Genomic DNA, 48,717 nt, shown 5'->3' on the forward strand with positions numbered 1-48,717 from the left:
GATATGGACTATCAGATGCGGAACAGCCCTTTCGCCGATTATGGCGACGAGGAGGGCAACCCGGTACAGTTTCCTCTGAGTTCCGAATACAGCCAGCGGGGATATAATTACGATTTTCAAAAGCAATACCTGGACCTGGAAAAGGGGTATACCGTGCTCAACAGCATTTTACATGCCAAGATAAAGCTGCCCTTTAATATCACCTACACGTTCAACGCTTCTCCCCGCTACCAGTTCTTCTACGACCGTTACTTTATGTCCGCGGAATTACCGGGGTCCGATCCTAAAGGCCGTGGTGCAAACCGTGAGCAATCAAAACGTTTTGACTGGTCATTGAACAATACCATTACCTGGGACCAGACTTTCAATGATAAGCATCACATTGTCCTGACACTCGTACAGGAAGCCGAGGAACGCAAATTCTGGAGCGACCGCATCGAAGCGCGAAATATCTTACCCTCGGATGCACTGGGGTTCCATAACACCAAGAATGGGAGCAAGGAAGATAGTTCGTTTATGAGCAATGATTCACACCAGACAGCAGATGCCTTGCTGGCCCGGTTGTTCTATTCCTATAACGATCGCTATATGCTTACCACGTCCATCCGCAGGGACGGGTATTCCGCTTTCGGGACATCCAATCCATACGCTACGTTCCCCTCCATAGCAACAGCATGGACATTTACCAATGAAAAGTTCTTCAAATGGGGCCATATCATGAATCACGGTAAATTGCGTATATCCTACGGTGAAAACGGCAACCGTTCACTGGCCAACCCTTATCTGGCGCTGGCCAACCTTTCCGAAGGGGCAGGTAGAATGCACGGCTATATCAACTCATCGGGAGAACTGGAACTGTACCGGTATTTAATGGCAGACCGGTTAGCTAACCCGAACCTGCAATGGGAAAAAACGGCATCCTGGAATTTTGGGCTTGATTTCGGTTTCCTCAACGGGCGCATATCCGGGAGTATCGAATATTACGACATGAGTACCCACGATATGATCATGAATCAGCGCCTGCCGAGTTTTACCGGGTTCAAAAACATTACGACCAATCTGGGACAGGTAGACAACAGGGGAGTGGAAGTGGCCCTAAATACCACTAATATCAGTAAGGAAAATTTTGAATGGTCTACCACTTTCAGCTTTTCATACAACAAGAACAAGATCAGGCACCTTTACTACCAATATGAGGATGTGCTGGATGCAGAAGGGAATATAGTGGGTAGCAAAGAAATGGACGATATATCAAACGGCTGGTTCATCGGAAAATCCATAGGCGCGATCTGGGACTATCGCGTTACCGGGATCTGGCAGGCCGACGAGGTAGAGGAAGCGGCAAAATACGGCCAGTTGCCCGGCGACCCGAAAGTGGCGAACAACTACACGGCTGACGATATCGTCAATGACGATGGTTCTGTTACCCATGTATATAACGACAAGGATAAAGAATTTCTCGGGGAGACCACACCACCTGTGCATTGGTCTTTGCGCAATGATTTTGTGTTGTGGAAAGATCTCAGTTTTTCATTCAATATCTATTCGTATATGGGGCATAAAAGCCTTTCGGGCAATTACCTTAACAATGATGATCTGGGCGGGCGTATGGCCTATGCCCTTCAGAATGTACCCGCAAAGGAATACTGGACCCCTGATAACCCCACTAATGAATTCGGGCGTATAGAAGCCTCGGGGCCTACGGGGGCCGCCGGAGCCGCGAAATTGTATGATCGTTCGTTTATCCGGCTTGAAAATATTTCGGTGGGATATACATTTCCCGAACAATGGACCTCATCGTGGGGCATAAACCGCGTAAAGGTTTACGGCTCCGTCCGTAACGCTGCCGTATGGGCAAAAGAATGGCCGTACGGTGACCCCGAAACCTATCACGGAAGAGATAACCCGGCAGGATGGGCCACAAGTGTCTATACCCTGGGACTGAATTTTACTTTTTAACCGCTTAAAATGATAACAATGAAACAGATCGTTCAGAAATTGGATCATATCTATAAAGGCCTTGTCCTGTTGATAGGCGGGACACTATTGGTCAGCAGTTGTTCCAAGGATTTTTTAGATCCGAAACCACTGTCGTTCTATGAACCTACCGCTACCTTCAGTACGGAAGCCGGCCTGATATCGGCCATGGCGATATGCGACCGCCACCTCAAACTGTACTGGGCCACCGACCATAACGAAATGCTTACCCTGGGCACGGAATATATCTTTTCTGAACTGATGGTGGCCAGTGCTACCGACAAGCGCAACATGCTTGCCGATGTGGCCCATATGCTCACACCTACCAGTGAAACTTCATACCAGAATCTCGGAAGGACCAACAGTATCTGGTTTTTATGGGAAGAAACCTACAAAGGTATTATGTATGCAAATACTATTATCCAGTTCGTCGACCAGGTGGAAGAACTGGACGAGGCCACTAAAAATTCCTATAAAGGCAGGGCCTATTTTCATCGTGCTTTCCGCTATATGGCCCTGGTTTTCCAGTTTGGTGACGTACCGCTTGTCACCAAGGTTTTAGAGGTGCCCAAACAAAACTACCGGAGCACAAAGCGCGATGCCATACTGGAAATGATAACCCGGGATATGGAATTTGCGGTGCAATGGGTGCCCGACCAAAAGGATATGGGGCTTACAGGTATGGTCAATAAAGGGGCCTGCCGCATGCTGCTTGCCAAATGCTACCTCGCCCTGGGAGAGTATGCCAAAGCAAAGGAGCAAACCGATATACTGATCGATCAATCGGGCTACGCACTGATGCAGGACAGTTTCGGAACATTCAACGACGGTGGCGAACCGCAGACATGGGAGATCACCCGGAATGTGATCTGGGACCTGCACCGCCCCGAAAACAAGCTTATCCCCGGCAACCAGGAGGTCATTTTGGGCATGCCCAACCGGGGTGCAGAGGCAGAATCATTTACCAAGATGCTGACCATGCGTATCCTGTATCCCTTTGTTTTTGACGGCAGGTTAAAAACAAAGGACGGTAAGCAGGCCTTGCTGAATATAAGGCGAAATGACCCCGATTACAACCCGGATTATGATTATATGAGGGCATTCGGGCGGGGTATTGCCACCTTTCGGCCCACCTCTTTTCACACCCGTTCGCTGTGGAAAGTCAACGGCGTTATGGACGAAACCGACCTTCGGCATAATTCGGAGGTGGGCAACTGGATACGCATGGAAGACTACCGCGTCAACAATAAGGAATCATCGGAATTCGGGAACCCCGTTTCGCTTTACAACGACAACGGGAACCTGCTGTGCAGCGATACCATTCGCCGCTGGTTTGATGTCCCTCACTACAAACTGTATCTCGACGATCCCGTCAATGAAGCTAATGTAGATGGTTCCGATGGCCTCAGGGGGGCTACCAATGGCGGCAATGCCGACTGGTATCTCTATCGCCTGGCGGAAGCCTATCTCCTTCGGGCCGAAGCCAAATATTATCTGAACCCGGGCGACGGTACTATTGCGGAAGACCTGAATGTACTGCGGCGACGGGCACAATGCAGCGAATTGTACCAGGGAGCTGTTACGATAGGGGATATCATGAACGAGCGTGCCCGTGAATTGTATTGGGAAGAATGGCGCAATGTGGAGCTGACCCGTGTGTCGCTGTGCCTTGCCCGCAGCGGTGTTCCCGATGAATGGGGTAATGTCTATACCCTGGAGAATTTCGACAAGCAAAGCGGCACGGATCTCGGAGGCGGGAGCTATTGGTATCAACGCATTGTACATTACAGTATGTATAACAAAGGATCCATACAGATCGATGCCACCGGCAATAGCAACCTTAATTATACCATGGATAAAAAGAATATTTACTGGCCCATTCCTTATGCGGCAATTACTGCTAATAACAAGGGTGAATTGAGCCAGAATTACGGATATGACGGCTATGACCCTGCTACCCCTAAATGGGATTATTGGGAAGATGCTGTAGAAGATGAAGATAAGGTCTCGACTTCGGATTGAATTTCCGGTTAAATAGTTCCAATTCAATGAAAGTTTAAAAAGTACTGTTATGTATAAAAAACTATTGATGTTATTGCTGAGCCTTCCTTTTCAGTTTCTATCCGCCCAGACAAATATGCTGGATAGCTTTCCGGAAGGGTACATCCCCGAAGAAGTGGGAAAACTTATCGCATACCGGTTTGTGTATGCCAAGCATGCGTTGCATGGAGGAAAATGGATCAGTTACCCGGAAACGTTTTACTGGAACGGGACGCTTAGGTTTGCCGAACTGACAAACGATAAAGCACTTATAAAATTTATGGGAAACAGGTTCGAGCCCTTGTTTACGACAGAAAAAAAACTATTGCCCATTAAGAACCACGTCGACCTGAATATGTTTGGCAGCCTGCCTTTAACGCTTTATCAGATAACAAAAGACAAACGTTACAGGGAACTGGGGATACCTTATGCGGATACGCAGTGGGAGGTCCCGGAGGATGCAAAGCCCGGCGAAAAGAAATGGGCTGAAAAAGGATATACCTGGCAGACGCGCCTGTGGATTGACGACATGTATATGATTACCATCGTACAGGCAAATGCCTATAAAGTGACCGGGGATCCGAAATACATTGACCGGGCAGCCAGAGAAATGGTCATGTACCTGGATGAACTTCAGCAGCCGAACGGGCTCTTTTACCATGCCCCGGATGTTCCCTATTACTGGGCACGAGGTAATGGCTGGATGGCAGCAGGTGTGACAGAGCTGCTTCGTTACCTGCCTGAAGATCACAAAGACCGTCCCCGTATAATGCAGGGGTACCAAAAAATGATGAAAAGCCTGAAAAATTACCAGACAGCAGGCGGCATGTGGAACCAGCTGATCGACGAACCGGATTATTGGGCTGAAACCTCCGGATCGGCCATGTTTACCTATGCTTTTATTACCGGGGTCAAACAAGGCTGGCTGGATGCCGGAACGTACGCCCCGGCAGCCCGGAAGGCATGGATGGCCCTGGTATCTTATGTCAATGCACAAGGCGCCGTGTCCGATGTCTGCGTCGGGACAAATAAAAAGAACGACAAACAGTATTATTACGACCGCCCCCGCAGAACGGGCGATTATCACGGGCAAGCTCCTTATCTATGGTGTGTAGCCGCCCTTTTGGAAAAATAATGAGCCTAAATTTTAAAACAATGATGACATGAAGCGATTGATTATAAATATATGTGTGCTCAGTTGTGCACTACTATGGAGTGCCTGCGACAAAATATCGGGTTGGTCAGACGATCAGGAACCTCCGAAGGATTTAACTGGATTTGTTGTAGACAGTACGTTTACTAACCCGATTTTGCCCGGCGGCCCGGACCCTTGGGTGACACAGAAAAACGGAACCTATTACTACACCTATACCCAGGGGAGCAGGCTGGTGGTCCTAGAAACTGAAAATTTATCGGAGCTTGCTTCGGCACGCAGACACGAGGTCTGGGCTCCCCCTTCCGGGACACCCTATTCCAAAAACCTGTGGGCACCCGAACTCCATGAGATCGATGATAAGTGGTATTTCTATTTTGCAGCCGATGACGGACAGAATGCCAACCACAGGATGTACGTACTGAAAAACCCTTCTTCCAATCCACTGGAGGGGAACTGGGAGATGAAAGGGAAGGTAGCTGACGCATCGGACCAATGGGCTATTGACGGTACCGTATTTAAGCACAACGGGCAACTGTACATGTTATGGTCCGGAGGCAATGCGGGAGCACCGCCACAGAAGATCTACGTAGCCAAAATGAGTAACCCCTGGACCATTTCTGGTGAAAAAGTGATGATATCTTCACCCACCTATGACTGGGAAAAGAACGGGAACCCGATAAACGAAGGTCCGCAGGTACTTATAAATCCTGAAGGACGTGTGTTCGTGGTATATTCAGGTAGCGGTTTTTGGGTGGATACTTATTGCCTGGGACTGCTTACACTCCGGGAAAACGGCGACCCTATGAACCCGGCAGACTGGACCAAGACTCCCGAGCCCGTATTATCCATGAAAGCGGAGAGTAATGCCTATGGTCCGGGACATAACGGTTTCTTTACATCCCCGGACGGTACGGAGGACTGGATTATTTACCATGCGCGGACCCAAGCCGGTGGGGGAGGCAGGAATCCCCGTATTCAGCGTTTTACCTGGAATGCCGACGGAACACCTCATTTCGGCGAACCGCTACCCACCGGGACACCGTTAAAAAGACCATCGGGCGAGGTCCTGCGGTACAGGCACCGTAAAGATACCTGGTCGATTGCAGGATTTAGTTCTGAAGAAGAGAACAACAGCCGATTGGCCATTCGCCTTATTGATGACGAAGCTTCCACATACTGGATCACCCGGTATTCTTCAGACCCTACCGATTATCCGGATCACTGGATAACCGTAGATATGGGAGAAGTGTCTACAGTTGACGGTTTTATCATAGCACAGAAAAATGGTGATCGCAAAGTGAAGGAATTGGAGGTCCTGGTAGGAAATGACAACGAAAACTGGGAAAGCCTGGGCCTCTTCGAATTAAACAATATAGGCCTTATGGATCAATACCTGGATTTACCACAGCAAAAACAGTTCCGGTATTTTAAGATAATCCCCAAAGAAGGATATGATAGTCAGCCGCAACCCGGGCTGGCAGAGGTAGGGACCTATATTTTGCCATAGATGAAAATACCGGAAGAATGTACGACAGGGAAGCCATACGGTTGTGGGAAGGGATATGCTCCGGGATGGGGACTAAAGTTCTGAATTGAATTAGTCAATATTTAATCTGGCTGTCATGAGTAAAAAAGTGATTTTAAATCAGATTAAATATTGACTAACTATTATTTTATATTGCCCAGGGTTTTTGCCCTTCTTCAAGGGGCATGCAAGCAATATACCTTCCCGGAATCGGCTCGTAAGCCCTGGCCCGTACCATTCCGATTTCAGAAGTGAAATAACCGCTAATGGTAAGGCTTCTGAAAATATCAAAATAGTGTTTTTCTTCTGTGTTTAGAGCCTCTTCCTGCAATCTTCCCAAAAATTCGAATTTTTGATCGGGAGCCAATTGTTGAAAAGGCCTGTTGTATTGAGTTGCACATTTTTGGTCTAAATCGTTGAGGCCGTCAATGAACAGGTTCTTTTGCTCATCCCTGAAACAATCCTTTACCATAACGATCATATATTCCCCGATCCGGGCAGCTTTCGCCCCGGGAATGTCATCGGTAGCGGGGATAATTGTTTCTCCTATGTCATCGAGAAAAGAAAGTTCAACATCTTCAATGCTCACCCTGGTTTTGGGGACATACGAACAGGAATATAAAAGCCATGAAGGAATTAGTGTGATCCCTCCTAATATACCTGCCCGGTGTAAAAAGGTTCTTCGTAACATTGCTATAAATTTCTTTTGTTTAATTCCCTTACTGCGAAATCTGCTGCCCGGGCAGTGAGGGCCATATAAGTTAAAGACGGGTTCTGACATCCGCTGGAGGTCATGCATGCTCCATCGGTAACAAATACATTTTCTGCTCCCCACACCTGGTTATTCCTGTTCAGTACAGAAGTTTTTCTGTCCCTGCCCATTCGGGCAGTACCCATTTCATGGATATTAAGCCCGAAGTTTCTTTTTTCCTTAAGGTCCCTGATATTCTTAAAATTGGCTTTATCCAGCATTTCCATGGCAGTTTGGACCATGTCTTTTTCCATGGCTCTTTCGTTCTTTTTATATTCGGCATCAACCACCAGCAAAGGAATTCCCCATGAATCTGTTTTTTCCGGATGTAACGATATACGATTTTCATGATAGGGAAGACATTCGCCCATGCCGTGCATTGAAAACGTCCAGGGGCCGATACCGGTCATTTCTTTTTTCAATGCTTTTCCTATTACTGCCTGTTCATTCCCGGTTGAGGAAGGGCGAAAACCTCCGCCGGAGTAAGCGTACCCTCTTACAAAATCCGGTTGTTTATCTTCCTTAAAATTCCTGAACCTCGGCATATAAATACCTGCAGGTCTTCTGCCGGCATAATAGCTGTCTTTAAGGCCTTCGAACTCCCCAACTACCCGGGCATTGTAATTGTGATCCATGAGATTATGTCCCAATGATCCGCTTTCATTTCCCATTCCGTCGGGGAAGCGGTCAGACCTGGAATTCATCAGGATAAGTGTGGAGTTTAAGGTTGAGGCATTTACAAAAATGATTTTCGCAAAGTATTCTGTGGCTTCTTGGGTATTGGCATCTATGACCCTGACCCCGGTGGCTTTACCTTTTTTCTGGTCATAAATTATGGAATCTACCACGGCATGAGGCCTTATGGTAAGGTTCCCGGTTTTCTGTGCTGCAGGCAGGGTTGAGGAATTACTACTGAAATAACCGCCGAAAGGACAGCCCCGTCTGCATAGATTCCTGTATTGGCAGGGGCCTCTTTCACCGTGTTTTACGGTAAGGTTGGCCATTCTGGAAATTATAAGGTGCCTGTCCTTGTAATGCGAAGAAAGCATTTCTTTTACGTAGGTTTCCAGGCAATTCATTTCCATGGGAGGCAGAAACTCCCCGTCAGGGAGTTGCGGCAGGCCATCCCTGTTGCCACTGATCCCTACAAATTTTTCAACATAACTGTACCAGGGGGCTATGTCCCTGTATCGTATGGGCCAGTCTACTGCTATTCCTTCTTTGGCATTGGCTTCAAAATCCAGATCGCTCCAACGTTGCGTGTGGCGGGCCCAGAGAAGGGATTTTCCCCCTACCTGGTAACCCCGGATCCAGTCGAAAGGTTTGGATTGTTCATAAGGGTGCTCCTTATCCTTTACAAAAAAGTGTTCGGTATCTTCCGAAAAGGCATAACACCTGCTGGCTACCGGGTTTTCTTCGATAACTTTCAGAGGTAATCTGTTTCTATGCGGGAACTCCCATAAATGCATATGAGCGGTCGGATAGTCTTTGATGTGTTCTACCATTCTTCCGCGTTCCAGGACCAGGGTCTTTAATCCCTTTTCACAAAGTTCCTTGGCTGCCCACCCCCCGCTAATACCGGAGCCTATTATGATGGCATCATAGGTGTTCTGGTCTTTGCCTTTTTTGTTTATATACATTGGTTAATTGTTTGTTTTTGATTTATGTATGACTGACGATATTAATTTCCTTCTTTTATAAGATCTGTTAAAACTTTTCCGAACCTGTGTCCCAACTCGATCTGTCCCTGGGAAGAATAATGCAGTTCATCATGCTTCTTGTCAAGGCCGTCTGTTGAAATCATATAAGTGTACGCTACGTCCTGTTCAATTTTTTCCTGGGCCTTCTGTACCAGTTCTGCTCCTGGATATCGCTCAGTCACCGGATTTATTCTGCCGTATAATACAGGTAAATCTTGTTGTCCCATATCTTTACGGATGTTGCTTATAAGTTTTTGAAAACCGGTATAGTAATCTTTTCCGGCTGCTGTAAATCTGGCGTCAGTTTCGCCCTGCATCCAGACCAGGGCTACGGGTTCGACCTTTTTTCCTTTGATAGTTTTACGGGTATGGTAAATCAACGAGTCATAAAGTTTGCCAAATTCCGGAGTCCCCATTGTTGTTACTTTTTCAGGATCGTAATCAACAGCCCAGTCATACATGGAAGAACCACCCACGGCATATTTAACAAGTACGAACTCCCGGTGCGGAAAATGTGCTGACAATTCCTCACAGATCCCTAATTCCGGTCCGAATGAACTATCGGAAGCGGGAACGAGCTTAGAGCTTTTTCCGAAATTATAATAGGTTATATGGTCACTGATCTCCTTATCACCGATCTCCTTTTTCTGCCCGGCGCCAACCATATTGGACTGTCCGCCGAGGATGATGAGGCCGACAGGAGCTGCTTTATCCTTTTTTGTGCTGTCCTCCCGGTTATTTTTCCTGTTGGCTTGACACCCGGTGGCTCCCACTACCAGTAACAGGAAAAGTATATACAAACTATTGATTTTTATTTTCATATTCAATAACTGATTAGTTTTTGTAAAAAGGCGGGATAAGTTTCCCCCAGGGAAGTACCTTGCCCTTTCACGTTCTTCCCATAGGTTATGGAATCTCCCAGACACAGGATATTAATACTATTATCTACCAGGTTGTTTTCCAGGAGATATTCGTATATTTTTTCTGCTATAAGTTTATAGCCGATAGCCGTAGGATGAACACCATCCCTTTCCTGGCTGTTAAACTCGTTCTTTATGAATGGATCCCGGTTGTGCACAGGTATTTTCCTTTCGGAAAAAAGATGATATAAATCGATCATTCCAAAATCGTAGTCATCTTTCAGCTTTTTCATAATAGAAGCAATACTATCCAGCTTGTCGTTGGGATGTTGTCTGTACATTCCCGGATCGTGTCTTTGATACAAAAAAACGGTGTCCACCGGAGGAGGGCTGAGCAGGACACATTTTATATTTCGTTTTTTTATACGGTCCAACAGGCTTCTGAGGTTGTTTTTATATTCCCCGTAGGAGATCATTTTCGAAGTATTGAGCATATCATTGGTCCCTATCATTAAAAGGATCAGGTCCGGATGTTTTTGCCATATATCATTATTCAGCCGGTTCAGAAGGTCCCTGGTAGAATTTCCGCATACGCCCGAGTTGATCACCAGATGACCTTGCCCGTATCCCTTATCGGGGAATAAGGAACTTGAAGCCACCAGGATAGCTATAAGGGATTTTACAATAAGAAGCCTACACATAAAAGCGCTTTAGGTACCGATTTTCTTCTAATTTACGTATCTGGATCAATGTTTTTCCGATGATGCTGGCTCGAGCACCTGTTTGTCCGCCTCAAGCCGTTTTCTCAACGATCCGTATTCGAGATCCTGGACTATGGCTTTTTTATGTTCAATGGCCATTACAGCTATTGTCGCTGCACTTTGCCCGAGTATCATAAATACGGGTTCCATTCGAATAGAACCGAAGGCAATATGAGAACTTGAAACTGCTACCGGTACGATAAGATTACTACATTCCTTCTTTTGGGGCAGGATGGCACCCAGTGAGATCCGGTAGGGGGCTTCCGGATGTACCCCGATATCCCCTTCGTTCTGTACATTACCTTTCCTGGTCACATACCTTTGTACGTTGTGGGAATCCATGGTGTAAGACCCCATTCCTATGGGATCGTGCACCGGTTTCTTTCCCAGTATCTCATGTTCGGTCATTACATACTGCCCGATCATTCTTCTGGCTTCCCTGACATAGATCTGATAAGGCCAGTGGCCATTGTCTGCAAATTCATCTTTGGCGAGGCCCCACTGTCCGAATTTTTTCCGGACTTCTTCCGGAATACGCGGATCTGTTGCCATGAAATAAAATAGTCCCTTTTGATAGGTTTCATGGGCTTTGACGATCTCTTTGCGTCTTTGGTAACTGGCCTCAGGGTATTCGTAATTCATTCCTATATAATCCGTACTGAAAGGGCCGTGATTATTGGTGTCCGTTTTTAAGTTGGGAACCGGGTCGAATTTGTTAAAAGTCTCGTCCCACCCTTTATCGTATAGCCTTACCAGCAACTCGTACTGTTCCGGGGCATAACCTTCGGGTTTCTCAAAAGGGACCCGGTTCTCTTTTACCCGGGTCATACATACCCGGAAACAATAGGCCTGTATCCTGTGATCTCCGTCGCATTTATGGCCGGGGGCCTCCGGGGAAATTCCCTTAAGAAGCCCACTCTCCGGGTTTCCGGGAACCTTATAAGGGCTTATCCCGAAGTCCCCGAAATGATGCGAATGATGAAAAACCTCCGGCTGTACTCCATTCCATTGCTCATTATAGGTATCACAAGATTCTCGTCCCACCGTATAAGAAACGCCGGCAGAAGCCATGAGGTCTCCTTCATAAGTCGCATCAATAAATACTTTGGCCTTAAATTTAAGGCCTGATTCCGTCGTTATGAAACTTATCCGGTTACCTGTTTTCCGTACCCCGGTTTTCCTGTTGAGGTACGCATCCCGGTAAACTTCAATATCGTATTCCCTGATCATGTCCTCGAATACGTTTTCTGCGATATGCGGCTCGAATATCCACATCGTCCTGTGTTCCCCGTCAATAGCAGGGGTTCCTTGTCCAATATTGCCATAGGATTCCTTGTTTTGCCATTTCCAGGTGGAAGGTTCCTGGTAATATTCATAGATTCGCTGGTAAAATTCCCTGGCCAGGCCTCCTATAACACTTTTATTGCCTGTATCGGTGTACCCCAGCCCGGAGGAGGAGAGACCACCGAGATGTTTGTCGGGAGATACCACCACTACGGATTTTCCCATTTTTTTCGCCTGTACCGCGGCAATTACGGCAGCAGAGGTCCCACCGTAAATCACGACATCTGCCTCGACCGATGGGGACTCCTTTTTGGATTGGTCGTTGCAGGATATACAGAAAAGGATGATCAGTAATTGTATAGCCTTTTTTGAATTCATTTTAAAGATTTTGGATTAAAGGAATGGTGTTATTTATATTGCTTTTAATACCCCGGATTCTGATCGCTTGGATTCAGGGCGGGATTATTATTGATCTCATCTACAGGAAGAGGCAAAAGCAGGCTTACATCATTCCATGCTTTCCCGGTGGCTTCAATGACTTGCTGTGCTTTTCCTGTTCTGAGAAGGTCATTCCACCTTTTCATTTCCAGGACAAACTCGAAAGCCCGTTCATCCAAAACCCTGTCTTTGAATTCCGAAGCCGACATCCCTGAAGGGTAATCTACATCAGAAGGACTGTTCAGGTCTAATCCATACCCTCTTCTTCGAATAATATTGAGCCTTTCCAGTGCTGCATTATCCGGCTGACCGCTTAATTCGCAGGCGGCTTCGGCATAAATAAGATAGGCTTCCGCCAATCTGAAGACAGGTATATTGTTTCTACTGTTATTGGTATCGGGGGCACCGGGATCCCTGAACTTTCTGAACAGCACGGGAGTTTCCTGGTTGACCCAGGTGGTATCCCCGTCGATAATTCTATAAGAGAACAGGTTAAATTCTTGTCTCAGGTCATCTTCATCCCATCTTCCCAGGATAGAATTTTCTTCAGGAACCCATCCTCTGAAACCTCCTACGGAATACCCCATAGCGGGATCTCCGATAAAAACGGGTATACGGTGTCCGTTTGTTCCGCTGTGATGAATGGACCAGATATCTTCTGAATGCGTATTTACCCCCGGACCGTATATCTGCATAAAATCTTCTGCTTCATTCACCTCGATCAGGGAAAAAGCTCCGCTTGTAATAACTTCATCGGCCAGGTCACTTGCTCCCTGCCAATTTTCGGTGTTCAGGTAGGTATCGGCCAGCAACATTTTTGCTGCCCAACGGGTAGCGCGTCCACTTTCAGAGTCCGGAAATGAAGCCGGAAGATCGGGGATGGCTTCCTCCAGGTCGTGAATGATAAAATCCCATGTTTCCCGGACGGTAGCCCTTGGTGTGGCAATATCGTCGAGATCGACAAACTCATGGTCTCTTACGGGAACACCTCCCCAGTATTTTACCAGGTTACTATAGAAATAGGCCCTTAAAAATCTGGCTTCGGCAATATATTGCTTTTTTACCCCTTCATCCATATCAATTCCGGGTACATTATCAAGTACGGCATTTGCGCGGTTGATCCCCCTGTAGATATCGGTATAGGCATCGAACATCCTGCTTTGGTTACTATTGTCGAGTGGCAGGTCATACACGCTCATGGGAGACTGACTTCCCCTGCCGTTGGAGTAATCGGCCCTGTTTTCCAGCATGGCCATATACCAGATCGTCGGAAATCCTCCATCCTGCCCGAGGGTACTGTATACAGCTGTTAAAGCCGAAAGGGCATCGGATTCATTTCTGTAAAAATTCTCCTTGACCAGAAAGTGTTTAGGGTCTTCAGTCAATTCATCCTGGCAGTTGACCAATGTCAGGGATAAGACCAAAACTATGATGATTTGTATTTGTTTCATTTCACAGGTTTTTGATGGTTAGTTACAGTTGTAAATTTAAACCGAGGGTAAAGATTTTGGAAGAAGGATAACCGGTCTGGTCGATGCCTATTCTTAGATCCCCTTTGGCTGCCCGGGTATTTACTTCAGGGTCCAGACCCGGGTAATTGGTCACTGTAATAAGGTTCTGTCCGCTGACATACAGTTGCAGGGAACTGATAGGGAGTTTCATCTCCGAAACCGGCAGGTTGTACGCTAACCTGATATTTTTTAACCGCAGATAAGACCCGTCCTTAACGAATCTGTCAGAAACCCTGAATTGCGACCGGTCGGCGGTTGGTGCCGGATAATGTGCATCCGTGTTCTGCGGGGTCCAGGAATTTTCAGACTGGTCAGCGAGTTGATTTCCCCCTTCGCTCAGGGAGTTGGCAACTACTGCACCGGTAGCCCAGAAAAGATCGTTCCCCTGGGACCCTTCTATAAAAATATTGAGTTCAAAATTTTTATAGTTCAGGGTGTTATTCAGGCCATAGATGAAATCGGGGTAGGGGGTCCCTATAATCTGCTGATCTTCGTTGGAGATTTGTCCGTCTCCGTTAAGGTCCCTGTAATTAATGACACCCTGGTCATTGTAGCCATCTTCCATAAACCCGTAAAACATTCCAAGGGGCTCACCTTCCCTGGCAATGTTGATGGGAGCGGCAAACGGAATATCTAACGGGCCTCCGAGGATATCTTTCCCTATGGTGATCACCTCGTTCCTGTTAAAGGATAGTTGCCCGAAAATATCCCAGCTAAAGTCCCCGTCAAAAACCAGTGCTCCAACACTAAACTCCATGCCCGAATTTCGCACTTCTCCCAGGTTAGTGATCAATGAACTGTACCCAACGGATTCCGGAAGTGGAATTATGGCAAGAAGATCCGTAGTCTTTTTGTTGTAGTAATCTATGGTAAACCTGTAACGGTTGTTGATAAACCCTATATCAAGTCCGATACCTAACTGGGCCGTGGTTTCCCATTTTAAATTAGGATTTGGGGCAGAAAGGCTTGCAAACCCTATGACATCTGTATTTCCTAAAGTAGCCCTGGTCTGTCCCAGGGAGTTCAGCGAGCGGTAAGGGTCGATAGCCGTACTTCCGGTTTCCCCGTATCCGAGCCTCAACTTCAGATCGGACAAGGGGTCCCAGTTCTTAAGAAATTCTTCGTTCTTGATTTTCCAGGCGAAGGCGCCGGAGGAAAAGATCCCCCATTTGTTGTTTTCTCCGAACCTGGACGAGCCGTCCGCTCTTATACTGGCCGTAAACAGGTACTTATCATTGATATGATAGTTGACCCTTCCCAGCCAGGACAATAAGGTCCATTCTGTGATCGAAGAACTGTTGGGCAGGGTATTGCTCCCGGAACCCAGCGCATTGTTTTCCAGATCGTCTGTTGCAAAACCGGTGGCACTGGACTCATTATATTTACTTTGAAAGGTCTGTACGGTAAAACCTCCTACAACATTAAGCCTGTCATTACTCCCTACCGGCCTGTCGTACGTAAGGATGTTCTCATTCAAATATGAGATGCTCCTGGTCATGCCGGTGTGCCCGTATCCTGTCGGGGTGCGATTTGTAATAATGGAAGGGGAATAATAATTATTTTCAGTAAATGCCTGTTGCGTTCCTCCCAGCACTTTGAGTTTCAAATGATCACTAAACCTGAATTCGGCAGAAATATTGGCAAGTACCCTGGTGGAATACTGCCGGTCCAGGATTTCCGCATAAGCCAGGGGGTTATTAATAACCACCGGGCTGAACGGGTATATCCCTACCTCGTTCAGATTTCCTTCACTATCATAAGGAGCAATGGTAGGGGGGGCTGCAAGAGCGGCAGCAAAAATATTGTTTCCCCCGCCTGATCCATTATTTACATTGGCGTCATTGTTTTCCCAACGTGTTATTACCGCATCGGTACTTAACCTGAACCAGTCATTTACATCCTGGTTAAGTGCCAGTCTCAGGGATCCTCTTTTAAGACTGGAATTTAGAATCACTCCATCCTGGCCAAAGTAATTGGCGGAAACAGAATAGGAGGATTTTTCATTTCCCCCGGAGAATGTAAGGGTGTGGCTCTGAATGGCGGCAGACCTGAAAATTTCATCCTGCCAGTCCGTATCGGCTTCCGGGAGGTTATTCAGGTCAAAGGGTTCCGATACCCCCTCATTAATAGCCCGTTGATTTGCAAATGTTGCGAACTGGGAAGAATTCATCATCCTGTATTTCTTTATGACCTGCTGAATCCCGTAATAACTCTGGTAATCTATTCTCCCCTTTTGTCCTTTTGTTCCTTTTTTAGTGGTTATCATAACTACACCGTTTGCACCCCTGGACCCATAAATAGCGGTGGCTGAAGCATCTTTCAGAATATCTATGGACTGTATGTCCGAAGGGTTCAGAAAGGAAATACTTCCAATGATGGGAAAACCATCCACTACATATAAGGGATTGTTATCCCCCAGGTATGAATTTCCACCCCGTATCTGAATCTGGACACCGGCTCCGGGCTGCCCGGAATTCTGGACGACCCTGACCCCGGAAGCCCTTCCTTTCAGGGCCTGCTGTACGTCAGACGTAGGTAGTGCCGTCAGATCTTCTGAATTAACGGTTGAGACGGCTCCTGTAACATCTGTACGTTTCACAGAGCCATAACCTACGACTACCACTTCTTCCAACCCTTCTGCACTTTCTATCAGGGTAACGTCGATAGATTTTTTGTCTCCAACCTTAATTTCCCGGGATTCGAACCCCATATAACTAAAAACAAGTACGGTTTCGGGACCGGATACATTTATCGAATAATTTCCGTCAAAATCGGTTTGTGTTCCATTCGAGGTTCCTTTTTCAATAATGTTGGCTCCTGCCAATACGGTGCCTGTACTATCTATAACCCTGCCGCTTACGGAATATTGAACAATGACATGTTGTGGCGCCTCGTTTCGGTCCGGTCTTTTGACCAGGGATATTTGTTTGTTTTCAATAGAGTATGTGGTAGCAGAGCCTGAAAATATATTGTCCAGGACCGTTGTGATTTGTTCATTTCTGGCCTTAACGGTCACTTTCCTGGATAGATCAATATCGTCAACCAGGTACAGGAACCTGTATTCGGTTTTTCTTTCCATATAATCGATAAATTTCTCTACGGTTACATGCTTTAGATCAACCGATATTTTCTTATTCTGTGAATATGAATTTCGGGCGCTTATGGCAAACACCCCCGTGAACAATAAAAGTAAGCTGATTTTCATTCTTAAATCGAATTTGACCAATACAGGTCCTTTCCTGGCTCGGTTCAGAGGAATTTTCATAATTTTGTAATGTTAATGTGGTTATACTTTGAGTTTAACCATTTGTCTGAATCGGGAAATGCTCCAACATTTCCCGATTGTTTTTTAAACCAAATGACTATACCCTGTAATGAATCGGATGTTTAAGAGTCTGTCTAAGTTTTATCCTTTGGTTCTTTTATGCGCCTATTTCCGCCATACTTCAGCTATTTTTCGACACGTAGCTAAGGCTATGTGCCTCAAAATACCTTCGTCTGACAAAAAAATGCACTATAAAATATTCCAAAAACAAAATTTAGACAGACTCTAAGGTGTTTTTTATTTAATCATAGGCGAAAAAATTAGATTTATTTGACGGTAATATGCCCGTCATTAATTTTAAATTCAATATCATAGGTGTTTTTAAAATACTTCAGAATATCCTCAATAGGTTCATTCCCGAAATTTGCATTGAACTTTTTATCTCCGAACTTTTGGTTTTCATTGGTGATGGTGATATTATAATGCCTTTCCAGTTTTTTTAAGATGTTCCCGAATGTCATATTTCTAAAGATCAGTTTTCCTTTCATCCAGGAAGTGTAGGTGCCTGTAATCACAGGTTTTGTAGAGATATTGTTTTCCTTTCGGTCATAACTCCCTTTAAACCCGGGTTTTAGAAGAATGGGGTCTTTTTTCGGCAGGGCATTATTTTCAATATCCAGAGAAACGGAACCTTCGACCAGGACAACTTCGGTAGTCTGATCTTCCGGATAGGTGGAAATATTAAATTTTGTACCCAATACCTTTACATTTAGATTGTCGGCATTGACAATGAATGGCCTGTTGCTGTCTTTAACTACTGCCAGGTAGGCTTCTCCGGATAAATACACCAGCCTTTGCCGGTCTTTCGGGAAGTTTACGGGATATTTCAGGGAAGATCCCGAATTTAAATAGACTACGGTGCCGTCCGAAAGCTCCAGTTCAAATCTTTTCCCATAGGGTACGGTCAATTGATTATATGAAATGACATCCGGTCCGCCTGCTGTTTTTTTATATGTTATCCTGTTTCCTTTTTGGTTTCCGATAAAATCTCCTTTTTCGCTTACCAGTCTTGAATTTCCCGACTCCGAAATAACTTCAATGTTACCATTATTCATTTCAAGGGTAATTTCTCCGTCAGATGGCATTGAAATTTTATCCGGGGACTTTTCAGTCGGTACAGGTTGTATTAAAAAATATCCAACGGAGAGCAGAATCATAACCATTGCCGCTGCTGCATACCGTATATATTTGCTCCACCGAAGGCCTTTTGTTCTTTTCCCCTCTTTTTTTATTTCTTTTTTCAGGATATCTTTTATTTTATCGGGATCAGGTCTGTTCATAGCAATTTGGGTAATGAATAATACTTTTATCTGCTCCTTAAGCACTAATTTATATCCTGGATTCTGAATCCATTTGTTCAACTGGTCAAGTTCTTCGGCAGTGGCAGTGCCATGCAGGTACCTGACTAAAAAATGCTCAAAATTCTTGTGATCCATGATTGTGTGACTTCAATATTATTATGCGTAAAATTTTCAATACCCTGATGTTTTTGGTAATTTTTTTTAATATTGTCATGTTTTGCATTCAAAAAAAGCAGTATATGTATTTTGAGGACCATGAAACTTTTGTTAGATGTCTGAGGGACGGAGATGAAAGAGCATTTATGTATTTAGTGGATAAGTATCACCAGAGATTGTATTCGTATTGCCAGGTATTGGGTAATGATCATTCGACTTCCGAGGATATTGTTCAAAATGTTTTTATACGAACCTGGCACTTTAGAAAAAAACTGAAGCCCGAGTTTTCCCTGCAGGCATTTTTATATAAAACAGCATACAACGAGTTTTTGATGGAATATCGCAGGAACAAAAAGGTAATTCCATTGGAACATGATCATTATGGGGCATTGAATGAAGTTGTCGGGGCCATGGATGAAGAGACACTGGAGAAAATGATTTCACAGGTCACCGTAGAGATTCAAAATTTACCTAAAAAATGTCGTGAGATTTTTACGCTCAGCAAAAGGGAAGGGCTTACCAATATGGAAATTTCAGATTATTTAAATATTTCCATCAAAACCGTAGAGACCCATATAACTCATGCATTTTCCATTCTGAGACAAAAACTTGGAGACCAATATGAGTCTTTTTTATTTCTGCTCCTGAGTCCGAATTTGACCCCGAAATAAATCCCGGATTTAGTATCGAAAGTCCGGCGAATGGGGCAGGTTTTATATACAACTATGTTTCTCTGGCCCTCACGGTAGCCTGGTCCCTTCTCCCGGCCCTTTTTTATACGCCCGGTTGTCTGATGAAAAAACACACTACAATCCTGATGATTATCGGGACCAAAAACAAATTTTAAGCAGTTTCTAAGGTGCTGAGACCAAAAAATTGATAAAACTCAACATTTTTGCTTTTAATTTGGACAAAAGTCCCCTGATGCTGCATTTCTATTCCCTTATTTTACTGTTGAGGAGAAATTATTTACCCGGACTTACACCATCGGGAGTTAACCCTTGATAACACCACTTGTCAGCTGGCTCCTGATGTCTGTTGTAAGCAGAATGCTCCTGTTTGAAAATTAACCAAAAACACCAATGATGAAAACATCCCTTTTTGTATTCCTGAGTGTCTGTGCCGTATTTTCGGCTTGTAATTCCGAAACCGGACCCGTCCGAACAGCCTTATCCGAAAATACTGAACTAACCGGCGAAATGTCTGAAGGAACAGGACTGGTTGGCCTTACCGGCCTGAATGATGCGTCGCGCATCATCAAGTCGGGGGACAAGTATTTCTGGTACTCGACCGGCGGAGGTATCAAAATGAGATGGACCGCGTCGCCGCAAAGCGGTGTGTGGAACAGCGGACCAGACGTATTTCCTACCCGTCCCGCCTTCTGGGCAGATTATAGCCCCATAAATATAGCCTGGGCCCCTGACATTGTTTATCATGTGATCTCCGGAGAATACCGCATGTATTATTGCGTATCCAGCCTTGGGAGTACCAAATCGGCCATCGGGCTCGCCACGAACACGACATTGGATCCGGCCGATCCCGATTATGAGTGGGTCGATAAGGGAATTGTGATCTCAACCGAGGAGGGCGATCCGTACAATGCCCTGGACCCTTGTCCGGTCCGTACACCCGAAAACGCATGGTTCCTTTGTTTCGGATCGCATTTCGGCGGGATCAAACTGATCCGGCTTGGCCCGGATGGAAAGAGGCATCCGACCCTGACCAATATGTGGAGTCTGGCCAGAAAGGAGCCCAAAGCAAATAGTGCCATTGAAGCCGCCGCCATATATCCGGGAACCAAAAACGGTACAGCCGGATTCTGGCTTTTCGTGAACTGGGGCACCGGTCTCGGCCATGAGGAGAACGCTACTTACGAAGTTCGTATGGGATGGTCAACCGATATCCGCGGACCGTATGCAGACAAGAACGGTATGAATATGTACAATGGGGGAGGGACCGTTTTTATGCCAAATAAACAGACCTTCATCTGGGATAACAGCACCCGTATCGGACGAGGACATATTGGCATTATAAAAGGTGAAATGCTGGATGGAACGCATCCGGACTGGGTAAGTTATTCTTATTGGCTCGAAAACCCGCCTTCAGGCGAGGATGGCAAGCGGTTCGGGCTGCAACGGTTAAAAGCGGATACCGACGGCTGGCCGGACGATCGAATTCTGTTTCAGAATTGATAGCCGGAAATTGGCATTTGCACATAGAAAACCTAAATCTGGGGAACTTTTTAGATATAGTTAATTAAAATAAAACAGACGTGAAAAGATTAAAAAATCAGTATATTATATGCTTTGTAATATTGTCATTTGTTTTGGTTAGTTGTGAAATGGCTGGTATAGATGAAGAAGAGGAACTTCAAACAGTCTATAATTTATATAATCACTATAGTAAATATATTGCAACAGACGATACAGATCTTGGGGCACCTTTGTACCGGAACCGAACACGTGGGGCCGTACATATGATGCAGTCTTCCAACGGTTTTTATTATGCCTATGATGGAGATGCCGGTAATTGGCCGATTCATCGTTCAGAAGACGGTGTTTACTGGGAAAGACTTGGTAATGGCGGGGAAGCATATCCCCAAGGTACATGGGGACAACGGAACTTCTGGGTACCTGAGGTCATCGAGAATAATGGCAGGTATTATATGTTTTATTGTGCCCGTGAAGATTACGATACCCGCTCTTCCCGCATTGGGGTAGCTATTAGTGATAGCCCCGAAGGGCCATTTATAGATACCGGTATACCATTATTCGATGGTACGGAGATGGAAGACTGGCATGTCATAGACCCTAATCCCTTTATTGATCCGGATTCCGGAAAGAAATATTTATATTTTGTTAAAGATGGGGCTCTTTATACCTATTGGAATGACGATTTGAATAAAGAGATCGGGGAGAGCCGTATTTATGGAGTTCAACTCTCTGATGACATGCTGTCTGTAGAGGGAGAAGCCAGGTTATTATTAAGGCCTTCACAGCAATGGGAATATAAATCTCACCTGCTTAACGGCAGGAAGTTGTGGAATGAAGCGCCGCAAATATTAAAAAAAGAAGGTGTTTATTACCTGATGTACTCCGCAAATTTTTTTAAGACAGAACATTATGCTGTAGGCTATGCTACATCACAAGCCCCGTTGGGAGTTTATGAGAAAGATGAGAACAATCCGGTGATCGGTTCTGTTGGAAACATCAAAAAAGCCGGTCATAACTCCGTTATACGGTCCCGGGACGGATCGGAATATTTCACATCGTACTCCACATTGGGAGATGGCAGGTACCTGAGCCGGATCGGCTTCCGGAAGAATGGATCCCTCTACGTTAATGGTCCTGTTAAAGGATATCAGGTTATGCCGGGGGGGACAACGGATTATGTGAATTATGCAGAAGAGGCAGAGATCAGTACAAGCTCAACCAAAGCATTATATGAAACAGAAGCGATCACCGATGGAGAAATCGGTATCTATGAGCGGTACGAGGGCTATGAGTGGAGTAGTGATGGTGAAAGGGAAGGAGCCTGGGTACAGCTTCATTGGGAAAAATCACAAAAAGTAGAACTGATCCTAATTTATACCAGCGCATTGCAAAGCAGAAAGGTTCAAAAAGGTCAGGTTACCCTCAACGGGGATACGAAGCAAACAATTTCTGATATTAATATCCCTGCAGACCCGGGTGAGCCGGCTATTATCCGTTTTCCAAAAGGAATGAAGATCAGTTCCCTCAAATTCGAGGTGACGGGGTTACAAAGTTCGGAGGGTATTTCCGGTATGTCGGAGATCATGGTATTGGGAAAGAAGTAATGAAAATTTATAAGCAAACCTTTAGCACACTTACGGAAAATTAAAAATAAAAACAGCCATCATATCTTTGAAAACAACAACATAGCATTATGAAATTGAAATTAAGTATATCTCTTGTATTAACATGCCTGTTGGCACAGGCTATTTTTTCCCAGGACGGACCATCAAGACCAAATATCCTTTTTATTTTGGTGGATGATCTCAAGCCTAACCTCGGCGTATATGGCGATACCACGGTCCAAAGCCCCAATATCGATAAACTTGCCGGGGAAGGGATGGTATTTGAACAGGCCTATTGTAACCAGGCGGTATGTGGCCCTTCGCGGTATAATATCATGCTAAGTTCCCGGTCTACAAGTACAGGCCTGTACAGCTTCGGGACTGAGTTCCGGGATGTTATCCCCGATGCTGTGACCCTGCCCCAATATTTTAAGAATTCAGGGTATCACACCGAATCCATGGGTAAGGTGTATCATATCGGGCATGGCAATACCAATGATGAGGCCTCCTGGAGTATCCCCCACTTTAAGGAAAAAGTGATTGAATATATAGACCCGGAAAGTACCAATCGTAAACTCACCCGGGAGGAAGCATTTTTTGAAAATACCCGGATGTATATCGAAGAGACCCCTGCCAACCACAAATTGCCGCGCGGGGCTGCCTGGGAGGCTCCTGATGTTCTGGACGGTGCCTATGCCGACGGGCGTGTGGCCAATCATGCCATTGACCGTTTACGGAAGCTGAAGAACAAGCCCAACCAGCCCTTTTTTATGGCCGTAGGATTTGCCCGGCCGCATTTGCCGTTTAGCGTTCCGAAGAAATACTGGGATCTGTATGATCCTGAAAATTTACCCATGCCGGAATATGAAAAAGCCCCTGAAGGCTCTCCCGGCTTTACCGGGAAACGGGACCATGAAATGGCAAATTACTTCCCTGTTCCCGTGGGTAAGGATGTGTATGATGACGATTTAAAACGAAAACTGATCCACGGGTACTATGCCAGTATAAGCTATATGGATGCCCAATTGGGAAAGGTGATGGATGAACTGAAAAGATTGGAACTTGATGAGAATACCATTATAGTGCTTTGGGGCGATCACGGCTGGCACCTGGGCGATCATGCCATCTGGACCAAACATACCAATTTTGAGCAAGCCAATCGTATTCCCCTGATTTTTAAAGTACCGGGGGTAACCGGGCCCGGTAGTTCAACAAAACAGTTTGCCGAGTCTGTCGATGTTTACCCTACCCTGGCCAGTCTAGCCGGACTGGATAGGCCCACCGGCCCACAACCTATTGACGGGATTGATCTCAGCCCGGTATTAAAAGATGGTTCCAAAGAAATAAAGGACCACGCTTACCACACTTTTCCCATGGGCGGGTATTTGGGAGAGGCTATACGTACAGATCGTTACAGGCTGATCAGGTGGACGCCAATGCGGGATAACGGTAAAGAAGTGCTTTATGAGTTGTACGACTATGATAATGACCCGAAGGAGACTAAAAATATAGCTTCGGAGAAGCCGGGTGTAGTTTCAGAACTTAGAGAAATACTGGAAAAATATCCCGAAGCGAAAAAGAGGATATAAGGGATAATTAGATACTATAAATCATTTTAAACATGCTCTAAAACCTTGTCATATGTTTAATAAACTTAGAAAGCAATTTCTGGTTTTGCTGGCTCTCCTGTTGGTTATGGCCCCGGGATGCAAAGAGAAAGCCGAAAACGCTGCCCCTGATGCTGAAAAACCCAATGTCATTTTGGTTTTTATTGATGATATGGGCTGGTCAGACCTTTCCGGTTTTGGCAATACGGAGGCTGAAACGCCTCATATCGATCAGTTAGCTTCGGAAGGGATCAGTTTTGATCAGTTTTATGTAAATGCCCCGATCTGTTCTCCTTCCCGTGTAGCCATTTCCACAGGCACTTATCCCCAGCGCTGGAATATTACTTCATTTTTAGCCAGGCGTAAATATAATGCAGAACGGGGAATGGCAAACTGGTTGGATACCTCGGCTCCCATGCTGGCGAGAGATTTGAAAAATGCCGGTTATGCGACCGGGCATTTCGGAAAATGGCATATGGGCGGGCAGCGTGATGTTGATGAAGCCCCGGAAATTACCGAGTATGGTTTTGACAGATCCCTGACCAATTTTGAAGGCATGGGGCCCAAGTTATTGCCGCTTACCAGGGATGCGAAGGGAAAGGTTGGCCGGATCTGGGAGGATGCCGAACGGCTCGGGGGGCCTTATACCTGGGTACAACGTTCAGAAATTACGACCGGTTTTATCGATATGGCGATGGAATTTATGGAACAGTCTAAAAAGGAAGATAAACCGTTTTACGTAAATATTTGGCCCGATGATGTCCATAGCCCGTTCTGGCCTCCCTTCGAGGATTATGATTTGACAAAAGAAGATGGAAAAAGGGCATTATATCTTGCAGTTCTTGAGGCAATGGATAAACAATTCGGAAAATTGTTTGATTATGTTAAGAACGATAAGGACCTACGTGAAAATACCCTTATTATCTTCTGTTCCGATAACGGCCCGGAGCCGGGTGCTGGGAGATCCGGCAATCTTAAAGGTTATAAAGGGCATTTATATGAAGGAGGGATCCGTTCATCTTTAATCGTTTGGGGACCAAATTTTATGCCTGAAGATGCTATCGGAACCCGCAATAACCGGAATTATTTCTCAGCGATCGATTTAAAGCCCTCTATTCTGGAATTCATTGGGATAGACACCCCTGAAGATGAAATAACAGATGGTGAAAATATATGGCCAACCCTGCTTGGTAAAGCCGGTAAATCAAGACAATCACCTATTTTTTGGGCACGTCCGCCGGATAGAAAAAAATATGAGGATTTCGATAAGCCTTTACCCGATCTTGCCATCCGCGAAGGGGATTTTAAACTGCTTTGCGATTTTGACGGCAAAAGGCCGGAACTTTATAACCTTATGAAAAAACCTGAAGAGAACAACAACATCGCCCGGCAACATCCGGATAAGGTTGAAAGTATGGTCAAAAAGGTAACCGCCTGGTATAGTAAAATGCCGCAGTTGGAAGATAAGGAAAAGAAGGAGGAGATTTCTAAAGAATGATATCTCAGGGACGTAAAGCGAAACGGGCCCGGGAAAGGAGTAAAGAATAATTAGTAGGCTTAATTATGAAGAAACTATGGAGTACGGTCCGGAAGAGTGAGATAAACCTAATACTTTTTGCGTGTTGCCTTCTTATACCTTTCGGAGCATTATTTTCCCAGGAAAAATATAATGTATTATTTATTGCAATAGATGATCTGAATGATTATGTATCTCTTCTGGAAGACCATCCGGGGATCAAAACACCAAATCTGGACAAGTTTGCCAAAAAAGCTGTAACTTTTACCAGGGCCTATACCGCCGCACCGGTCTGTAATCCTTCACGGGCAGCAGTTTTAACCGGGCTTAGTCCGGCTGCTACCGGTTTATATGACAACCGGGATCATTTTCAGAATTCGGAAGAAGCCATGGCGGCTACACTGATCCCCGAGCATTTTAAAGAAAACGGTTATATAACGATGTGGTCGGGAAAATTATTCCATACCGGAGGGAAACAGTATTTTTCAAGACCCGGTAAACAGAGGATGGAAAAAATGTGGGATGATTCCCAAGGACATGACGGAGGATATGGACCTATGCCTGTAAAAAGTAATATTCCCGATTCAATAAGACATCCTCCACTGTTTGATTACGGACCGTGGAAAGGCCCCGATAAAGATTTTCCTGATGTTGTAAATACGGATATAACCATCGATAGGCTGAATCAAAGTTATGATTCTCCCTTTTTTATGACTTTGGGACTCTATAGACCACATAATCCCTGGACTGCCCCTAAACGTTTTTTCGATATGTATCCTTTAGACGAAGTTAAAGTCCCGGAAGTCTTTGAGAATGATCTGGATGATATACCTGAAATAGGTAAAAAGTGGGCGGAAAAACCGGTAAACTTAGATGCTTTGAAAAGTATAAATCAGTGGAAACCGGTGGTCCGGTCATACCTGGCCGCTATCTCATTTATGGATTACAACCTGGGCCGTGTTCTTGAAGCATTGGAAAATAGTGAATACAGTGATAATACTATTGTAGTACTCTGGGCAGATCATGGCTTTCATATGGGAGAGAAAGAACATTTCGCCAAATATGCGTTATGGGAAAAAACGACGCATACACTGTTGATGGCAAAAATTCCTGATGGTCCTGAAGGAGAAAGAAGGGACCAGCCGGTAAACTTGCTGGATATGTATCCTACCTTAATAGATTATTGTGATTTACCGGGAACCCCTCAAAAATTAAGTGGAAGATCCCTGCGCCCCTTAATTGAAGACCCAGGGGCATTAAGAGAAAACCCCTCAATTACTTATTACATTAAAGGAAGCCTTGGAATGCGTAGTGAAAAATGGCGGTATATCAGGTATTACGATGGTACCGAAGAACTTTATGATTCCAATGAAGATCCCGGCGAATGGAAAAATTTAGCCGGTAAACCTGAATATAAAAACGTCATAGAGGGATTTTCCAGATGGATACCTGATAAAATAAAACCGGATGTGGGGCCCATTAAAAGCAATCAAAATGAAAATAATAAATAGTCTTTTAATAATTAGCTTTCTGTTGTTCAGTATCATGGTGGAAGCCCAGGATAAAGGACAACGTCCCAATGTAGTAATATTTATTGCCGATGATTTGGGAAGGAATGACCTCGGACCGTATGGTAACCGGGCAGTAAAAACCGCAAATTTAGATGAACTGGCCGGTGAATCTGTAGTTTTTAATCAGGCGTTTGCTGCTTCACCTACCTGTACCCCTTCCCGGGCTTCCATACATACCGGACTTATGCCCTTTCGCAATGGGGCACATGCCAATCATACCGGCGTTAAGGGTGGCGTAAAAACCTTACCCGCATATCTTCAGGCCGAAGGATATAAGGTGGGGTTCGCAGGAAAGTTACATATAGGCCCTGTGGAAGCCTATCCGTTTGATTTTATTGAAGGGACAAACGTCCGTGAACCGGGCCATGAAAATGATGGGGTATTATGGACTGATCTGGAATTAGGCCCGGTCGATAAATGGTTAAATAAAGTTTCAGGCGATCAGACTCCCTTTGTTTTGGTGGTTAATGACCATAGCCCGCACGTAATCTGGCCAGAGGAACCGGGTTATAGCACCGGTGAAGTGGACATCCCGTCAATACATATTGATACTAAAGATACACGAAAATCACGAGCCCGGTATTATACCGATATTACCAAAATGGATAAAAATGTAGGTAAAATGCGTGAGTTAATCAGGAAAAACGGGTTGGAAGAGAATACCATTTTCATATTTACTGCCGATCAGGGACCGCAATGGGCTTTTGGAAAATGGAATTTATACGATTATGGAATACAGGTCCCGCTTATGGTCTGTTGGCCCGGAAGAACCGATGAAAGCCGGGAGAATGACGATCTGGTTTCCCTTACGGACCTTTTACCAACCCTGATTGAAATTGCCGGAGGGGAAGCCCCTAAATCTGTAGACGGCAGGAGTTTCCTCGGATTATTAAACGGAGAAAAGACCACGCATAGAAAATCCGTGTATGGTTCACATACGGGTGATGGGAGTATGAACCGGAGTCCAATGCGGATGATTCGGACAAAACGCTACAAGTATATTTTAAATCTGGCTCCGGAAGAAGAATACCATACCCACATAGACAAGGCCAAAGACCATGACGGGGGAAGGGAGTACTGGGATTCCTGGAGGGCCAGGTCCTTTAGTGAAGACGCTGATGCTTCTGTAGTGTTATGGCGTTACCACAATAGGCCAAAGGAAGAACTCTATGATATTGTTAAAGATCCGGGCGAAAGGAACAATCTGGCGGCCCATCCGGATTATAAAGAAATTACAGATGATTTCCGTGAACAAATGAAAGAATGGAGGGGAGGACAAAACGATACTGAAACAGGGCCCTATAAGCCAAAGAAAACCAAAAATAATGGTAATAATAAGAAACCTGTTGCTCCGTATATTTTTTAATTATAATATGTTGTTCACATTGAACTCGTTTAAATAACTTGTCGTATGAAAATAAAATATAACGGTTTTGTGGTTCTTATAATAATGGCTTTCCTTTCCTGCAAATCAGAAAGAGAAGGAGAAACCAAAGCACCGGCTAAAAAGCCCAATATAGTATTAATTATGGCAGACGATATGGGCTTTTCGGATATTGCCTCTTATGGAGGAGAGGTAGAGACCCCTAATCTGGATGCCCTCGCGAAGGGTGGCGTACGCTATACTCAATTTTACAACAATGCCCGCTGCTGTCCCACCCGGGCATCTTTAATGACCGGACTCTACCCGCACCAGGCGGGAATGGGCTGGATGACCACAGCAGATATGGGTACCCCTGAATATCAGGGTGAGCTTAATAGTAAAAGTGTGACCATTGCCGAGGTTTTACAAACGGAAGGTTATCATACTTATATGTCCGGAAAATGGCATTTAAGCCGTGTAAGGAATATTAAGGCCGGAATTAAGGATAACTGGCCCAGCCAACGGGGCTTTGATCGCTTTTTTGGAATTGTGGACGGTGCTTCCAATTATTTCACTCCGAATGTTTTTAGCGATAATAAAAAGTATAAAGCACCCGGAGCGGGAGAAGATTTTTATTTCACCCATGCCGTAAGTGACAGCACTGTAATGTTCATGGATAAACATTTTTCTTCTGAAAATGAAAACCCTGTGTTTATGTATGTGGCTTATACTGCGCCGCACTGGCCACTTCATGCCCTGGAAAAGGATATCGAAAAGTATGAGGAAATGTATAATATGGGGTGGGACCGGCTTCGCGAACAAAGGCTTGAAAAACAAAAAGAATTGGGAATTTTCGATGCTTCTGTCGAATTATCAGGGCGCGACCCGAAAATCCCTGCCTGGGAAGAGCTGTCTAAAGAAAAACAGGAAGAATTTGCAAAGCGGATGGCCATTTATGCAGCGCAGATAGATGCTATGGACCAGGGTATTGGAAGGATAGTCGATAAACTGGAAGAACTCGGGGAACTCGATAATACATTACTGATGTTCTTATCAGACAACGGTGCCTGTGCAGAATATATCAGCGGGGAGCCGGGCAAGGAGGTAACCGGGAAAGCCGATACCTGGGAAAGCTACCGGATCCATTGGGCCAATGGCGGAAGTACCCCGTATAAGGAATATAAACACTGGACCCATGAAGGAGGCATAGCCACCCCGTTTATTGTTCATTGGCCCGGGGGGATAGACAAGAAATTAAACGGGAAATATATCAGGGAGCCGGGACATATTATGGATATTATGGCTACCGCCATAGCGGTTTCAGGTGCTAAATATCCTGAAAAGTACAAGGGGAATGATATAGTCCCGTTGGAAGGTAAAAGTTTAGTGCCCCATTTTTCCGGCTGTAAAACGAATAGGGGGCCTATCTTCTGGGAACACGAATCGAATATAGGAATGCGGGACGGTCACTGGAAATTGGTGGCGAAAACAGAAGAAAACACGGAATTTGATCCTGATAATTTGGAACTGTACAATATGGAAGATGACCCCGTCGAACTTCATAACCTTGCCGAAAAAGAGCCCGGGCGTTTAAAGGAGATGTTTAAAAAATGGCAGGCATGGGCCGATAAGGTAAATGTGGTTTACGATACCCGTGATTATGGTCAGAGGACCAGGGCATATTCAAAGGTAATTAATGGGGAATTTGAAAATGAATTCGCAGGCTGGCAATTTGAGGGGCATCCCAATGATGATGTATTTCAAATTGATTCCTCAGGTGTTATATCAGGAAAGAATTCGGCACAAATAAAGGGGAAGGGAACCATGTTCTGGCCGTTTTTTGCAAAAGAAGGTGAAAAGTTTAACATCTCCTGTAAAGCCAAAGCCGATACAAAGACCACCATAAAGATCAGGTTTGAATCTGTTTCGGGCAAAACAGGATATTATTCCGAATTAATAACATTGAATAAAGATATCAAAATATTTAATTTCAATACACCGAATATGCCTGTTCCCGGCAGGTATCGGCTTATTTTTGAATTTCAGGATACCCAAAACAAAATATGGATTGATGATGTACAGTTAGAGTTGGAGGAGTAAATTTTAATGTGGTATAAATCCGGTTTAAACAAGCTCTGACTACACATAACTCAGCAAAAAAATACGATACTCATGTTATTTAGTTGTTGGTGTTGACGATGTTTAAAAAGTCCTTAAAACACAACGGATTGGGAGATACCGAAGCGTCTGCTTGTAACTCGAGGGATTTCTGGCAGAATATGGGGTTGACAAACCATGCGGGAGAACCGGGGGGCATATTCCTGGGACAGCTTTGTTGCAGCAGGGGATAGGTGGCCAGGACCACTCCGTATTTCTCAAACCTGTCGAAATAGATATCCAGGTAATGCTGTGGGTACCACGGACGTGTAGCAAACATGGCTTCCCACTCTTCAGGGCTCACCCGGTTTGTATAGGCCTCTTTATACCATTCCCGCAATGGTATCATTTTTAAAATAGGGGAGTGCCACTTCATACAGCAACCTTTTGGTAAAATTCACCAGGGAAATACTGCCATCGGGTTTTTCTTCATATCCTGATCCACGGTTTCGAGATTGGGCTCGTTCCCCAGTTTAAAAATATCGACATAAGGCCCTACCACCTCCAGGATCTTTGAGGCGGTATCGAACAGTTCTTTTTCCTCCCGGGAATCTGCTGCGGGAATACGCATATTGTTTTTGGTAAAATCCCAGCGAAACCTGAATGCCAGCTTGTAGCTTTTTTTCCGGCTTCGACGATCCGGCTCAAACCCGCATCGTTTTTTATCCTGAGATCTCCGTAGATGTAATCCATGATCCTCGGTGTTGTTCTGATCCAGTTGACCTGTGCCTCTTCGAGGTATTTAAAATCTATGATCTCGGGATTGTGGTTAAAGTTGGACCCTAATTCCTGTGAATGCCCGGTGAAGGGGAGGAGTAACAGGTATAAAACTATTATGTAGCGAATGGAGTTTATTGCATTGTAAATTTTTAATGTGTTCATTTTAAGTTTTTTAAAAAGCTCCTCCCTTGAGATCAAGGAAGGTGATCCTGATCCCGATAGCATCAGGATGAAGAGGGGAGCCTTTTCTTATCCATTATTCACGTTATTTTTAATAACCATTGCGTTGTTCTAAAGCCGGGTTGGCGTTCAGTTCGGCTTGCGGATATGGAAAATAGCGCTGGAATTCCCGGGCATTTACCCCTCTTTGCTGCGCGTACTCCATTAATTTGCCGTGGCGTACCAGGTCTTCCCGGCGCTTGCCTTCGGAGAAAAATTCCCAGCCCCGTTCCTGTAAAATGAGATCGTTAAAACTGTCTTTGTTCCCTGCATCTGCCAGGGTATACGGATCGTCGATAGAACGGGCCCTGACTGTGTTCACCAGGTCTACAGCTTCCGGCGTGGGGCCGTTCAGCTGGTTCAGGGCTTCTGCCCGGGCCAGAAGAATATCCGCATATCTTATGTAGGGATGGTCCGAACCGGAAAAATTCCCCACCTGGTCGTTGTCAAAATATTTTAAGCTCCTGGTATTATCTGCCGTATTTCTGAGGTTCACTATATCTCCGCTGAGGTTGGTGTAACTTTCAATGATGGTTTGTTTCCTGTCGTCATCAGCCTCAAAGGAGTCGTAGAAACTGTCCCTCATGCTGAATTGGGTGGCCCAGTTGGCCATGGCAGAGGTCCAGGTAAATTCGGGAATGGCTTCGGCCTCCATAAAACCGGGAGGAAAGGCACCATTCTGGTATTGGTTACCGAACCCTTGCTCATTGGTCAGGGACCACGTAACTATGATCTCCCTGTTCCCTTCGTTCTCTACAAAAAAGGCAGCCCTGTAATCCGGGTACAACTCGTAGTAATTTAGGTCCATGATCATTTTTGTGATCTCGGCCACTTTGGCCCATTGTTTGGTTTGAAGTAAAAACTTGGCCAGTACGGCAAGGGAGTGCCCTTTGGTGGCACGGCCTCTCTGAAGCTGTTCGGAAGGAGGTAAAAGGTTGGTGGTAGCTTCCCTTAATTCGGTTTCCACGAAGGTCAGGAACTCTTCTTCTGAAGGCAGGGGCAATTCCTGCGGCTGGGTTTCGAGATCTGTGGTCGTTCTGAGCGGAACCACACCGAAATACCGGTATAAAAAGGCGTATTGGGCGGCTCTCAGGTAACGGGCTTCTGCAGTGATAAGCGCTTTGGACTCTTCACTGACCGGTGAGTTTTCAATATTTTCCAGCACGGTGTTTGCATCTCTTATGGCGCGGTACCGGGGTGCCCAGAACACCAGTTCGAACTTGGGGTCAGAAGCATCCCAGTTAAAGTCTAAAAAAGGTTTCATTTCCCGTTCTACAGCCCCTATGCGGACAAAGCCGATATCGGTAGTGACTTCATTGATCAGGATTTCATCTTTTATGGTCTCTCCGGCATTATCGAACTGGTAGGCCGAAAACAACAGTGCTTCGAGGCCTTCCTGTGATTGCACTACATTGTCCGGAGAAAATTCATCCACCGGGGGCATGTCCAGCTCAGATTCACAGGAAGTGAACAGGATGCAAAGGACCAGCCCCGTCAAAATATTTTTTATGCTTGTGATTTTCATGTCGGTATTTTGTTTAAAATTCGATGTTAAGTCCTATCAGGTATGTCCTGGGTACCGGGTAGGCATTAAAGTCCAGGGCTGTGGTATTCCTTCCGCTGGCATTTGCGGCCGGGTCCACACCGCTGTAATCGGTAACCGTCAGCAGGTTCTGGCCTGTTACGTAGATCGATAAGTTATTGATAAACCCGAGGGTCTCTGTGGAGAATTGATATCCTAACCTGACGGATTGCAATCTCCAGTAAGAAGCATTCTCTATGGTCCTGCTATTTATGAGGGCATTTGCTCCTCCCTGTGAAGTAGGGTTCACGAAAGACGGATATGTATTCGTAGGGTTGTCCGGCGTCCATCGGTTCAGCAGGGGTTCAGCGATACGGTTTCTTCGGAAATTATTCGGAGAATAAGTGTTGATGAGATTACCGTTTAACCTTTCCACACCTTCAACGCCCTGCATTACGATATCCAGTGTAAAATCATATAGCCTGAGATTACTCGTTAGCCCCCATGTGAAGTCGGGAATGGAATTTCCGAGGATCACCCTGTCGTCGGCATTGATAACACCGTCGCCATTGACGTCCCGGTATTTGATATCCCCGGGTTGCACCTGGGATTCGGTGACGCTGAAATCATCGCCTTCCTGCCAGATACCGTCAACGATAAAACCGTAATAGCTGTCTAATGTCTGTCCCGGGGTCACAATACTGAAATCTGGGATCTGTGACTGCCCTCCGCGAATAATATCGCCGCGGTCCCCGATGTCGAGCACCTTGTTGTCCAGCGTGGCGAGGTTCCCGGATAATTCCCAGCTGAAATTGTCTTTTCTGAAAATATCCAGTTTCAGGGCAAATTCAAGGCCCTGGTTACGCACGCCGCCCAGGTTTTGTGTTTGGCCCGAAAATCCCGTATTCAGTGCCTGGGGTACGACCAGAAGCAGGTCGGTGGTCTTTTTGTTAAAGTAATCTATGGAACCGGAGATCCTGTGATCGAGGAAACCGAAATCCAGTCCGAAGTCATACTGTACCGCCTTTTCCCAGGTCAGGTCGGGGTTTGCGATACGTGTGGGGTAGATGGTATTGTAAAAGTCATCGCCGAAAAGCAGATCGCCCCCGGCCGAAAAGGTCTGGAATGTCAGGGAGTTGCCTATGTTGGCATTCCCGGTACTTCCTACACTGGCCCTTAATTTCAGCTGGCTGATCCATTCCGTATCATTTATAAAACCTTCGTTGTGGACCTTCCAGGCCACCGCTCCCGAAGGGAAATAACCGAATTTATTATTGTCACCGAACCTCGACGACCCGTCGGCCCTGATCGACGCGGTAAACAGGTATTTGTCGTTCAGCGAATAATTCACCCGGGCCAGGTAAGAGATAAACCGCGCCTGGTTTCTTCCGCTTCCGAGGTTGTTGAGTTCCGGGTCTCCCGAGCCGATGGCATCGGTCCCCAGGTCGGGCAGGGCAAATCCCCGGGCATTGCCTGAAAATGATTTCGTCTGAAAATATTCATAGGTAGCTCCCAGCATGGCTGCGAGGTTATCATCGCCGAAATCCTTGTTGTAATTCAGTGTACCCTCGATGGAAACATAGTCTTTTCTGCCCGTCTGGATGCTTGCAATTCCTCCCGTTCCCGCTCCGTTCAATGTGTAGGGCTGGATAAAAATATCCCTCCGTACATGTTGCGTATCGCCTCCTAACTGCACTTTGGCCGAGAGGGAGGGGATCAGGAAATATTCGAAAAAGGTATTTCCGTAAAACCTGAAGGTCTCACCTGTTGCATTTTCACCGTGGAGTATGGACAGGGGATTGTCTATAGTGATAAAATCAGAAAGGCGGTAAGAACCGTCCCCGTTATAAGGTTGTATGGTAGGGTCGTAATTTATGGCGGCATAAAGGGCGCCTCCGTTCTCATTGATCCCGGTCCCGGTAGATGCAAAATCATCCCCTATGAAAGAAGCATTCATATTGATCCCGTATTTGTATTTCTCAGAGGAGTTGGAATTCAGGTTCAGGCGGATATTATAGCGTTCGATCCCGGACCCCTTGACCAGGCCTTCCTGACTGAAATAATTGAGCGATGCGTAATAGTTCAGGTTTGGGGTGGCCCCGGAAAAGGACAGGTTGTGATTTTGAGTGGGGGCGGCCTGCAGTACCTGATCCATCCAGTCGGTTCCCCCGGCTTCGATCTCTTCGATCACTTGTCCCGGGTCTCCGCCTCCGTCATCGATGATCCCGTTGAGAACGGCCTGGTATTCCGCAGGACTTAACAGGTCGAGTGTCCGGGCAGCTTCCTGCATGCCGTAATAAAAATCGTAATTGACCCGGAGTTTTCCGGTTTTCCCCTTTTTTGTCGTGATCAAAACAACTCCGTTAGAGCCCCGGGACCCGTAGATCGCGGTACTTGAAGCATCTTTCAGGACTTCAATGGACTGGATATCTGCCGGGTTGAGGGTATTCAGGGGATTCCGGGGTGTGGAATTCGCTGTAAAACCCTGGCCTCCGGTTGCGGCAACAGCGCCGTTGTTTACAATAACCCCGTCGATCACGTACAAGGGGTCCGTACCCGCATTTATGGAACCGGCTCCACGGATGTTTACACTTAATCCACCGCCGGGTTCATTGCTTTTCTGACTGATCTGGACTCCTGCAACCCGTCCCTGGAGTGCCTGTTCTACCGATGCGTTGGCCCCGGGATTCAGATCTTCTGCTTTTACGGATGAAACAGCCCCGGTAAGGTCACTTTTTTTGACCGCGCCATAACCGATGACAACGACTTCGTCCAGCGCTTCCTGGCCCGGTTCGAGCACCATATTTATCGTGGAACGGCCATCAACAGGGATCTCCCGGGTTGTAAAACCCAGGTAGCTGAACTTCAGTGTTTCGTTACCGGATATGTTATCAATAGTATAATTTCCGTCAAAATCGGTTTGTACACCGTTATTAGTGCCTTTTACAAGAACATTTACACCGGGCAGGGGTTGTCCGTCTTCAGATGAAGTTACGGTTCCGGAAACGTTTTTATTCTGTCCGGTTACCGTAAAGCCCGTGATTAAGAAAACAATGACCGACAAACGGGAAAGGAGCACCTGCCTGTATTTATCTTTTGTCATAATATGTGTTTTAGATTGACTTATGGTTTATGGGTTTGTATCGCCCTGAACAGCGATAAAAGGCTCCGGCCAGGCATAGTTAAACTGATACCTGCCGGTTTGAGGATCGGGTTATGCAGTCCGGTTGACATTTAAAATTCTTTTTCATCCTTTATTTCTGCCGTATACAGGCCCAGGTCGAATGCGTGGTCTTTATTTTGGGGCCGAACCTGTATGGCAATGGTGTTTTTTCCTTTTTTCAGGTATTTCCGGGCGTTGGAAATAAGTTGATTCCTGTAATGTCTTTTTCGTCCTCCCTCGTGTTTTTCCGAGGTGACGAGTTGCCCGTTCAAATAGACCTTCATGCTGGCCTTGTCCAGATAATACCGCAATATGATCTCTTCGGGAATGCGGTCGAGGTCAAATGCTTTGAACAGGCTCAGGTCTTCCCGGGTTTTCCATGTGCTTCCACCCGGTAAAAAGTAGTTGTCATAAGAACTGAAAGGCGCTTTTTGTTTCTGCCATTCCCCGGTTTTTTCGGGATTACCGGTCCGGGCAGGATCAACATTGTAAGCTGCCATCCAGGTGTTCGGTTCGTTTTCGGAATCGGGGATGATGGTATGGAAATTGCCCGGTTTTTTGTACAGGGGTGCTATCAGGGGCCTGGTTTCTTCGGGACTTAATTTGGAAACCATCCGGTCATAGGTCATTAGTCCGTTTACCTCGCCTTCGACATCTGTGGTCTGGGTGTAGATGGCTGCAGAAAGCCCGAAACTCTTTAAGCCCGTAAGGTCGCGCATCATTGCGGTGAACCGTTCTTTATATTCTTCCTGATCCTGGAGTGTGAGATACCCCCAGTTTTTCTTGTTCCACCAGATATGATCGTCCACGGCCCAGCCTATGCCGCCGAATTCCCCGATAATGGCAGCCCTGTTCTCTTCGGGAAATTCCATTCCGGGGCCGGGGTACAGGTGCACATCGATAATATCGCCGACTCCGCGGTCTGTCCATCCGCTCGGAGAATCTGTCAAACGGCTGGGGTCGTAATTTTCGACCCATTCGGTCACTCTTTCGGTGTCGTATTGTCCCCAGCCTTCATTGAACGGCACCCAGACCACAATGGAGGGGAAAGTGTGAAGGTAGTCCATCATTTCCTTTAACTCCTTTTCAAACTGCTGTGCGGATTCCCGGGGCCTTTCAGCATCTTTTTCCTCCCAGGCCTGGATGCGGAGGTCCTGAAAATAGTTGCCGTTGGGCATATCCTGCCAGACCAGCATTCCTATCTTGTCGCATTCGTAGTAGAAAACCGCAGGCTCTACTTTTACGTGCTTACGGAGCATGTTAAAGCCCCATTTTTCTGTCATTTCAACATCGTACATCATGGCTTCTCTGGAAGGGGCGGTATACAACCCGTCCGGCCACCAGCCCTGATCCAGTAAACCGAACTGGAAAAGAGGCTTATTGTTTAACAGGATCCGGGTATAACCGTTTTCATCCTTTCCCATACCGATCTTTCTCATCCCGAAATAACTGTATACCTTATCGACGATCTTCCCGTTTTTAAGGAGCTGTATTTCCAGGTCGTACAAATGAGGGTTTTCCGGGCTCCAGAGCACCTGATCCGGGATATTTAATTGAAAACCGGCCTTTTCCTGCCCCTGTTTCAATTCGAGGTTCGAGGAGGCAATTTCTTTTCCGTTGCTGAATGCCGTAACTTTCAGGGTGCCGTCATGCGAAAGGTTGCTAAAAGCGATCTCTGATCTAAGCAGGGCATCATCTATAAAAGGAGTGTTTTTGACCGTTGTGATGTGATCTTCTGCCGTTTTTTCGAGCCATACAGTTTGCCAGATCCCGGTAACGGGTGTATACCATATTCCTTTGGGATCCGCCACCTGTTTCCCCCTGGGTTGTGTACCGGCATCCGTAGGGTCCCAGACTTTAACGGTCAGGGTCTGTCTGCCTCTTTTCAGATAGGGGGTGATATCCAGGCTGAACGGGGTGAATCCACCGCGGTGTTCGCCGACTTTCTCCCCGTTGAGGAAGACCGTCGCTTCCCAGTCGACAGCACCGAAATTCAAATGTATTTTTTCGTTTCTGGAATGTTCAGGAACCGTAAAGTTTGTCTGATACCAGAGATTGTTGTCCTTGCCTACCAGTTTTTTGACCCGGCTCAGTTCCGATTCAACAGCAAAGGGAACCAGTATATCTCCCTGGAACCGGGCCGGAAATTCTTCCGAAACAGGGAGGATGGCATATTTCCACAAGCCGTTGAGGTTTTTCCAGTTGTCCCTTTTCATCTGGGGACGTGGATATTCGTTCCAGACGTTTTCCGGGTTAACATCCTTGGCCCATGGAGTTTGAAGAGAGAATTTAAGTACATCTTCCGCTTTCTGTGCTATACATAGGAAAGGGAGGAGAATCAGCGCAAATACAATTTTTTTCATGTGTCTTTTAATTATTTCGGAGTTGGATAAACGTTGTGTTTTTTGACAAGGACATGCCATTGAGAATCCCCGGGAAAAGGAAGGATAATCCGGTGATAACTATTTTTATCGGCCTCCTGTTTACGGCGTGGATTTTTATAGAAGTATATGCTTTCATATGGAGAATCGTTAAAAATGTTTTAGTTTTATCTCGATAATTTTGTGTTTAATTCAGGATATTGTGTGATATTTTGATGATTTCATTTTGTAATGTTAAATGAATATTAAACCGTCGCTCTATATTTTTGTTTATACTCATAGCATTTTTGTTTATTTTTTTGAAATCCCTGTTCAAGTAGCGGTATTATGAAGACTTTCCCTCATTTTTTTAAACTGATGTTTGCTTTTTTAATGCATATTCTTCTTTTGTCGGTGTTCATATTTCCGGACAGGTCCGGCGGACAGGAGATAGAATTTGAAAAAATAACCGCAAAAGATGGTTTAACCCATAGTACGGTCTACGATATTACCCAGGACGATACCGGGATTATGTGGTTTGGGACCAGGGAGGGGCTCAATAGTTACAACGGAAGTAAGATCATAACCTATTATCACGATCCGGAAAATGACAACAGTATTAACAGCAATCAGATCAATGCCGTTGAAAACCTGGGGAGCGGGCTGTATATCGGTACCAATTCGGGACTGGATAAATTTGAACCCGGGACACATTTCTTTAAACATATACTGAAAGGGAACACAGGTGCTGTAAATACCATTTTCGAGTCCGGGGACAGTACTGTTTTTGCTGGAACTGGCAAAGGCCTTTTTACGATTGACCGGGAAGGGACCGTACATCATTATTTAAAAGGGCGTCTCGTTAAAGCTATTGCAGAATACAAAACAAATGTGTTCTGGGCGGCGCTCAACAAAAGGATCCTGCTGATCAATAACTTCGGAGAGATCATAAAGAAATACAGAATCCCCGACAGCCCGGATACATCAGACGGCAATATCTTTACGATTAACACCCTTTTTAAAGACAGGCAGGGGGCTGTTTGGGTGGGGACGTCACGCGGCCTGTTTTACTTTGATAAGGCCAGTGATTCTTTTCAGCACATGGCCATCGGGAATTCGAATAAAATAGAGGCCGAAGTCATCCGGAGTATAGACCAGGGTACCGGGAACAATCTCTGGCTGGGTACCGAGAGTGGCATATTTGTCTATGACAAAGCAACCGGGACTTTGGTTAATTACTACACACAGTCGTTCAGTGAACAACCCGAAACACTTTCGGATAAATCGGTTTACAGCATATTTATCAGTAAAGAACAAATTGTGTGGATCGGGACCTATTTCGGAGGCGTAAACTATACAAATCCCAAATCCGGGGGAGTCGTTAAATACTTTCCGGGCGATTATAAAAATTCCATTGGGGGGAAAGCCGTAAGCCAGATCGTTGAAATGGAAAACAACGAGGTCTGGATAGGTACCGAAGACGGGGGGATCAGTATTCTTGACAAGTCAAGTGAACGCTTTCGGTTCCTGAATACGGGAGACGGGTTGAGCAGCAATAATGTCCATTCCCTGGAAGAAGACAGCCGTGGCAATATCTGGATAGGGACCTTTCTGGGCGGACTGAGCAGGTATGAAAAAAAGACAGGGAAAATCTCGGTTTTTAAGTTTGATAAAAACGATAAAAACTCACTGTCCAATAATTGCGTATATGCTATCCGTGAGGATCACAGCGGAAGGCTTTGGGTGGGGACGCAATTCGGTCTGAATATTTACGACCGCGACTCGAAGAAATTCAGCCTTTACAAAGCCGAAGTTCTGGGCAATAAGTTTGTGTATGACATTCTGGAAGATTCTGAAAATAACCTCTGGTTCTGTACCCGTCGCTCGGGTGTATATATGCTCGATTCCAAAACGGGAAAACTTACCCGTCCCGAAATCGTTTCGGGAACCGGTTCCCGGAAAAATGGGCAAATCGTAAGCGCCTATGAAGATTCAAAAGGAAATATCTGGTTCGGAACCCTGAATCAGGGAATTATATTGCACAGGAAAAACGGGGAAAACCTCGAGTTTTTTGAACAGAATAAAAACCTGCCAAACAGCAATACATACGGAATACTGGAAGACGATTTCGGAAAAATATGGATCTCGACCAATAAAGGGTTAAGTGTTTATGACCCTAAAAATAACAGCCTCGGGCATTTGGGAATTGAAGACGGGCTCAGTACGAATCAGTTCAATTTCAAATCTGCTTTCAAGGACAGGAGAGGCATGCTTTATTTCGGATCGGTTTATGGGTTGAATGTCATAGACCCTGACGAATTCAATGAGTCTCCCGGGACACCGGACCTGGAATTTAACAGTTTTCAACTGTTCAACCGGGAAGTCCCCGTTACCGAAAAAGGGGTGCTGAAAAAGCATATCAATTATCAGGACAAGATAACGCTGAACCACAGGCAGGATGTTATTTCCATAGCATACGGGGCCATTAATTATCTCAACGAAGGAGCTGTGAAGTATGCCTATAAACTGGACGGTTTTGACGACGGCTGGAATGAGGTAGGCACCAAAACCACGGCCACCTACACCAACCTTTCGCCCGGCGACTATACATTCAGGGTAAGGACCCTGCCGCTTTCCCTGAACAACGAACGGAAAATAGCACTGACCGTCCTTCCGCCATTCTGGAAAACCGATATTGCCTATTTTATTTACGTATTGATCATCCTGTTGATGGTATATGCCTATTGGCGGTTTGTAAGGTTCATCCACAACCAGAAACTGGCTTTACAAATGGAAAGGTTCGAAAAAGAAAAGAACAATGAACTGAACCGGCACAAACTCAATTTCTTTACATTCATTTCGCACGAATTCAAGACCCCGTTAACGCTGATCATGGCTTCTGTCGAAAAATTTTTCAGGGAAAAAGTGAACAGGAGTGCCCCTCCGGAAGAATTGCTGTCGATCAAAAAAAACACGGATAAACTCAATCAACTCATACATCAATTGCTTGAATTTCGTAAAATTGAGACCGAACATGCAAAGCTCGAGCTTAAAAAGGGAGATATAGTGTTGTTCCTCAAAGATACTTTTGAAGCGTTTAACCCGCTGTTTGAGGCTAAAGGGATCGAACGTGATTTTTGTTCCGATATTCCGGAATATACCTGTTATTTTGATCCCTCCAAGGTAGAAATGATCACCACAAACCTCGTATCAAATGCTTTGAAGAACACACCTGAAGGCGGAACAATACGTCTGGGGATGCGGATAAGCAGCTTTCTCGACGAGAAAAAGAGGAGCAGGATCTTTCTCGAACTTACCGATACCGGTAAAGGAATGTCTGCCGGGGTGATAGCAAAGGTTACCGAGCCTTTTTACAAGCAGGAAGGACAGGGCGGGAATTCCAATTCGGGGCTCGGTCTGGCCCTGGTAAAAAGCCTTGCCGATTTCCTGGAGGGAAAACTGGATATCAGGTCAGAACAGGGGAGGGGAACTACGATACATGTAGACTTTCCGCTGATACTCAAAATAAAAAGTGAAAAGGAACTGCAAAAAATTAACGGTAATAAATCATTGAATGTGATGAACGATCTTATCATCGGCAGTATTGAGGCGGAGGAATTTACCGGGCTGCAAAAAAAGAACAACCTTAAAATACTGATCGCCGAAGACAATGTTGAGCTCATGAAATTTCTTCAGAGGCATTTTGCCGGCAGATTCCAGGTCATAACAGCCAGAGATGGCGAACAGGCCCTTGAAAAAATGGAACATACCCATCCCGATATCATTATTTCCGATGTTAAGATGCCCGGAGTTTCGGGAATACAATTTTGCAGAAAAGTAAAATCCGATCCCGATACCCGCCATATTCCGTTTCTATTGTTAACGGCCAGGAATAACGATAACTTCAGGATCGATGCGCTTGCTTCCGGAGCAAATGTCTACCTGACCAAGCCCTTTAATCTTAAAGAACTCGATCTGCTGGTGACCAACCTGCTGGAGACCAATAAAAACCTTGAAAAACGTTTTTCCGGAATAAATACGCCCGACCCGGAACATATTCCGGCAAATAATCATGAGCGCGAGTTCCTGAGAAAAATATCCTCCCTGGTAGAGCAACATCATCCCAATCCCGGATTTGGTGTTGAAAGCCTGGCGAATGAAGCAGGTATTAGTCGTTCCCTGCTTCATATAAAAATGAAGAAGATCACCGGGCTGAGTGCGTTAGACTATATCAAACGCATCCGCATGAAAAAAGCGACCCGGCTTATCCGGGAGGGAAAGAATATTTCAGAAGTAGCCTATAAGGTAGGGTACAGTGATCCGAATTATTTTAGTCGCGCATTCAAAAAGGAATTTAATATAACCCCTACTCAGTTTGCCGGGCAAAAATAGTTTCTAAGGTGTTAAGGCCAGAAAATTGATAAAACTCAACATTTTTGCTTTTAATTTGGACAAAAGTCCCCCTGATGCTGCATTCCTATTCCCTTATTTTACTGTTGAGGAGAGATTATTTATCCGAGCTTACACCATCGGGAGTTAACCCTTGACAACACCACTTATCAGTTGGCTCCGGATCTCAGTTGTCAACAGTATGGTCTTACTTAAAAATTAACCAAAAACACCAATGATGAAAACATCCCTTAAAGAAAGGGTTGGGGGGAAAGGTGTAGGGAAGCAATTTATGGAACAGATAAAAGAATATGCAACATCCGAAAATTGCACTATTATTCAATGGCAAACACCTAATTTCAATATAGAAGCAATCCACTTTTATCACAAATTAGGAGCAATACCCAAAAACAAAGAGCGATTTTTCTGGCATATATAAAATTGACCAGGAGAGAAAGTATATAACAATCTTTTGGAACCAAAGCCTCCGATCTGAAATTTCGGAGGCTTTTCTTATTTCTGTCTGTATACAACATCGGTATTAGGGCGGCATAAACCTCGCTACTATGCCTGTATTTCCTTTCGGGTTTCCCGCATGCCTTTTCCCGTGTATTTCTTCATCATACGATTGAGATGGCTACTATCCGTAAAACCGAGATCAAAGGCTATATTCCGGAAAGGGGTATCCGTAAATTTAGCTCTTGAAGCTGCAATCCGAAGTCTGGACCTTAAAACAAAATCCTGGAACGTCTCTCCTGCATTGCGTTTGAAATACTGGCTGAAGTATTTTTCGGAAATATGGAACTTATCAGAAAGATGGCTGACCGTTAATTTTTCAGGCTCCATGATCTGGGAATTGATATAGGTCACAAGATCCGCAAACCGCCGGTCCTTTAGATCCATGTGGTCAAAAACCTTGCGTTGTATATTCCGGCTGATAAGTGCCAGAGCAGAAGCGAGGGTGTTCCGTATAATGAAAGGGCTGCAGTCCTCCTTCTTCTCATATTCGTAGCGAATGACATCTAGCAAACGCTTTAGCTGAAACCTGTCATCGGGATCATTGATCAGTTCCCCGGAGTGATGGTCATGGTTAGCCAATATAAAATTCAATTTGTTGAACCAATTGCTGTAATCTACACTGTCCCTGATCCGGGAGGTAAAATAATGATTGGTAAAGCGGACGAACAGAAAAGTGGTTTCTTCTTCGAGAATATAAGAATGGCAACGTGCAGCAGGTAACAGAAAAATACCGTTCCGGTTATAAGGATGCCTGATATGATTTACCGAATGAAAGCCCGTCCCTTCCAGGACATATACCAATTCAAAAAAATTGTTTTTCCGGTTTCGTTCTTTCCATTGCTTGCATTGCAGCACCTCAATGGAAAAATCGTCATGTATATGCTCCATTCCACAAAAGTAGCTATTTCACATACGAAACGAATCATTATCTTATATGGATACTGTTTTTTCCCAGATCAATACACCTCTTTTTATGGCCGGGGAATGAACTTTGCAAACAGAAACAGATATCATATGGACTATAAGGAAATTTCAAAAAGAACCATCGGGCATCTTTACCAGGCACACAACAGTATCCGGAATTCCGGCATTGCCCCTCAGTACATCGTGTTGGCTGAATTGAGAGTATCGCAGTTAAACGGCTGTGCATACTGTTGCAGGTTTCACACCGGGGAGCTCCGCGAAATAGGAATGACACCGGAGTTTATTGATTCTATTCCGGGTTTCCGGCATTCATCAGCTTTTAGCAATAAGCAAAGGCTCGTACTGGAATTCGCAGAAGCCGTATCCGGATTAGAAGGTAATATTCCCGCAATCCGGGAGGCGCTTAGTGCCTGTTTTACCGAGAAGGAAATTACGGAACTAACGGCCAGTATAGCTCTTATGGGAGCATTGAACCGCTTGCGTATCGTTCTGGGAGCCCCGGATGAGTTTTAACAATAAAATCAACGATCGAAATGAAGGCCATAGTATTGAAAGGATTCGGGGGAGTCGAAAATTTAATCGTCGGGCAGATTGATGTACCTGCCATTACCGATGATGAAGTATTGATAAAAGTAAAAGCATTCAGTATTAACCCGGTCGATTACAAGGTTCGGGAAGGAGTGGGGTGGGCACATGACTTACTGAAATACAACCCCATTATTTTAGGATGGGATGTTTCGGGTATTGTTGAAGCCGTTGGAAAAAATGTGGCAAAGTTTAAAGCAGGTGACGAAGTATTCGGGATGATCAATTTTGTAGGGCATGGTAAGGCCTATGCAGAATACGTTGCGGCAAAAGCAGGCCAGCTGGCATTGAAACCCAAAAACATCTCCCATGCGGAAGCTGCCGCCAGTACGCTTGCTGCACTTACCGCCTGGCAGGCATTTCATCATTTTGGCAGGCTGAAGAAGGATGATAAGGTGCTCATCCATGCCGCATCGGGCGGCGTCGGACATTTTGCCGTACAAATCGCAAAATATATGGGAGCCTATGTCATAGGAACTTCATCGGCAGGAAATAAGGATTTTGTGCTCGGGCTTGGGGCTGACCGGCATATTGATTATAGAAGCGAAAACTTTGACGAAGTATTGAGTGACATCGATTTTTGCCTGGAAACGATAGGGCATGTAAATTTCAGGCGATCTGTACAGGTATTAAAACGTGGTGGAACGATCGTCAACCTCCCATCGGGCCTGACAACAGAAGATGAGCGGCTGGCTAACATAAAAGACCTGAAATCCTGCTTTTTTATGGCCGTGTATTCCAGTGGCCGGGATATGGGTATCATTAGCGACTTGCTTGGCAAGGGGCTTATCAAACCATTTATTTCCAGGACGTTCGTATTCGATGAGATCAGGGAAGCACATCGGCAAATCGAAAGCGGGCGGACCGTTGGGAAAGTCGTGGTTTGCCTTTGATATGTATGATATTACACCCGATGTCTTCGTGATTTAATTTCATTAAATGGGTCTAATTCCCCGATGCTCTGCATCGAAATGAGCCGAGGTTTGCTCGTTTGAATACCTCGTGGGCTTGCTCCGAGGTAGTTGATTATTAATGTTTCCATGTAATGACTTCGAATGTTCTCGCCTGTTTGCAAACACGATTTTTGTTTCATAATCATTTGCTTCTAAAAGGGACATCCATAAAATCATAAATTATAATAATTTTGCCCCGGCACATCCTGAGCAATTTTTGGAATCGATTCTCAAAAATAGTAAACTCATTGTGTTCTTTTTTAGAAAGCTCTTAATATAATGCCTGGAAGAAAGAAAAATAACGATACCGGTCCCTTACCTTTCGAAACCTTATTGAATAATTTTCGTAAGAAAAAGGATTATAGCGAACTCCCCGGCATAGATATTCCTATGTGGCCGGATGATGTCGTCTTTCAGGATGATCTTGGCGATGAGCGTTATTACAATGATATATTCATAGAGCAAAGACGAGACCAGCCTTCCGGGTTTCGCTTCTTTATAAAAATATTGTTTTTCATGCATAACTTATGCTTTTCCATAATTCTCTATGGTTTTATCTCCGGAAAAATTCACGGATTTGGAGACTTTTGGTTCTTTCTATTGGTCCCTGCTATGGCATGGATATTTCTTGGTTTTGAAGTTCTTGGAGCTAGGCTAGGAGCCGTACGTTTTAATCGAAAAACACAGATGGTCTATGTCGGAGATATTGGAGGGGTCGTTTCCTTACCCTGGAAGTTGGTTAAGCCCTTTTTTAATTTTGGTGTTCATGGTGGAGATTTGAGGTTCTTCTTTCCTCAACCAGAAACATTATTTAAAAATGATGGAACAGAAGTAAAGTATGAGTATTATAATGCCAAAGAGCCTTTTATGCTCAACGGCAATATAGATTGGCGTGATACCGGCATCGATGGAAGCCTCTTACGCCTGGAGTTCTATCGACGTTATATGGAACAAGGGCTAGATGCGGTACAACCAGATCCAGAGAAGGTCGATCCGAACACCGTTCGTCCACCCAGTCAGGCACAGCAAAGCCATCCTGACCAAGGGGTAATGCTCTACTATGTATTGGATCCGCTGGCCAGGCTGGGTGGTTTACTAGCGGGAGGTCCGTTGATCGATTGGTTTCTTCGCAGGCAGGCAGCAAAATTCAAATGGCCGGATGAAATAGAACGGCTATGTTCACCGGACGCTGATCTTTCCGGGATTGACACTACTCCGGTCAAACCGGGTAAAAATCTATTTTACCGGTGTTTTGGACTTGGAGGTATTGTACTGGTCAATGCCAAAGCTCAGAGAGTTGGTTGATTTATCCTATTTTATCTTCATATATTTCTGGATGATCATAATATAGAAATACCATAATATTTCCATAACATCTAACCTAAACAGGTAAAAGATCGGGGCAAGCCAAACCCAAAACTCCACCGGCAGAAGCGAAAAAGAATGGCAGCTTACTCTGGTCAAACCATTTATTTCCAGTACGTACGCCTTTGATAAGATCAGGGAAGCTCATTTGCATATCGAAAGCGGACGGACCGTAGGGAAAATAGTTGTTTGCCTCTAACGATATATATTCTTTTCCGTCTTACGGACGGGGAAAACAAAACAACCGATAACATAGAAGAAACCGGGAAATCCCGGTCTCTATAATCTATAAGCCTTCTTTGCACTTTCAACCTGTTCCGTTTCTGTGGTTTCCGGAAACAGGATATATTTCGGCGCAATTATGGGCTTAATCCGGTTGACAGTAATTTTTGTAATTGTTGCAAACGGAAAATTTCCATGGGTCATTTTGGTCAGTATTTTTTCCATTTCTACAAATTCCGAATCCGTTCTTTCAACTATTTCGGCATTCCCTTTAATTTGAAATCCTTTTTGCACCAAAACGTCTATAAAACTCACACAAACATTTTGGTTTTGTCTAATGTTTTTCACAGTTTGGGGGGAAGCTATATTCGCAACTATTATTTTGTCCGTTTTATAATAAGTGAATATTTCTTTCGGGGAAACATTTGGTATGCCTTTAGTTGAGACCGTTGCCAACCAACATAAAACACTTCGGTCAATATATTCTTTGATATCCGCTGTAAATTCCATTTTTTGCTTACGTTAATTTATTATTACAAATGCTTAACCCTGGATTCAAACCTTTTATAAAGGATGTGATTATCGGTTTCATCCACATTCTGACTTTGAAAAACCGGCACATCCATTCCTTTTGTACTGTTGATTTTTATAGCTTCCGTGGTTATAATGTTTACGATAAGGATGCCGAGAACAGAAGATGCAGGACCGATCAGTTTATTGTCGACCTCCATAATCCCATCGCCCGAAGGGACACAATTATCAATGACCAGGTCTGCGATCTGGTATAGTTTTTTCCCGCTGTGATGCCTCGATTCATATTTTTTGGACTGCTCCAATGAGGTGATGGCTATGACTTTCAGTCCTTCCTGCTTTGCTTTCATGGCCATTTCTATGGGCAGGGCATTCCGGCCGGAATTAGAGATCACAATGATTAGGTCGGACGTGTCGAAGGTGTATTTA

General features: G+C 45.1%; 34 protein-coding genes (1 of these 34 cut by a window edge). 18 read left to right on the forward strand and 16 right to left on the reverse strand.

Going from position 1 to position 48,717, the window contains the following annotated elements; translation table 11 throughout:
* The 4 genes in view from KN811_RS21095 to KN811_RS21110 are tightly spaced (at most 49 nt apart) and all read left to right on the forward strand, a layout consistent with a single transcriptional unit that may run on beyond the window.
* On the forward strand, positions 1-1,959 hold the 3' portion of the coding sequence (locus KN811_RS21095; RefSeq protein WP_187965629.1) for a SusC/RagA family TonB-linked outer membrane protein. 1,374 nt of this gene lie to the left of the window's left edge; the window shows 1,959 of its 3,333 coding nt (coding positions 1,375-3,333); the start codon falls outside the window, past its left edge; the stop codon is at positions 1,957-1,959.
* An 18-nt stretch (positions 1,960-1,977) separates the two neighbouring features.
* Positions 1,978-3,999, forward strand: a complete 2,022-nt coding sequence (locus tag KN811_RS21100; RefSeq protein ID WP_187965628.1) for a RagB/SusD family nutrient uptake outer membrane protein — start codon at positions 1,978-1,980, stop codon at positions 3,997-3,999.
* A 49-nt stretch (positions 4,000-4,048) separates the two neighbouring features.
* On the forward strand, positions 4,049-5,152 hold the full coding sequence (locus tag KN811_RS21105) for a glycoside hydrolase family 88/105 protein (RefSeq protein WP_187965627.1): 1,104 nt from the start codon (positions 4,049-4,051) through the stop codon (positions 5,150-5,152).
* Positions 5,153-5,180: 28 nt separating this feature from the next.
* Positions 5,181-6,680 carry a family 43 glycosylhydrolase gene (locus KN811_RS21110; protein ID WP_187965626.1) on the forward strand — a complete coding sequence of 500 codons (1,500 nt, stop codon included), beginning with the start codon at positions 5,181-5,183 and terminating at the stop codon, positions 6,678-6,680.
* Between the two features lie 166 nt (positions 6,681-6,846).
* On the opposite strand, the gene KN811_RS21115 is transcribed toward KN811_RS21110, so the two are convergent.
* The 8 genes from KN811_RS21115 to KN811_RS21150 form a co-directional block, all read right to left on the reverse strand.
* Positions 6,847-7,389 carry a gluconate 2-dehydrogenase subunit 3 family protein gene (locus tag KN811_RS21115; protein WP_187965625.1) on the reverse strand — a complete coding sequence of 181 codons (543 nt, stop codon included), beginning with the start codon at positions 7,387-7,389 and terminating at the stop codon, positions 6,847-6,849.
* Positions 7,390-7,391: 2 nt separating this feature from the next.
* Complete coding sequence (locus KN811_RS21120; protein ID WP_187965624.1) at positions 7,392-9,089, reverse strand: GMC oxidoreductase; 1,698 nt, start codon at positions 9,087-9,089, stop codon at positions 7,392-7,394.
* Positions 9,090-9,130: 41 nt separating this feature from the next.
* On the reverse strand, positions 9,131-9,970 hold the full coding sequence (locus KN811_RS21125) for a sialate O-acetylesterase (RefSeq protein ID WP_187965623.1): 840 nt from the start codon (positions 9,968-9,970) through the stop codon (positions 9,131-9,133).
* 2 nt (positions 9,971-9,972) lie between these two features.
* Positions 9,973-10,710: an SGNH/GDSL hydrolase family protein gene (locus tag KN811_RS21130; RefSeq protein ID WP_187965622.1), complete on the reverse strand. Its 738-nt coding sequence runs from the start codon at positions 10,708-10,710 to the stop codon at positions 9,973-9,975.
* A gap of 45 nt (positions 10,711-10,755) precedes the next feature.
* Positions 10,756-12,432: an FAD-dependent oxidoreductase gene (locus KN811_RS21135; protein WP_187965621.1), complete on the reverse strand. Its 1,677-nt coding sequence runs from the start codon at positions 12,430-12,432 to the stop codon at positions 10,756-10,758.
* Between the two features lie 44 nt (positions 12,433-12,476).
* Positions 12,477-13,943, reverse strand: a complete 1,467-nt coding sequence (locus tag KN811_RS21140) for a RagB/SusD family nutrient uptake outer membrane protein (RefSeq protein ID WP_187965620.1) — start codon at positions 13,941-13,943, stop codon at positions 12,477-12,479.
* Between the two features lie 22 nt (positions 13,944-13,965).
* Positions 13,966-17,208 carry a TonB-dependent receptor gene (locus KN811_RS21145; RefSeq protein ID WP_187965619.1) on the reverse strand — a complete coding sequence of 1,081 codons (3,243 nt, stop codon included), beginning with the start codon at positions 17,206-17,208 and terminating at the stop codon, positions 13,966-13,968.
* A gap of 386 nt (positions 17,209-17,594) precedes the next feature.
* Positions 17,595-18,764, reverse strand: coding sequence for a FecR family protein (locus KN811_RS21150; RefSeq protein ID WP_187965618.1), 1,170 nt, complete (start codon positions 18,762-18,764; stop codon positions 17,595-17,597).
* Positions 18,765-18,931: 167 nt separating this feature from the next.
* On the opposite strand from KN811_RS21150, the gene KN811_RS21155 reads away from it, so the two are divergent.
* The 8 genes from KN811_RS21155 to KN811_RS21190 all read left to right on the forward strand — a co-directional run bounded on the left by KN811_RS21155 (position 18,932) and on the right by KN811_RS21190 (position 30,759).
* Positions 18,932-19,456, forward strand: coding sequence for an RNA polymerase sigma factor (locus KN811_RS21155; protein WP_247716581.1), 525 nt, complete (start codon positions 18,932-18,934; stop codon positions 19,454-19,456).
* Positions 19,457-19,867: 411 nt separating this feature from the next.
* Positions 19,868-20,977: an arabinan endo-1,5-alpha-L-arabinosidase gene (locus tag KN811_RS21160; protein ID WP_187965616.1), complete on the forward strand. Its 1,110-nt coding sequence runs from the start codon at positions 19,868-19,870 to the stop codon at positions 20,975-20,977.
* 80 nt (positions 20,978-21,057) lie between these two features.
* Positions 21,058-22,602, forward strand: coding sequence for a glycoside hydrolase family 43 protein (locus KN811_RS21165; RefSeq protein WP_187965615.1), 1,545 nt, complete (start codon positions 21,058-21,060; stop codon positions 22,600-22,602).
* Between the two features lie 89 nt (positions 22,603-22,691).
* Complete coding sequence (locus KN811_RS21170) at positions 22,692-24,191, forward strand: sulfatase (RefSeq protein ID WP_187965614.1); 1,500 nt, start codon at positions 22,692-22,694, stop codon at positions 24,189-24,191.
* Between the two features lie 52 nt (positions 24,192-24,243).
* Positions 24,244-25,707, forward strand: coding sequence for a sulfatase-like hydrolase/transferase (locus KN811_RS21175; RefSeq protein ID WP_187965613.1), 1,464 nt, complete (start codon positions 24,244-24,246; stop codon positions 25,705-25,707).
* A 65-nt stretch (positions 25,708-25,772) separates the two neighbouring features.
* Complete coding sequence (locus KN811_RS21180) at positions 25,773-27,236, forward strand: sulfatase (protein ID WP_187965612.1); 1,464 nt, start codon at positions 25,773-25,775, stop codon at positions 27,234-27,236.
* Positions 27,220-28,662, forward strand: coding sequence for a sulfatase family protein (locus tag KN811_RS21185; RefSeq protein WP_187965611.1), 1,443 nt, complete (start codon positions 27,220-27,222; stop codon positions 28,660-28,662). The genes KN811_RS21180 and KN811_RS21185 overlap by 17 nt, the downstream gene beginning before the upstream one ends.
* A gap of 45 nt (positions 28,663-28,707) precedes the next feature.
* The gene (locus KN811_RS21190) at positions 28,708-30,759 is read left to right on the forward strand and encodes an arylsulfatase (RefSeq protein ID WP_216335018.1); all 2,052 of its coding nucleotides are present in this window, start codon (positions 28,708-28,710) and stop codon (positions 30,757-30,759) included.
* A gap of 79 nt (positions 30,760-30,838) precedes the next feature.
* Here KN811_RS21190 and KN811_RS21195 read toward each other — a convergent pair whose 3' ends face one another.
* From KN811_RS21195 to KN811_RS21215, 5 genes are all read right to left on the reverse strand, one after another.
* Entirely contained in the window at positions 30,839-31,192 is a 354-nt protein-coding gene (locus KN811_RS21195) for a hypothetical protein (RefSeq protein WP_187965610.1), read from the reverse strand.
* A gap of 21 nt (positions 31,193-31,213) precedes the next feature.
* The gene (locus tag KN811_RS21200; protein ID WP_187965609.1) at positions 31,214-31,387 is read right to left on the reverse strand and encodes a hypothetical protein; all 174 of its coding nucleotides are present in this window, start codon (positions 31,385-31,387) and stop codon (positions 31,214-31,216) included.
* A gap of 420 nt (positions 31,388-31,807) precedes the next feature.
* Positions 31,808-33,280 (reverse strand): RagB/SusD family nutrient uptake outer membrane protein, encoded by a 1,473-nt coding sequence (locus KN811_RS21205; RefSeq protein ID WP_187965608.1) that lies wholly within the window; start codon positions 33,278-33,280, stop codon positions 31,808-31,810.
* A 13-nt stretch (positions 33,281-33,293) separates the two neighbouring features.
* Positions 33,294-36,380 carry a SusC/RagA family TonB-linked outer membrane protein gene (locus KN811_RS21210; RefSeq protein WP_187965607.1) on the reverse strand — a complete coding sequence of 1,029 codons (3,087 nt, stop codon included), beginning with the start codon at positions 36,378-36,380 and terminating at the stop codon, positions 33,294-33,296.
* A 131-nt stretch (positions 36,381-36,511) separates the two neighbouring features.
* The gene (locus KN811_RS21215) at positions 36,512-38,803 is read right to left on the reverse strand and encodes a glycoside hydrolase family 2 protein (RefSeq protein WP_187965606.1); all 2,292 of its coding nucleotides are present in this window, start codon (positions 38,801-38,803) and stop codon (positions 36,512-36,514) included.
* A gap of 375 nt (positions 38,804-39,178) precedes the next feature.
* Here KN811_RS21215 and KN811_RS21220 point away from each other — a divergent pair, with 375 nt between their 5' ends.
* Positions 39,179-43,192 (forward strand): hybrid sensor histidine kinase/response regulator transcription factor, encoded by a 4,014-nt coding sequence (locus KN811_RS21220; RefSeq protein WP_187965605.1) that lies wholly within the window; start codon positions 39,179-39,181, stop codon positions 43,190-43,192.
* 232 nt (positions 43,193-43,424) lie between these two features.
* The gene (locus tag KN811_RS21225) at positions 43,425-43,628 is read left to right on the forward strand and encodes a GNAT family N-acetyltransferase (RefSeq protein ID WP_187965604.1); all 204 of its coding nucleotides are present in this window, start codon (positions 43,425-43,427) and stop codon (positions 43,626-43,628) included.
* Positions 43,629-43,753: 125 nt separating this feature from the next.
* On the opposite strand, the gene KN811_RS21230 is transcribed toward KN811_RS21225, so the two are convergent.
* Positions 43,754-44,596, reverse strand: a complete 843-nt coding sequence (locus KN811_RS21230; protein WP_187965603.1) for a helix-turn-helix domain-containing protein — start codon at positions 44,594-44,596, stop codon at positions 43,754-43,756.
* A gap of 126 nt (positions 44,597-44,722) precedes the next feature.
* Between KN811_RS21230 and KN811_RS21235 the strand changes: the two genes are divergently transcribed.
* The 4 genes from KN811_RS21235 to KN811_RS22155 all read left to right on the forward strand — a co-directional run bounded on the left by KN811_RS21235 (position 44,723) and on the right by KN811_RS22155 (position 47,734).
* Positions 44,723-45,145: a carboxymuconolactone decarboxylase family protein gene (locus KN811_RS21235; RefSeq protein WP_187965602.1), complete on the forward strand. Its 423-nt coding sequence runs from the start codon at positions 44,723-44,725 to the stop codon at positions 45,143-45,145.
* Between the two features lie 20 nt (positions 45,146-45,165).
* Positions 45,166-46,110, forward strand: coding sequence for an NADP-dependent oxidoreductase (locus KN811_RS21240; RefSeq protein WP_187965601.1), 945 nt, complete (start codon positions 45,166-45,168; stop codon positions 46,108-46,110).
* Positions 46,111-46,449: 339 nt separating this feature from the next.
* Positions 46,450-47,475, forward strand: coding sequence for a hypothetical protein (locus KN811_RS21245; protein WP_187965600.1), 1,026 nt, complete (start codon positions 46,450-46,452; stop codon positions 47,473-47,475).
* A gap of 166 nt (positions 47,476-47,641) precedes the next feature.
* Positions 47,642-47,734 (forward strand): zinc-binding dehydrogenase, encoded by a 93-nt coding sequence (locus KN811_RS22155; RefSeq protein ID WP_425596711.1) that lies wholly within the window; start codon positions 47,642-47,644, stop codon positions 47,732-47,734.
* Positions 47,735-47,814: 80 nt separating this feature from the next.
* Here the strand turns inward: KN811_RS22155 and KN811_RS21255 are convergent, their stop codons facing one another.
* Both KN811_RS21255 and KN811_RS21260 read right to left on the reverse strand, forming a co-directional pair.
* Positions 47,815-48,267 (reverse strand): pyridoxamine 5'-phosphate oxidase family protein, encoded by a 453-nt coding sequence (locus KN811_RS21255; RefSeq protein ID WP_187965599.1) that lies wholly within the window; start codon positions 48,265-48,267, stop codon positions 47,815-47,817.
* A gap of 23 nt (positions 48,268-48,290) precedes the next feature.
* Positions 48,291-48,717: sugar isomerase domain-containing protein (locus KN811_RS21260; protein ID WP_216335022.1), on the reverse strand; the 427-nt coding region annotated here is incomplete at its 5' end.

The organism is Sinomicrobium weinanense (assembly GCF_018863395.1).
In the GTDB taxonomy this organism is placed as follows: domain Bacteria; phylum Bacteroidota; class Bacteroidia; order Flavobacteriales; family Flavobacteriaceae; genus Sinomicrobium; species Sinomicrobium weinanense.

Excerpts from the sequence above, each read along its gene's own strand:
- KN811_RS21200 (WP_187965609.1), bottom strand. The coding sequence starts at position 31,387 with ATGCGTATTCCCGCAGCAGATTCCCGGGAGGAAAAAGAACTGTTCGAT.
- KN811_RS21130 (WP_187965622.1), bottom strand. The coding sequence starts at position 10,710 with ATGTGTAGGCTTCTTATTGTAAAATCCCTTATAGCTATCCTGGTGGCT.
- KN811_RS21235 (WP_187965602.1), top strand. The coding sequence starts at position 44,723 with ATGGACTATAAGGAAATTTCAAAAAGAACCATCGGGCATCTTTACCAG.
- KN811_RS21110 (WP_187965626.1), top strand. The coding sequence starts at position 5,181 with ATGAAGCGATTGATTATAAATATATGTGTGCTCAGTTGTGCACTACTA.
- KN811_RS21120 (WP_187965624.1), bottom strand. The coding sequence starts at position 9,089 with ATGTATATAAACAAAAAAGGCAAAGACCAGAACACCTATGATGCCATC.
- KN811_RS21125 (WP_187965623.1), bottom strand. The coding sequence starts at position 9,970 with ATGAAAATAAAAATCAATAGTTTGTATATACTTTTCCTGTTACTGGTA.
- KN811_RS21170 (WP_187965614.1), top strand. The coding sequence starts at position 22,692 with ATGAAATTGAAATTAAGTATATCTCTTGTATTAACATGCCTGTTGGCA.
- KN811_RS21245 (WP_187965600.1), top strand. The coding sequence starts at position 46,450 with ATGCCTGGAAGAAAGAAAAATAACGATACCGGTCCCTTACCTTTCGAA.
- KN811_RS21225 (WP_187965604.1), top strand. The coding sequence starts at position 43,425 with ATGATGAAAACATCCCTTAAAGAAAGGGTTGGGGGGAAAGGTGTAGGG.
- KN811_RS21160 (WP_187965616.1), top strand. The coding sequence starts at position 19,868 with ATGATGAAAACATCCCTTTTTGTATTCCTGAGTGTCTGTGCCGTATTT.
- KN811_RS21145 (WP_187965619.1), bottom strand. The coding sequence starts at position 17,208 with ATGAAAATCAGCTTACTTTTATTGTTCACGGGGGTGTTTGCCATAAGC.
- KN811_RS21155 (WP_247716581.1), top strand. The coding sequence starts at position 18,932 with ATGTATTTAGTGGATAAGTATCACCAGAGATTGTATTCGTATTGCCAG.
- KN811_RS21100 (WP_187965628.1), top strand. The coding sequence starts at position 1,978 with ATGAAACAGATCGTTCAGAAATTGGATCATATCTATAAAGGCCTTGTC.
- KN811_RS21190 (WP_216335018.1), top strand. The coding sequence starts at position 28,708 with ATGAAAATAAAATATAACGGTTTTGTGGTTCTTATAATAATGGCTTTC.
- KN811_RS21220 (WP_187965605.1), top strand. The coding sequence starts at position 39,179 with ATGTTTGCTTTTTTAATGCATATTCTTCTTTTGTCGGTGTTCATATTT.
- KN811_RS21105 (WP_187965627.1), top strand. The coding sequence starts at position 4,049 with ATGTATAAAAAACTATTGATGTTATTGCTGAGCCTTCCTTTTCAGTTT.
- KN811_RS21205 (WP_187965608.1), bottom strand. The coding sequence starts at position 33,280 with ATGAAAATCACAAGCATAAAAAATATTTTGACGGGGCTGGTCCTTTGC.
- KN811_RS21240 (WP_187965601.1), top strand. The coding sequence starts at position 45,166 with ATGAAGGCCATAGTATTGAAAGGATTCGGGGGAGTCGAAAATTTAATC.
- KN811_RS21210 (WP_187965607.1), bottom strand. The coding sequence starts at position 36,380 with ATGACAAAAGATAAATACAGGCAGGTGCTCCTTTCCCGTTTGTCGGTC.
- KN811_RS21230 (WP_187965603.1), bottom strand. The coding sequence starts at position 44,596 with ATGGAGCATATACATGACGATTTTTCCATTGAGGTGCTGCAATGCAAG.
- KN811_RS21135 (WP_187965621.1), bottom strand. The coding sequence starts at position 12,432 with ATGAATTCAAAAAAGGCTATACAATTACTGATCATCCTTTTCTGTATA.
- KN811_RS21175 (WP_187965613.1), top strand. The coding sequence starts at position 24,244 with ATGTTTAATAAACTTAGAAAGCAATTTCTGGTTTTGCTGGCTCTCCTG.
- KN811_RS21215 (WP_187965606.1), bottom strand. The coding sequence starts at position 38,803 with ATGAAAAAAATTGTATTTGCGCTGATTCTCCTCCCTTTCCTATGTATA.
- KN811_RS21195 (WP_187965610.1), bottom strand. The coding sequence starts at position 31,192 with ATGAAGTGGCACTCCCCTATTTTAAAAATGATACCATTGCGGGAATGG.
- KN811_RS21185 (WP_187965611.1), top strand. The coding sequence starts at position 27,220 with ATGAAAATAATAAATAGTCTTTTAATAATTAGCTTTCTGTTGTTCAGT.
- KN811_RS21115 (WP_187965625.1), bottom strand. The coding sequence starts at position 7,389 with ATGTTACGAAGAACCTTTTTACACCGGGCAGGTATATTAGGAGGGATC.
- KN811_RS21150 (WP_187965618.1), bottom strand. The coding sequence starts at position 18,764 with ATGGATCACAAGAATTTTGAGCATTTTTTAGTCAGGTACCTGCATGGC.
- KN811_RS21255 (WP_187965599.1), bottom strand. The coding sequence starts at position 48,267 with ATGGAATTTACAGCGGATATCAAAGAATATATTGACCGAAGTGTTTTA.
- KN811_RS21180 (WP_187965612.1), top strand. The coding sequence starts at position 25,773 with ATGAAGAAACTATGGAGTACGGTCCGGAAGAGTGAGATAAACCTAATA.
- KN811_RS21140 (WP_187965620.1), bottom strand. The coding sequence starts at position 13,943 with ATGAAACAAATACAAATCATCATAGTTTTGGTCTTATCCCTGACATTG.